This window comes from Terriglobia bacterium, assembly GCA_020073495.1.
Classification (GTDB): domain Bacteria; phylum Acidobacteriota; class Terriglobia; order Terriglobales; family Acidobacteriaceae; genus JAIQFD01.
The window spans coordinates 114972-165665 of the sequence record JAIQFD010000007.1 but is presented as its reverse complement, the minus strand read 5'-3'; the positions used below and the strand labels follow the sequence as shown (position 1 = coordinate 165665).

Here is a 50694-nt window from a genome sequence, read left to right as displayed (position 1 = left end):
TTCGTTCCGCGGGAACAGGCCCGAGCCTCAGGCTCGGGCCTAGTTTTTTCCCCCAGAGCGTTTGCTAGCGGGCCTTACGGCCTTTTTCAACCATCGCCTCGGCTGCTTCACGCCACTGCGCCGAAAACGTACTGTCGATTTCCGGACCACGCCCGAATCTGTCTCCCCGGCGACGGCCAGACTCTTCTGCGCGAGGCCCTGCTGGGGATGGATCACAGCGACGACCAACTCGGCCAGCTCCTGGTCTTGAGGAAATTGCTCGGCGCTTGGAGCCAGTGAGTTACTGGAGTCCGCTCACCAGGTAAAGCTCGGAGAAGTACGTGCAGTAGGTGTAGGCGTAGGCGTTGGCATCCCGGGTCATAACGATTTGGGCGATCCCAACCAGCCCGGCCGGGTCCACCGGCATCAATACCTTCCACTCTTTTTCCCGGCCACTCTCGATCTCCACCTGTCGGATCCGTGCGGGGATGTCGCCGGGGCGAACCACGTAGACTGAACGTTGATCCGCGCTGATTTGCACAGGAGCTTCGCCCACGGCCCGGCCGGGGATCGGACGTGGTTCGCCGCCATCCACCGGGAAGAGCACAGGCTTTCGTTCGGTACCGTTCACTGCCACCCATTTCCCATCCGGCGATATGGCCAAATAGCCGAACGAGCACACGCCTTCCGGACTGATGGCACGAGCTTTTCCGTGCTCCACGTCCTGCACGTAGAGCCGCAGCCCGTGTCCAGGCTCATTGCCGCAGAACGCGAACTGGCGTCCGTCCGGCAGATACTTGGCTGCAAGATGGCTGATCCCATCCTGCGTGACAGGCTCCGCCTCGCCCGGACCCGTGGGCAAACGGACCACCTGCGCCGGTATGCTTTGGGTGAGGGTCAAGGCCCATTTGCCGTCAGGAGACAGCGACTGCGACGATCCTTCACCGAGCCGGACTGCCGGCGACCCATCCATGCCGCGCACGTACACTCGATACGGGTCCTCGCCTTGTTCGCCGAACAGCAGCGTCTTCCCGTCAGTTGAGATGTCCCCCGGAAAGGACCAATTCAACCAGGAGAGCTCACGTTCCTTGGATTGACCGGCGCCCCGTCCCCGCACGCCGCAGCGATCGTTCTCTTGCGTGAGCAGCACTCGGCCATTGCGCCCCACGTCCTGCAGGATCAGTCCTCCCGGCGCGCGCAGCACCCCGCGCTGTTTTCCGGACACGCTCACGGCATCGAGATAACGATGAGTGCCTTGCGAAGCGGTGTACCAGATCTCATCGCCGTTCGGAGACCACGCGAGTCCCAGCTCACTGTTCCATTCCTGCGTCAGCGTCTTTTTCTCGCCCGCGAGGTTCACGACGGCCACAGAGCCGCGGTCATCTAACGCCACCGGATGGTCGAGGAATGCGATCATGTCCCCGCGAGGAGAGATTCGGGGGAACGTGATCCCTCCGGACGTCTCATACAACACTTTCCCGATCGGGTATTCCAAACGGACGCGACCGCCCACGTTGTGGACGACCGCCAATTGCAAACCGTCCGGTGACCAGTCCGCGCCCTGGACGTCCTCCAGGATTTCGTGCGGCGCTCCGCCTCCTAGTGGCACTCGCGCCAATGTCCCCACATTCATTGCCCCAAACGTCGTATGCAATAACATCGCGATCTCGCCCTTCGAGGAGACCGCGAGCAGCCATCCCTCCGGCAGCGGCAGCAATGTCGATTCCGCACCGGTTCCTAGCGAGCTAAAAAGATGTACCGGTTCACCCTCCCATCCCGCCGAATACAGCACGGTGCTGCCGTCAGGGGCGAACCGGCCGGCGGTCACTGGCCCGCGGCCAAACGTCAGTTGACGGAAACTTGGCGGCTGCGGTTTCGCTCCCTTCCACGTACCGGCCCAATATCCCAGCAGAGCCACCGCCGCCAGCACCGGCGCCGCCAGAAGTGGGGACCATCGCAAGCGCGCGCGGTACCTCGATGAGAGGGGGACGCTAGCCGTCGATGAAGTCGTCGAGAGCGCTTCAACGTCGAATGCCAGGTCACGGGTCGATTGGAAGCGGTCGTCCGGGTTCTTTTCCAGGCAATGCTCGACGATCCGCGCCAGTCCGGGAGGGATTTTCCGCTCGTCCGGGACCGGCGGAGGGTCATCCTTCAGGATCGCGCTCAGCGTTTCCGCCGATGATTCACGGTGAAAGGCGCGCTGCCCGCTCAGCATCTCGTACAGGATGCAGCCGAAGCTGAACAGATCGGAGCGATGGTCGGCGGATTTGCCCCGCACCTGCTCCGGCGACATGTACCCCACCGTCCCCAGCAGCATCCCCGGATCGGAATCGGCCGAGATCGTGGGCGCATTGGTTTGCCCCGGCGCCATCTCCGGTCGCGTCAGCTTCGCCAGACCGAAATCGAGGATCTTCACCCGTCCATCTTTGGTGATGAAGACGTTCTCCGGTTTTAAGTCGCGATGGACAATGCCTTTCTCGTGCGCCGCCGCCAGCCCCAGCGCCATCTGCCGGGCGTAGTCGATCACCTTGCGCAGCGGCGGGACGCCTGTGCGCAGCCACTGGCGCACCGTTTCGCCTTCTAACAATTCGCACACGACGTACGGCGAGCCATCCACCTGGCCGATGTCGAAGACAGTGAGAATGTTCGGATGATTCAAAGCGCCGGCGGCGCGCGCCTCCTGTTCGAATCGCTCCAGGCGGTCACGAACGTCGGCCAGGGCCGCAGGCAGGACCTTGATGGCGACTTCCCGGCCGAGGCGCGGGTCGCGCGCGCGATACACCTCTCCCATCCCGCCCGCGCCAAGCGGCCCCACGATCGTGTACGGCCCCATCCGCTTCCCCACATCCAGCGACATGGTCCGGCATCATACCCCAGTTCGAAAATACGCGGGCTCAAGCGGGTCCGGCACGGACCACAACGCGTACCGTCTTGGCAGTTTGTGCTGTTGAGAAAATTGGGCCTGGAAAGACTAGCGGGACGCGCAGATCACCACGGGGCACGGCCGTGCCGGCCCGCCTCGCCGGAGCTTGAAGCTAATCATCGCGAAGTGGTGCAAGTGGCAGCAAGATCGGGCAAGGCCCCTTCAGGGGGTTGAGAATCGGCCTCGCACCCAGTCCGGCTGAGTACTGGGTACCGAGTACTGGGTGCTTCTTTTCCTCACTATCCACAGCTTGCACCATTCTTAGGTGATTGACCCGCCTGTCACCGGCGCTTACATTCGTCGCACCGCACCACCCAGCCTGCTGTTGTTCTGCTTCGTTCAGCCGCGAAGCCATCCCAGCTAGAACCGACGCTCACCCGGAGGTGATTCTTGACGGGCGGATTTTCGAGGACGTCTCTGTGGAAATGTCCGCCGCCGGTCCGGCGGACCGTCCTCGCCGGCGCCTGCAAATGCCCGTCCAGCCTGGGAATCCAGCCGATTAAGGTGTAAGATTACAATATATTGTGGTAGGTACTTGACAGGCCCACTATATGGGCGTACTTTGCAGTCCGCAGCAGGCAGAAAGTGCCGGAGCCTACCGGGCTTTGGCGGCGTAGAGATTTTGCGGGGTCCCCACCGCGCGCTTCGCGAGGTGGGGTGCTAGTACCCCGGCGCCAGAGGTGACGCTGGGCAGTAGTAGGGCCACGCGGTGACCCTCATTTCCCCGATAGCTGTGCCTACCGGGGGCGGTTTGAAAACACAATCAAGTCTCTCGCAGCCTGTGCACACAACGTGGTGCACTCGGGCGCAGGGCTTCTGTTCCCGTGTGGACGGCTGGAGACGTCCGTTAAAACGTCTCGATAGGAGGGAGGGACCGATGGCGTTGGAACCCATGGTGTTCGGCAAGGCCGGCGACGGCCAGCTCGCCCCCGAGACGGCTCGCTTGGAGTGGTCTCGCTGGTCGCGCTGCCAGTCCAGCATCAGCCTGGCGCTCACTCCGCCGCTGCCCGGCATCTTCGCCCTCGCCGAGGAAGTGATCTCGGAGAACGCATCCGCTCTGGTCGGCAATCGCCGCATGATCGCCGTCTTCGATGTGCAGGCCACCGACGACCTCTCGCACACCCTCCACGGCCTCTTCGCGCCCGGCAGTCCGCTGCGCCCGCGCATCGAGTCCGGCCGCTGCTTCGTGCGCTTCGCCGTTGTGCCCGTGCGCACCCAGCGCGAGGCCGCCTGCATCGCCTTGCGCCAGTGGCTCGCCGCCTCCACCGAGGCCGGCTCGGCCATCGCCGAAGCTTTCGCCGCCGCGCCCCCGTCCTCCACGCACCAGGAGGACAAGGAAGACAACGGAGTAAATAGTGCGCCGTCATTACCGGAAGGTTCTTGATTTGACTGAGTACTGAGTACTGAGTACCGAGTACTTCTTTACGCACGAGAGATTCAGATCGGGAGAGAGAACATGGCTGACGTGACCAAAACCTCCACCTCGAACGTCGCGCAGACGACGGCTGCCGTCACCAGCACCACCAGCCGGAAGAAGGCCCCGGGCCTTTCCTTCCGCCGCTGTTTCAGCAAGCCGGGCGTCTCACCCTACGACGAGGTCGAGTGGGAACTTCGCACCGCGCAGATCAACGACGCTTCCGGCGGCACCATCTTCGAACAGAAGAACGTGGAGGTCCCCAAGGACTGGTCCATGACGGCGACCAACATCGTCGCCAGCAAGTATCTTCACGGCAAACTCGGCACTCCCGAGCGTGAGACCGGCGTGCGCCAGCTCGTGCAGCGCGTCGCCGAGACCATCCGCGACTGGGGCATCGCCGGCGGATACTTCCGCTCTCCCGAGGACGCCGCCACCTTCCACGACGAGCTCGCCTTCCTGCTCCTGCGCCAGTACGCCGCTTTCAATTCGCCCGTCTGGTTCAACGTCGGCTGCGACCGCCTCGAGCCCCACTCCGACGCTCAGAACTGGCACTGGAACCACCAGCTCGGACGCGTCGAGTTCTACGCCGTGGGCTACTCCAAGCCGCAGTGCTCCGCTTGCTTCATCAACTCGGTGCGCGACTCGCTCGACTCCATCCTCACCCTGGCCAAGACCGAAGGCATGCTCTTCAAGTGGGGATCCGGCACCGGCACCAACCTCTCGCCCCTGCGCAGTTCGCTCGAAGGACTTTCCGGCGGCGGCACCGCTTCCGGCCCGCTCTCTTTCATGAAGGGCTTCGACGCCTTTGCCGGCGTCATCAAGTCCGGCGGCAAGACCCGCCGCGCCGCCAAGATGGTGATCCTCAACATCGATCATCCCGACATCGTCGAGTTCATCGACTGCAAGGCCAAGGAAGAAGCCAAGGCCTGGACCCTGGTGCAGGCCGGATACGACGGCAGCTCGCCCGACTCCGAAGCCTACTCATCCATCTTCTTCCAGAACGCCAACAACTCCGTGCGTGTCACCGACGACTTCATGCACGCCGTCGAGCGCGACGCCGACTTCTCCACCCGCGCCGTCACCGGCGAACACCGCGTCGTCACCACGCACAAGGCCCGCGAGCTTCTCAAAATGATCGCCCAAGCCACCTGGCAGTGCGGCGACCCCGGCATGCAGTACGACACCACCGTCAACCGCTGGCACACCTCCAGGAACACCGCCCGCATCAACGCCAGCAATCCCTGTTCTGAGTACATGTTCTTGGACGACAGCGCGTGCAATCTGGCGAGCCTGAACCTGATGAAGTTCGCGCCCAACGGCACCTTCGATGTCGAGGCGTACAAGTACGCGGTGGACATCATCATCACGGCGCAGGAGATCCTGGTCGATAACAGCGGATATCCGACGGAAAGCATCGTCAAGAATTCGCACGACTACCGTCCGCTGGGTCTGGGATACGCGAATCTGGGCGCGCTGCTGATGGCGTCCGGACTGCCGTATGACGGCGACGCGGGCCGCGATTATGCCGCCTGCGTCACGGCGATCATGTGCGGCCAGGCGTATCTGCAAAGCTCGCGCATCGCCGAGCTGGCGCAGCCGCTCGATCCGGTCACCGAGATCACGGCGGCCAAGCACTCCGAACTGGGAGAGAACTGGGGCTCGGCCTGCCCCGGCTGGTACGCCAACCGCGAACCCTTCCTGGACGTCATCCGCATGCATCGCGCCTCGGTGAACAACATCAACCGCGCCAACGTCCCCGCCGCGCTCTACGAAGCCTCCAAGCAGTGCTGGGACGAAGCTCTGCAGCACGGCGAGAAGCACGGCTACCGCAACTCGCAAGTCACCGTCCTCGCCCCCACCGGCACCATCGGCTTCATGATGGACTGTGACACGACGGGAGTGGAGCCGGACCTGGCGCTGGTGAAGTACAAGAAGCTGGTGGGCGGCGGCATGATCAAGATCGTGAACAACACCGTGCCCGCGGCGCTGTTCAAGCTGGGATACACCACCGAGCAGGCCAACGCCATCGTCAGCTACATCGACGCCACGGGCACCATCGAGGGCGCGCCGCACGTCAAGGAAGAGCACCTGCCGGTGTTCGACTGCTCCTTCAAGCCGGCCAAGGGAACGCGCTCCATCCACTTCCTCGGTCACCTGCGCATGATGGCGGCGGTGCAGCCCTTCATCTCCGGCGCCATCTCCAAGACCATCAACATGCCGGAGGCGGCGACGGTGGAGGACATCGCCGAAGCCTACATCCAGGCGTGGAGGCTGGGACTGAAGGCGGTGGCCATCTACCGCGACGGCTGCAAGAAGGCGCAGCCGCTCTCCGCTGCGGGCACCGCCACCGCGACTTCTTCCAAAGAATCCTCCGCGATCTCCGCGTCCTCCGCGTTGAAAGAAACTGAAGATCTTGACGCGCCGCCGCGCGCCGTGCGCCACAAGCTGCACGACGAGCGCATGTCGCTGACCCACAAGTTCAACCTCGCCGGACACGACGGCTACATCACGGTGGGCCTCTATCCCAACGGACAGCCGGGCGAGATCTTCATCACCATGGCCAAGGAAGGCTCGACCGTGTCGGGGCTGATGGACAGCTTCGCCTGCGCCACCTCCATCGCCTTGCAGCACGGGGTGCCGCTGAAGCTGCTGTGCGAGAAGTTCGCGCACACCCGCTTTGAGCCTTCGGGCTGGAGCGGCAATCCCGACATCGGCTTCGCCAAGAGCATCATGGATTACATCTTCCGCTGGCTGGAGCTGCGCTTCCTGACCGGGCAGCAGCAATTCCTGTTCGAGGGCTTCCGGCCGAAGTCGGCGCTTCCGGAAGAGAACGGAACTTCGGCTCCGCCTTCTCTGACAACTGACAACCGACCACTGACAACCGGCAAAGTGCACGCCGCCGATGCCATGCGCGAGCTGGTGGATATGGGCGACGCCCCGAGCTGCCACGTCTGCGGCTCGATCATGGTCAGGAACGGGTCGTGCTATCGGTGCATGTCCTGCGGATCAACGAGCGGGTGCAGCTAGATTAGGGTGTCATCCTGAGCGAGGGCGCGCGTTGTTTGCGCGCCCGAGTCGAAGAGCCTGCCCTGAGCGAAGCCGAAGGGACCCCTACCTCTGAGAAGAATTTCCACCAGGGCTAAAGCCCGATAGATTTTGACGACGTATAAACCCACGGCTAAAGCCGTGGGCTTCCACCAAGACGAATAAACCGTAGAGAACTTTCACCGCGGAGGACGCGGAGGGAAATTCGACAAAGTAGCCCGCGCGCCCTCGCGCGGGCCAATGAGGGGCGGCCGGGCGGCCGCCCTTTGCTGCTACCATACGCGGCGCATTCACGGGGGGAAGATTGCGGGCCAAACTGTTGTGGGCTTTGGTTGTCGTTCCAGGGGTCATTCTCGCTGGGCTGGACGCGGGCGCCGGCGACGCTACTCAAAAATCTACGCTCCCGGCGACGACAATCGAGCGCACGCCGCAGCGGATGGCGCGCGGCAAGTATCTGGTGGAAGGGCTGGCGCACTGCTTCCGCTGCCACTCCAACAACGACTTCAAGCATCTGAACGGTCTAGCACCGCGGGATAAGAAAGGCGGAGGCAACGTGATCCCCGCGGACGAGAGCCCGGCGCCACCGCCGGCGCGGCTGGTCTGTCCCAACATCTCGCCCGACCGGGAGACGGGCGCGGGCACGTGGAAGGACGAGGATTTCGTGCGCGCCATCCGCCAGGGCATCGGACACGACGGCCGCACGCTGCATCCCATGATGCCCTACTGGAACCTGCGGGTGATGAGCGACGAGGACCTGGCCTCGGTGATCGTCTATGTGCGCAGCATCCCGGCGGTGCGCAACCCGCTTCCCAAACGGTGGTTGCCGCAAGAGCCGGAGCTACGGACGGTTCCCCTGTTCCCCTCGCCTCCTGCGCCCGCGGGAGCGTCCGAGCAGGTGCGCCACGGCGAGTACCTGGCGCGGGTGGGGAACTGCGCGGCGTGTCACAGCGGCCTGGATCCGGAGCGCCAGCCGGTGCCGGGGATGGCGATGGCGGGGGGCCGGGTGCTGCGCGGCCGGTGGGGCCTGGTGACCTCGCCGAACATCACCCCCGACGCCTCGGGGATCGGCTACTACGACGAGCGGAAGTTCATCGCGGTGATGCGCACGGGGCACGTGGGGGCGCGCAAGCTGAGCCCGGTGATGCCGTGGGCGGATTTCCGCAATCTGACCGACGCCGACCTGAAGGCGCTGTTCGCGTATCTGCGGACGCTGCCGCCGGTGCAGCATCGGGTGGACAATACCGAGGTGGCCACCTACTGTCCCAAGTGCCGCAACCGGCATGGGATGGGGGAGAGGAACTGATTGCAGTGCTTATCGCTTGGTGTCATCCTGAGCGAGGGCGCGCGTTGTTTGCGCGCCCGAGTCGAAGAGCCTGCCCTGAGCGAAGCCGAAGGGACCCCTACCTCCGGAAGAACATCCACCGCGTAGGCACGGACGCACGGAGGCCGGTGGAAGCCCGGGCCTCGGTAGGTCAGGGTTTTAACCCTGACTCGGGACGGAGTCCCGAAGCCGGGGTTTACACGATCGACAAATTCATGGGCTTTAGCCCCCTTCCGTATAAGATTCCCACCGGGGCTAAAGCCCGGGGAAAATTTGGGACGCATAAACCCACGGTTAAAACCGTGGGCTTCCACCGGCCGGGCCCAAGAGACGCAAGCTGTGAGCGGGGCACGGCCAACGCCGTGCCCCTTTTGTACTTGGATCCGGGCTATTGGTGCTCTGTTCTGAATTCGGAACAACAGTGAGAAAGCTGCTGTAGACGAAAACACAACGGAGTACAAGGAACCCCGGCGCAAGCCGGGCCTTAGACGTTGGAGGCGGGATGGCAACCGACCTGCGAATCTCGAATTACAGATGTTTTTCGTCTAGAAAGCCTCTGGACATTCGCCTAGATGCTGGCTTCAAAGCCTATGTAGGACTTAACAACAGCGGAAAATCTACAATTCTGAAATTCTTTCACGACTTCCGTCACATATTCTCATTGTTCGCTATTAACACTGACGAATTCCGTTCGGCTCTCGTCGGGAATGAACTCGCCTTTCCCCAGCCTGCTGCTGTTCTGGATCTGGAGGAGATTTTTTTTAATGAAAATGATGAGGACCTAAGTATCGAAGTTGCACTTTCGAATGTGGCTGATGGCGACACGGTAACAAAGGCTACGATTAACCTGTCGCGGGCGACACGACGGTACACTGTCACCTTTTCAAGATCGGGAGCCGTGATCCAAGGGCAACAAATGAAGAAGGAAAACTACGAGATACAGGGCACGAAAGTGGTGGCAGACAGGGTGTATCAGTTCAAGGATGTATTGGAGGCGTTTACAACGCTTTCTAGAGCATACTACGTGCCCGCTTTCCGTCATTTGACTGCTTACAGTCCTACGACACAAAGTGGTGGAAACCTCCTTTATTACGACATCAATGTCGGCAGGCCCTTCATCGATGTTTGGGACCAGCTCCAAAATGGGACTAGGCAAAGTGACAGAGAACGGATTTATCAGCTCGTTCGCGAGCTGAAGTCGGTCTTCGGTTTTGACGAACTGCAAATCACGGCATCACAGGGTCACCACACACTGAACGTCGCAATCGACGGCAAGTCGTACCCCTTACAAGACCTCGGCGCAGGCATCGCGCAGTTTATCGCTGTTCTCGGCAATGCTGCCTTTAAGCGACCTTCTTACATTCTTATCGATGAACCAGAACTTAATCTTCACCCAACACTGCAAGTGCAATTCTTAACTACGCTGGCAGCGTATGCATCTGATGGGGTGCTTTTCGCTACTCACAACATCGGCCTTGCACGTGAAGTCGCTGATGAGATTTACAGCGTCACGAATTCCCGCAAAGGCACAGAAGTGCTGCCTATCGGTGAGAACATCCGTCTCGGCGAACTTCTTGGGGAGCTGAATTATTCCGGTTATAGGGAGTTGGGATTTGACAAAGTTTTGCTTGTGGAGGGGAGAACGGATGTCCGCACCTATATTGAGTTTTTACGTGTTCTCGGCAAAGATCATCAGTTCCTGGTTGTCCCACTTGGAGGGGCAGGTTTCATCAACGCAGATTGTAGGGAAGAGCTCCAAGAGCTAACGAGAATCAGCCCCAACTGTTTTTGCGTTATTGACAGCGAGAAGCAAGCTGCCGCAGACGCTGTCGCTCAGCCTCGGGCCGCTTTTGCGCAAATCTGCACCGACCTGAACATTAATTGTCGCATTCTCGAAAGGCGTGCTACCGAAAACTACTTTCCTAATCGAGCTGTAAAGGCGGCATTCGGCAATGGCTTTCGTGCTTTTGGTGATTTCGAGTTACGAAATCAGATGCCCAATTGTTGGCCCAAGGCTCACAACTGGCGCGCTGCACGGCTGATTTCTAAGGACGAGTTACTTGCGACTGATTTGGGGCAGTTCTTGCAGGCCATCTAAAGTGGTGTTAGCGAAAACCACGCCAAAACGCTTCCAGTGGTGTCGGTTCGGGTGGTTGCGCTCCCGCGAGAATCTCTGGGTGCTCATCGATATAGTCTCTGATCCAAGGCTGAATATTGTAAGCAAACGTGGGCGTTCCGCGCAGCAGGTTGCCGACGTGGGAACTACGGTAAATGAGACTTTTTGCCTCAAGTCCAGACACCAACCCGTTTGCGGCGCTGAAGTACTGGGTATCAGTCCGCGGCGAGAAGTACTTTGCAAGAAGGAACTTTTCCGGCGGAGTAAGTGACCGCAAATAGTTCAGTATTTCGTTCTGGACGGCCTTTACGGCGCGGCGGTTCTTGATCCATGTAAAGATGCCCACCGTTCCCTCTGAGATTAGGACGGCCCCACAGACAAGAAAAGTGAGGCCAATCCACGGCAGGTAAGTGATCCGGAACTTCGTCAGTCCTAAGCGCTCGAGTGCAACTGGCGGTGCAGCCAGCAGCGCCCCAGCAACCAACAAGACTGCGAACCACCGCTTGGGAGATTTCAGCCAATTTAGAGCGTTCAGAACTGATCCCGCAACGTCTGCCATGGGCCCAGAATAGCGCAATTCGGGTAGGCGGGTGGCCCACCTCTGTCAATCGCCGGGATCGCCCCTTCGACTTCGCTCAGGGCTCGCTCTGGCCCGCGCGCAGACCCGCTCTTGTTCCGCTTTCGGAACAAATCTGAAGATTCCGTCCAGCCGCAGGCACCCGGCCGTACAGTCCGCCGCATAGGCCCCATCCACAACAGCGACCGGTAGATCGCTAATCGGAGGGCATATGTGTGGAGTCTGTTTTGCGGCCCCGAGCTGGATTTGGGGAACGCTCATCATGAGCGTTTTAAGGTGGGCGAAGAAGAAGTGCAAAGGTGGTTGGATCCGGAGGGCCCTCTGCAAGCTCGCGAAGTGGATCGTTTGGATCCTGGCACTCATCGCGGCAGTGATCCTTGTCATCATCTGGATCATCCTCTGCCCGTTGTGCATGACCCTGTGTCTGATCGTGTGCTTCATCGCATGCGTACTGAACAAGATCTTTGGACGCCCCGCGCCAAGCAGTTGCTTCGATTGTTGGGGCGTCTGCCGGGGTACCAAGTCGCCCGCGGATGTCACTGGCGGCGGCGGCGGAACCTCCGGCATTACTGTTACGCCGCCTTCGAGCGGAAGCACCGGGGTTTCCGGCTCCGGGCCTCTATCGGGGGCAACGAAGAGGGCCTGGTTGGGGACTGGCTTGGCCACAGAAGCTCCTCGTGCGAGAGCGTGCGGTTGCGAGGAAGGGGCGGTACTCCTTCTCCTAAGTACTTGCGCCTACGTCGGCTATCTGTTTTTTGCGAGAGCAAACGTATCTGCCCTGAGATTGCCTGACCTTGCATGGGGGGTAGGAGTAATGTTCTTCGGCGCTCTGACTGGAAAGATCGTGGGACTCCTGCGCGCTCACCTCGTACTGCGCGGACAATAGGGGAGGCTCGGGCGCCTGGCCCACCTAATGAATCGCCCCTTCGACTCCGCTCAGGGCAGGCTCTATCGCCGGGAGCGGGCAAGGCAAGAGCCCTCTGTTCGGTTTCTGGAACAAGAATCCGAATTTCTTCCCAAACCCAACATTTCCGGCAAAATGTTCCGAATCCGCGATGGGAACCGCCTGAATCGAAGGCGAGCGATTTTGGGGTGAGGTGAGAGGAGCGTCTATGACCTGGCGCCACGCCCTGACGTTGCTGTTGTTTTCTGTGTTCCTGAGCGGGTGTGCTGCACTCCGCCAACATCCCAAGCTCTTGCCTTGGAACAGCTACCGCGACCACCTGGTGCAGAAGTACTCCAAGGATACAAGCTGGTACGACGACTACACCAAGGTTGTAGGCTCCGACTCCAGCCCGGAAAAGACCGTGGCCAAGGCCGCACGGAACCAGATCCTCTACGAACTGATCTGGCTGGTGGACGACCGGTACGCAGACTTTGAGAACGCGTTCAATACCGGCACGGCGCTGTATGACACAGCCAGTGATGTGACCAACCTCGGCCTGACCTCGGCGGCTAGTGTGGTCAATCCGGCGAACACCAAATCCATCCTGGCCGCGGTGGCGACGGTGGTTTCGGGTTCGAATGGAAAGGTCAACAACAACTTCTTTCAGAACAAGACGCGCCCGGTGCTGATCGGCCAGATGCGGGCGGACCGGCAAACCGCCCTGCTGCAGCTCACCAATGGCATGGCACTGCCATTCGAGCAGTTCTCCCTGGAGCAGGGACTGGTTCAAGTCCAGGCATACTTTTATACAGGCACCATCGTTTCGGCGCTTGCCAAAATCAGCCAGGACGCAGGCAGCAAGGCCAAGGGCGCCGAGGACAAGATGCAATCGCAGCAGCAGCAGCGCGTCGACAATCTGATGCGGAAGGACAGGATCGAACTCGAAGAGCGGGAATTGCAGCTCAAGACCAAACAGCTTGAAATGCAGCGGCAGACCAATCCGCCGGCGCAACCGGTGCAGCCACAAAGTCAGCCCGCGCAGCCTGCGACTCCGTCGCCGCCGAAACCCTCGTAGCCCGGTGGGCGGGCGGGTGGCCCACCTCTCTCAATCGGGGGATCGGGGAAAGTCAGAAGGCAGAAGTCAGATTGCAGAAGTGAGTCGGGGACGGGGGAGCGCCGGGAGCGGCGAAGTAATTGGTAATTTGTAATTTGCAATCTGCGCTCGGCGGCCTCACGTGCTGGGTTTCTCGTGCTAGGCTTATGTGCGATGCCTGCGGCCGTCGATCCCGACCTCCAGCGCCTGCTGGACGACTACTGCGCCGCCTACAATGCCGGCGAGACGGACAAGGTCCTGGCGCATCTCGCCGAGGACGCGCTCACCCTCTCGCCCGACCAGGCGCCGGTGCGCGGGCGCGAGGCGCATCGCAAGTACTTCGAGGCGGGCTTCGCGCGCGAGCCCCAGCGCAAGCTGACGCTGAGCTCGATCCGCAGCCAGCGTTTCGGCGACCTGCTCTACGATGCCGGCGAGTGGGCGAATACCGTCGGGGAATCGCCGGGATCGCCGGGATCGCCGAAATCGCCGGGATCGCGTTCTTCCTCCGGCTACTACCTCACCGTCTTCCGCAGGGAGGGAGATCGGTGGAAGGTGTTAGCCACAACCTTCAACGTGAAGCAGTAGAGATCCTTCGCGCAAGGCGCTCAGGATTTCGGCTGCGGGCTGCCTTCGACTTCGCTCAGGCCAGGCTCCCGCCCGCAAAACGCCTCAACCTCACCGTCTTCCGCCGGGAGAAGAATGTCTTGAAAGTATTAGCCACAACCTTCAACGTGAAGCAGTAGGGATCCTTCGCGCAAGGCGCTCAGGATTTCGGCTGCGGGCTGCCTTCGACTTCGCTCAGGCCAGGCTCCCGCCCGCAAGACGCCTCAAGTTTCTAGAGAGCCCTGAGCCGTTAGCCATCAGGAATACGTTCGAAAGTACTGACTAGTCCTTGGTCGGCTGGGTAACGATCCGCGGAGCGGCTTGGGTGGGATCCTCGCGCTTGGCCTTTTGGGCTCGGTCTGCGGCTGATCTGGCTCGTTCGCGTTCCTGGCGGGCTCTATCCCGTGACGTTTCCTTGCTCTTTTTTGGCACGGACACATAATGACACAGAAGCAGGGTCGAACGGCACCACTAGCCGCCAGCCATCAGGGCGGGTGGCCAGCCCCATTGAATCGCCGGGATCGCTGGGAACGCAACAATCGCCGACATCGCCGGGATCGGCGAGGTAATTGGTAATTTGCAATCTGCGCTCGGTGTCTCGGTGGTGGGTGTCTTCTGTCTTCCCCGCTGCGCGGGCTGCCGAGGCTTTGGTACTCGGCCCCGGTCCTAGCCGCGAGGCCGCAGGCTGCCGGTTTTTTTCTTTTCGTCGATCGCGGCCAGCCAGGCGGTATGTTCGGCGTCGCCCCAGTGTCCGATGAAGATGACGTAACCGTCGGGGTCCTCGACCCGGACTTCTCCGCTGGTCATGTAGGGTGGGCGGTTGATACGCGACACATTCACTCCGTTGGACAGCAGGTGATCGCGCAGCGCGGCGAGATCGGGCGTGTACATGTAGGCGGGCTGGGATTGGGTGCGGGGATCGACCGGGTGTTCGTCTTCTGCGAGGAAGAGCATGATGGCGCCGCCTTCGCAGTGCAGGCGCGCCCATCCGATGCATCCGCCGTCGCCCTGGGTGTCGATGAGCTCGAATCCCAGCAACTCATAGAAATGGATGGAGCGGGCCACGTCGGCGACGTGCAGCATGGAGGTCCAGTATCCGGCTTTCGCGGGCATAGGCGGGGGATTGTACGCCAGAGAGCCGTCAGGCGGGTGAGCCAGCCCGGTTCAAGCCGGAGGATCGGCGGGCCGTTTTGACGGTTTCGGGTCCGGCTTTGGGGGCTTGTGCTCGCGCCGGGTGTGCCGGTCGAACAAGCGGAGAAGATGAAACACCGAATTCTCTTCGGAGAAGAACAGAGCGCCGCACTTGGAGCATCTCCAGCACTGCGCCGAGATGCGCACCAGGCACGGACTGGAAGTGGAAAACACGGGGGCCCCCCGCAGTCCGCTGCCCAGTGTGTGCCTGCCCCCGACCGAATATCCGTGACCGCGGTCACACGTCCATGTTCATTCCGCGCAGACGCTCCTTCCGATCTCTGGAGCCGCGGTCTGCCATGTAGAATCAGCGGGTTGGCGGGGAACTATAGCTTCCAGATATTGTCCGCCGGAAGGGTGATGCAGATCACGGAAATTGTGATTGGTGATGGGTAAACTGTGATTTGATCCACGATCCTCCGCGTCCCTCCCCGGAAGAATGTTCACCGCCGAGAACGCAGAGATCGCCGAGGGGATATCCCGGGCCCGCAGCGGAGATCCTGAGCGAGCGCAGCGAATCGAAGGATCTCTACCGGGACAATAGCGTGCTACTGATGCCATTGATATCAGGAGCTAACCCCTTTGTTTCGATTGATGACCCAGGGGGTGGGGGGTACCCCGGGCCCCCGCTCCGGATTGCGAGGCGTGTGCGTGGGAGACATCAAGGCGCAGGCGGAGGAGCTGGTAGCTAGCGGCTAGCCGGACGTGGATGCCCCATCCCTTGCGGCCCAGCCGTTTCAATCGGGCCACCGGGTCATCGGGACACTTGGGATCGGTGATCTGCGATTCCAGGCGCCTTTGGAGTGAGGTTTGCTTCATGTTCCAGATGTAGAACAGGCGGCGGTTCGCAGAGGCGCGTGCGGGGGTTGATGGCAAGATGGCCGCATCCATGCAATGGCAACACGAACGCCGCCTTGTATTCGCGATTTCCGAGCGCTGGACGGGCTGGTTCTGCGAGCGCTGCTGCTGGAGCCGTCCGCAGCCCGAGTCAGAAGTGCAGCGCACCCAGCTGGCGATGCGGGTCGAATCCGAGTTCGAAGCCCACGACTGCGAGCGATTCGCGGAGGAGCAGTGGAAAAGGTGAGCGAGGATTCGGGCCATCGCGGGAACGAGCCATCGGGCCGATCGTGATCTGCGACTCACGAATCCACAGTGCGCTCTGCGTGGTTTGCGGTGACATCCGGTCAGGGCGGGTTTCGAACGGGCCCGGGAGCCGTGTTCCGAAAGCGGAACGGAAAGCCGATTCCCTCGCCACTCGGGGCATGGTGCGGCCTATCCTGTAGCGGGTGCGCCGGGCCCGGGCTTGTACAAACAAAATACATTCGTGGCGCGTACGACCCGGTCTCGGGGCACCCGGACTCTTACTCTTCCTCTTTCTTGCGCGGCTGGACCTTGGGGAGGATCTCGCTGCGGGCGCGAATGCGATACATCACGGCATTGAGGATGAAGCCGCTGATGGTGCGGCGCTCGAGAGCAGCGGCGGTGCGGATCATCTCCGCTTCCTCCCGGGTACAGCGGAGCAGCATGGCGGTTTTCTGATGGCCGTCTGACATAGCGATAGCATTCTGTATCAATCGATAGCGGAGAGGCAACCGGGGTCGAAGACGCTGTTCCGATTCCAGAACAAACCGCAGGCGAACGAAGCTCCGGGGCCGGAGAGGGATAGGCTGGGGCAGAATGGACCCCACGCCTATCGCAACCGAGCTGCGGACTGACGACGCCCAAGAAAGAGTTTCCCGCTTCGCCGGCACACTGGGGGCGGACCTGCGGGCCATCCGGGCGCGCCGGCGCCGCACCATCATCGAACTGCTGGTGACCGTAGCCGGGGCCGTGCTCCTGGCGACGCTCTGCGTGCGCTTCCTGATGAAGTGATGGAAAGTGCGCTACCGATTTCCAGAGGGGATTGTGATGAGGTCTGACGGCATGGGGGAGGAGCCGGGAAAGCAGCCGCCGAAACCGGAGCTGACCATGCAGACGTGCCCGACATGCGGTTCACGGCTGCGGGAGCACAAGTGCAAGCTGGTGTGCGAGAAGTGGGGGTTCTTCCTGAGCTGCTCGGATTTCTACTAGCAGCTCCGGGCTAGTAGGAGGATGGGTATCGCCCCACTGTCGTGGGACTCTCATCACGCTGCAGGCCAGAGATCCTTCCAGGCTCGTCCCGACCTACATCGTTCCGGATGACAGGCGACCCTGGGGAAGGTGTACCCTTGGAGGGTTTCATTGCGGTCTCATAACCGATCAGGAGGTTGATATGCAACGGAAAGGCAGTGCGGTGTGGAAGGGCGGTTTGAAGGACGGTAAGGGCACCGTGTCGACCGCCAGCGGAGTACTGAAAGACACACAGTATTCCTTCGCGACGCGCTTCGAGAACGGCGCCGGGACGAACCCCGAGGAACTGATCGCGGCGGCGCACGCGGGCTGCTTCTCGATGGCGCTTTCGGCGCAGCTCGGCAACATGGGCATCACGCCGGAGGCGATCGAGACCACCGCGACGGTGACCATGGAGAAGCTGGAGCCGGGATTCACCATCACCGCCGTGCACTTGGATGTGACGGCGCGCATCCCCGGAGCCGATCGAGCAAAATTCGACCAGGCGGCCCAAAACGCCAAGGAAGGCTGCCCGGTGTCGCGCGTGTTGCATGCGAGGATCACCATGGACGCGAAACTGGCGGGAGAAAAAGCGGCATAAAAGAAGTACTCAGTACCCGGTACTCGGTACGCAGCGGGCTCCGAAAGGGGTCCGCTTCTTGTTTTGCCGGGACCCTATTCGGATTGGCTACGGAGGATCTCGCGGATCTCGCGGTTGATGCGGGCGGCATCGCGGACGGCGGTGTCGATCAGGCCTGCCCATTTCTTGCCGGCCTCGTCGAGGCTGCTCTGGGAGAGCAAGTAAGAGGCCTGCATGACGGTCTCGATGGAGTTGCTGAGATCGTGCGCCAGGGCGCGCAGGTGCTGGTTGATCTCCGGGGGAATCTTGGCCGCGGGTTCCGCTTTGGGTTGGAGCGACATCGGGTTCTCCTGCCGGGGCAGTTTACCTCTTTCGACACCTTCGCGGGGAAGGGCCGGGCAGCCGCAATCGCTAAACGGTGGGAATGTCATGCGCGGAGACAGGTTTCACGCGGGGCCCGCTGGTTTGACACTGCCGCCGACGGCCTGTAAGAATAATGAGGTCAAACTGCTCTCCTCTTCCCGTGCCGAAGTGGCGGAATTGGCAGACGCGCATGGTTCAGGTCCATGTGCCCGCAAGGGCGTGGGGGTTCGAGTCCCTTCTTCGGCACCAATCGCTTGAAAGAGCTTCGTAAACTGAGGTCCTTCGCCGCCGGGCGGCTCAGGATTTCGCCAGCGGGCTCCCGCTTCGCTCACGCCCGCAAAACGGCTCAAGTTCGAGTCCCTTCTTCGGCACCAAAGTCAGCTGCTAGCTACTAGCTTCTCGCCGCAAATCCCTGCTGATGCGATTCTTCGGGCGCTCGTCTGTCTCAAGCCTTTATACTTCTGGAGTCGCCATGCCTGTGACGCTGGAACAAATCGTTGCCGTGACGCGGAAGAAGATCATCGGCTGGAAGCGCACGGTGGACGAGCGCGAGCTGGAGCGGCTGGCGGAGACGCGCACGCCGCGGAGGTTTCAGGAGGCACTGTTGCGGGCCGGAGCCCGCGGGCCAGCGATCATCGCGGAGCTGAAGAAGGCCTCGCCGTCGAAGGGCGTGATCCGCGGGACGCTGCACGTGGCACCGCTGGCGCTGGGCTTCCGGGAGGCCGGGGCGGCGGCTCTGTCGGTACTGACCGAAGAGGAATTTTTCCAGGGATCGATCGCGAACCTGACCGAGGCGGCGGCAGCGACGGACCTGCCCGTCCTGCGTAAAGACTTCATCGTGGACCGGCTGCAGATCCTGGAGACGCGCGCGGCAGGCGGAGATGCGGTGCTGCTGATCATCGGGGCGCTGGCGCCGGCGGAGTTCACCCACCTGTACGGACAAGCGGTGGACATCGGGCTCGACGTGCTGTGCGAAGTGCATGACGAGAAGGAACTGGAGCTGGCGAAAACCGTAGGCGCCAACCTGATCGGAGTGAACAATCGCGACCTGCACACCTTCGAGGTGGACTTGAATACCGCGCTGCGCCTGGCGCCCATGCTGCCCAAGGGCGCGGTACGCGTCGCGGAGAGCGGGATCCGCAGCGGCGCCGACATCCGGGCGCTGCGCGAGGCGGGATACCACGCGTTCCTGATCGGCGAGTCGCTGATGAGGGCGGAATCGCCGGAGGAAGCGCTGCGGCGATTGATCGCGGAGGCCAAGGCGCCGCCGCTGGGCGCGGCGGGCGTGGCGAACTGGGGAGCGGGAACGAAGGACTAATCGCCGAGATCGCCGGTATCGCCGACATCGCCGAGATCGGTGGAGGTACGGAACATGAGCCTTGAACAGCACGACGAACTAAGGAGACGAACGAAGCAATTCGCACTCCGTATCATCAGGCTTAGTCGATCTCTACCGGAGAATCGAGAGGGCGATGTGTTCGGAAGGCAGCTACTGCGCGCCGGTACCAGCGTTGCAGCAAATTACCGGGCTGCCGGGCGATCGCGCTCCAAGGCAGACTTCGTTTCCAAGATCAGTGTTGTGGTGGAAGAAACGGACGAAACGGTCTTCTGGCTGGAGTTGCTGCAGGAATCCGGATTCGTTTCTGGTGAACGGCTTGAGCCGCTCTTGGACGAAGCAAATCAGCTGGTCGCAATCTTTTCTGCATCGCGGCGTACGGCAAAGGCCTAGTCCGATCACGGCGATTCTAATCATGTGGGTGAAGATCTGCGGGACGACGAACCTGGAGGATGCGCGCGTGGCGGTGGAGGCCGGGGCCGACGCGCTGGGCTTCATCTTCGCTCCCAGCCCGCGCAGGATCAGCCCGAAGGATGCGAAGAAGATCATCGCGGAGCTGCCGAAGGAAGTCGAAAAGGTTGGAGTGTTCGTGAACCAAAAGCTGGAAATCGTTCGCGACACAATCGAAGTTGCGGGACTCACGGCGATCCAGTTCCACGGCGAGGAAGAACCCGAGTTCGCCAGCTTGTTCAAGAAATATAAGGTCCGTGTCTACAAGGCATTGCGGGCCGAAACGGTGCGGCACGAGGCAGATCGGTTCGATGGCATCGCGGACGCACTGTTCGTGGATGCTGGAACCCCCAAGAAGCGAGGCGGCACAGGAAGGACGTTCGACTGGGATGAGGCCGCTCCCTTCGTTCGTCTGCTGCGGCGGCGAGCGAAGGTCGTCATCGCGGGCGGGCTGGAGCCAGGTAACGTTTCCCGCGCGATCGAACTCTTTCAACCATGGGGCGTCGACGTGGTGAGCGGAGTGGAGAAAGAGCCGGGGAAGAAAGATCACGAGAAGGTCAGGGCGTTTGTGAAGGCGGCGAAGGAAGCTGCGGATCGGGTCATCGGGTGATCGGGTCATCGGGTCAAGTGAGAACGATCAAGGCAAAATCGAAGACGTTTCGGACGAAGGCTGCTGGCGGGGACGCCCGCAGGAGAGCCGGCGGGACGCCAGCGCTACATGTCCCGGGGCGGTTTGGCGCGTATGGCGGAAGGTACGTCCCGGAAACGTTGATGGCGGCGCTGGAGCAACTAGAGCGCGCCTACGAATCCGCCAAGAAGGACAAGAAATTCCAGGGCGAACTCCGACGGCTACTCGAAGATTACGCGGGACGTCCGACGCCGCTGACTTACGCGCGGCGGCTGACGAAGAAGCTGGGCGGAGCCAAGATCTACCTGAAACGCGAGGACCTGCTGCACACGGGCGCGCACAAGATCAACAACTGCCTGGGGCAGGCGCTGCTGGCCGAACGCATGGGCAAGCGGCGGATCATCGCCGAGACCGGCGCGGGGCAGCACGGCGTGGCCACGGCCACGGTCTGCGCGCTGTTCGGATTCGAGTGCGTGGTGTATATGGGCACCGAAGACATGCGACGGCAGGAGCTGAACGTCTTCCGCATGCGGCTTCTGGGGGCCGAGGTGCGCGGCGTGGACGCGGGCTCACGCACTCTGAAAGACGCCATCAACGAGGCCATGCGCGACTGGGTGACGAACGTGCGCACGACGCACTACCTGCTGGGCAGCGTGCTGGGGGCGCATCCGTATCCGACCATGGTGCGTGACTTCCACAAGGTGATCGGCAAAGAGGCGCGGGCGCAAATCCTGAAGGCGGAGAAACGGCTGCCCAGCGCGGTGATCGCGTGTGTGGGCGGCGGATCGAACGCGATAGGGATCTTCTACGAGTTTCTGGCGGACAAGAACGTACGGCTGATCGGGGTTGAGGCGGGCGGGCGCGGAGGACGATTAGGCGATCACGCGGCGCGGGTCGCAGCGGGAATCGAGGGCGGCGTGCCGGGCGTGCTGCAAGGGACATACACCTACGTTCTCCAGGACGAGGCGGGGCAGATCGCGCCGACGCACTCGGTGTCGGCGGGGCTGGATTATCCGGCGCTGGGCCCGGAGCACGCAGCCCTGGCGGACGCGGGCCGGGCAGAGTACGTCGCGGCGAGCGACGAGGAAGCGCTGGAGGCTTGCGTGACGCTGGCGCAGACCGAGGGCATCATCCCGGCGCTGGAGTCGGCGCATGCGGTCGCGGAGGTCATCAAGCGCGCGCCGAAGATGAGGAAGACAGACATCGTGGTGGTCAATATCTCCGGGCGCGGCGACAAGGACGTGGGCATCCTGATCGAGCAGCTCAAGCTCTGATCGCCGGGAACGCCGGGAACGCCGGGACCGCCGTCATCGCCGTCATCGCCGTGATTGCCGGATCACTCGCTAATCTGCTTTTGCCGTGCGCCTCGAGGCGGAAAATATCGCCAGCAACTCCTTAGCTTCCAAGATAAGGGGTTCGAGGCGGTTCGAGTTCACCAGCCCGGATTCGTGAAGGAGTTCGAGCCAGAAGACGGTTTCGTCGGCTTCTTCCACAGCGATCGAGATCTTGGAAATGAAATCGGCGCGAGATCTGGATCGACCTGCGGCTCGGTAATTCGCCGCGACCGACGTACCTGAACGCAACAATTGCCTCGCAAGCACGTCCCCTTCCCGAGTCTTGGGCAGATGGTTTGACAGTCGCACGATCCGAACAGCGAACTGCTTGCTTCGTTCTCGGAGCTGCTGATGAAGATCAACCATGGCCTGACCTCGCCAGCCCTAATACACAACAACGGTACCCGTTGTCAGTGACCAAATCCACAGAAGTGTCGATGACGGCGGTCCCGGCGGTTGCGGCGATCCCGGCGATCTGGCGACGGGGTACAATCGTCGAAGCCTTTTACTGTGACTTGGGCAGTCAGATGGCACTCATTTTTCACAAGCGGCCAGCACTCATAGCGTATCTCACGTGCGGCGATCCGGACCTGGCGACCACGCGGGAGGTGGCGCTGGCGGCGATCGACGCGGGCGCGCAGGTGATCGAACTGGGCGTGCCCTTCAGCGATCCGGTGGCCGACGGGCCGGTGATCCAGCGGGCCAGCGAGCGGGCTTTGGCGAATGGCGTGACGCTGGCGCAGGTGATCGGGCTGGGCCGCGAAGTGCGCCAGGCTCGTCCCCAAGCCGGGCTGATCGTGTTCTCGTACCTGAACCCCATCCTGCGCTTCGGGGTGGAGCGCTTCTGCGCAGCGGCGGCGGACGCCGGGCTGGACGGCGCGCTAGTCACCGATTTGACCGTCGAAGAGGCCAACGAGTACCTGGCGTGCATGCGGTCGCGCAAGCTGGCGACGGTGTTCCTGGCGGCGCCCACTTCGACCGACCAGCGGCTGCGGCGGATCACAGCGGCCTGTAGCGGTTTCGTGTACGCTGTGTCGCGCACGGGCGTGACTGGAACGCGGCAGGAGCTGGCGGCCGATGCGCGGGAACTGGTGGGCCGGCTGCGCCGGTACACCAAGCTGCCCGTCGCAGTCGGATTCGGGATCTCCACGGCAGAGCAGTTTGCGGCGGTGGGACAGTTCGCCGACGCAGGAGTGGTCGGCAGCGCCATCGTGCAGACGATCGAGAAGGCTGGACGAGGGAAGGCGGCGGAGGCGGTAGGAGCATTGGTGCAAGGAATGATCGGAGCCGTCAGCCGTCAGGCAGAAGGGATAGAGTAGGGGTCCTTCGACTCGGCGCGGCGGCCGCGCCTCGCTCAGGATGACACCTTCGATTTCTCGGGTTGGACGAAATGGACATCGCAGGTTGGCGGAAGAAGATCGATGAGCTCGACCGCAGGCTGGTCGAACTCCTGAACGCGCGCGCGCTGGCGGCCAAGGAGATCGGAAAGCTGAAGCGCGACACACAGATGCCGATCTACGAGCCGGAGCGGGAGAAGGTCATCCATGAGAACGTGTGCAAGCACAACAAGGGGCCGCTGCCGGACGGCGACTTGAAACAGATTTACGAGCGGATCATCGATGTCATGAGGAAGCTCCAGAAGGAAGAGATCGGCGGGCGAGGGCGGGCGGCGGGTAACTCGGAGCTGGAGCCCAAAGACTGACCGGGTCATCGGATGATGTGGGACCTGCGAGTTGAGATAGGAGAAAGAAGTGGCGGCGTACGTGGTGGTCGAGATCGAGGTGAAAGAGGCGCAGAGGTACGAGCGCTACAAGCAGCTGGCGCCGCCGTCGATCACGAAGTTCGGCGGCAAGTACCTGGCGCGCGGCGGGGAAACAGAGACGCTGGAGGGATCGTGGTCGCCGAAGCGGCTGGTGATCCTGGAGTTCCCCACGATGGAGCGGGCGAAGGAGTGGTGGGCGTCGAAGGAGTACGCCGAGGCGAAGGGGCTGCGGCAAGCGTGCGCGGCAACCAAGATGGTGCTGCTGGAAGGGCTGCCGCGGCCTAAGGCAGAGTCGAAGCAGCCATGATCGTAGCGATGTCGGAGAGCGCGACCGAGGAACAGATCCAGCAAGTGCTGGAGCGGCTGGTCAACCTCGGGTACGAAGTGCACCGCAGCACGGGGGCGCAGCAGACCGTGCTGGGCGTGGTAGGGAAGACCATCGATTTCGACATCCGCGACATCGAGGTGATGGAGGGAGTGCGGGAGGTCCACCGCGTCAGCTCGCCCTACAAGCTGGTGGCGCGGAGCTTCCGGCCCGAGGGAACGGTGGTGCGGTTCGAGAACGGGCTGGCGATCGGCGGCCCGGATGTGGTGGTGATGGCGGGTCCGTGCTCGGTGGAGTCGCGGGAACAACTGTTCACCATCGCCGAGCAGGTGTCGAAGGCGGGCGCGCGGGTGCTGCGCGGCGGCGCGTTCAAGCCGCGGTCGTCGCCCTACTCATTTCAGGGACTGGGCGAAGAGGGGCTAAAGCTGCTGCGCGAGGCCGGCGACAAGTTCGGGATGCTGGTGATCAGCGAGGTGATGGAGATCGCGCAGATCCCGCTGATGATCCCGTACGTGGACATTTTCCAGGTGGGCGCGCGCAACATGCAGAACTTCAACCTGCTGCGTGAGCTGGGCAAGGTGCGCAAGCCGGTGATGCTGAAGCGCGGCATCGCGGCGACGCTGGAGGAGATGCTGCTGTCGGCCGAATACATCATGAGCGGCGGGAACTACGACCTGATCTTGTGCGAGCGCGGGATCCGCACTTTCGAGACTTACACGCGGAACACGATGGACATCTCGGCCATCCCGATCGTGCACAAGCTGTCGCACCTGCCCATGACGGCGGACCCGTCGCACGGGACGGGGCGTCGGGACAAGGTGTCGCCGATGGCGCGCGCGTCGGTGGCGGCGGGCGCGGACGCCATCATCGTCGAGGTGCATCACCAGCCGGAGAAGGCGCTGAGTGACGGCGCGCAGTCGCTGTATCCGGAGCAGTTCGCGGAACTGATGGGCGAGCTGCGGATGATTGCGCCGGCGGTGGGACGTAAGATCGCGTAGGGACGCGTTTAACCGCAGAGTACGCAGAGAACGCAGAGAACGCAGAGATTCTGGTGTCTGTTGCGATGTGGGCGGCAGGAAAACTGAATTACCATCCTCTGCGATCTCTGTGGTCTCTGCGGTTTAGTCATCTATGGCCTTTGGGCAAATCACTATCATCGGAACCGGCCTGATCGGCGGGTCGGTGGCGCTGGCGGCGAAGAAGCGCGGACTTGCAGCCAAGGTCGTGGGCTGCGACCGCTCGGAGGTGTTGGAGCGGGCGCGGCGTGTGGGCGCCATCGATGACGGCTCGAGCGATCCTGTGCACGCAGTGGCGGGCAGCGACGTGGTGGTGCTGGCCACGCCGGTGGGGGCGATCCTCGATCTCATCGATCGCATCGCGCCAAAGTTGCCGCCGGAGGCGCTGATCACCGATGTAGGCAGCACGAAGAAGGAGATCGTGGAGCGCGCGCGGGCGGTCCTGGGAAGGGAGGCCGGGAAGCGCTTCCTGCCCGGGCATCCGATGGCGGGGAAAGAAAGAAGCGGGATCGAGCAGGCGGATGCGGAGCTGTTCGAGGGGGCAGTCTGGTTATTCACTCCTCTCGCAGCCGGGGGCGGCCGCGCCCCGCAAGATTTCGAAGGACGCGGGAACGAGTGGGTCGGGCTGGTGGAGAAGATCGGGGCGAAGCCAAGCATCATGGACGCCGACCGGCACGACCGCTTGTGCGCGTGGATCAGCCACCTGCCGCAGATGATCTCGACCGCGCTGGCCAGCACGCTGGTGGAGGAAGTGGGGGGCGATCCGGACGTCCAGGCGATCGGCGGGCGGGCGCTCCGGGAGATGACGCGCATCGCGGCCAGCCCCTACTCCATGTGGCGCGATGTCGCCATGACCAACACGCAGAACATCGAAGAGGCGCTGCTGCGGCTGGAGCAGAAGCTGGCCTACATCCGCGAGAACCTGAAAACCGCGGGCCTGCGCGAAGAATTCGAGCGCGGCAACAAGTTCAAATGAAGAGCAAGCGCAACCGGCTGAAATGGATCAACCTTTGGCCTCCACTGCTGGGCGCCGGCATTCGCGTCCAACGGATCGATCCGGACATGAGGGCCATCGACGTCGAGATGAAGATGAAACGCTGGAACAAGAATTACGTCGGGACCCATTACGGCGGGTCGCTCTACTCGATGACCGACCCTTTTTACATGTTGATGCTGCTCGCGAACCTGGGGCGGGATTACATCGTCTGGGACAAGGCGGCGACGATCCGCTTCCGGAAGCCAGGCAAGGGGAGAGTGAAAGCAGAGTTCCGCTTGTCTGAGGCGCAGATCGAGGAGATCCGGGAGAAACTCAAGACCCAGGAGAAAGTCGAACCGACATTCCTGGTCGAGGTCAAAGACGAGGCCGGTGATGTGGTCGCCGAAGTACAGAAGGTTCTGCACGTACGAAAGAAGTGAGCCGCAGCATCTCCCCGCCCCGGCATTTGCGCCGCCGCACCACAGATAAGTAGAATCGCGGGTTCGCTGAGTGTGGAGTGTCATCATGAACAAAGTCGTAGCCAATGCAGATGAAGCGGTGAAGGACATCCAGGACGGGGCCAGCATCATGGTGGGCGGGTTCGGGTTGTGCGGAATCCCCGAGAACCTGATCGATGCGCTGATCCGCAAGGGCGTCAAGAATCTGACCACCATGAGCAACAACGCCGGGGTGGACGAGTTCGGCCTGGGCAAGCTGCTCTTCGCCGGCGCGATCAAGAAACACATCGGCACCTACGTCGGTGAGAACAAGAAGCTGGAACAGATGGTGCTGAGCGGGGAGCTGGAGCTGGAGCTGAACCCGCAGGGCACGTTCGCGGAGCGGATGCGGGCGGGTGGCGCGGGCATCCCAGCGTTTTTCACCCCGACCGGCTACGGCACGGTGATCGCCGACGGTAAGGAAGTGCGCGAGTTCGAGGGGCGGAAATACATCATGGAGCGGGCGCTGCGCGCCGATTTTGCGCTCATCAAGGCGTGGAAGGGCGACAAGTGGGGCAACCTCGTGTATCGCAAAACGGCGCGGAACTTCAACCCCATGATGGCGACGGCGGCGAAGGTCACGATCGCAGAGGTCGAAGAGCTGGTCGACGTGGGGCAGCTCGACCCGGACCTGGTGCACACGCCGAGCGTGTACGTGAAGCGGATCTTCCAGGGCGTGAATTACGAAAAGCGCATCGAGAAGAGGACGGTGCGGAAAGCAACGGCATAATCGCCGGGATTGCCAACATCGCCGTGATCGCCGGGATCGGAATGCCAGCTCCAGACAGTACCATCGAGGAAGTAAGGGCGAGCGTACTGCGGTATCTCCGCATGTACGAAGAGGGGCAGTTCACGCTGGGCGACTTGGCGGCGGAGATCGCGGTGATGGCACCGGCGTACGATTACGCCATGGGCGGGATCGAGGACCCTTACGGCGAGCTGCTCGCGGTTGCGTACAAGTACAAGAAGCAATCGGACGCCGACGCGAGCACCTCGTACGAAGAGTTGGAGAGAGCGCTGACCGAGTTTCGGCGGACGGAAGCGGCGTGGTGAGCAATCGCCGGGATCGCCGGGATTGCCATGATCGCCGTGATCGATAAGGAATCCTATATGGCAACGACACCAACGACACCGAGTAAGGTCGACAAGCAGAAGGACACGATCAAGCGGGACCGGATCGTGAAGCGCGTGGCGCAGGAGCTGCGCGACGGGTTCTACGTCAACCTGGGCATCGGCATGCCGACGCTGGTGGCCAACTTCGTGCCCAAGGGCATGGACGTGGTGCTACAGAGCGAGAACGGCATGCTGGGCATCGGGCCGTTCCCCATCGAAGGGCAGGAGGATGCCGACCTGATCAACGCCGGGAAGGAGACGGTGACCGAGATTCCCGGGACGTCCTATTTTTCCAGCGCCGACTCGTTCGCCATGATCCGCGGCGGGCACGTGGACCTGAGCGTGCTCGGCGCGATGGAAGTGGACGAGGAAGGGAACCTGGCGAACTGGATGATCCCCGGCAAGATGGTCAAAGGCATGGGCGGCGCCATGGACCTGGTGGCGGGAGCGCGGCGGGTGATCATCGCCATGGAGCACACCACGCGCGAGGGCGCGCCGAAGATCCTGAAGAAGTGCACCCTGCCGTTGACTGGCGTGAAGGTCGTGGACACCATCGTGACCGAGATGGCCTACATGCGGGTGACGCCCACCGGCCTGGTGCTGGAGGAGATCGCGCCCGGGCTGACCGCGGACGACGTGCAGAAGGCGACGGAGGCGACGCTGATCATCAGTCCGAAGCTGAAGGTGATGAGCGAATAGGAGTACTCAGTACTCGGTACTCAGTACCCAGAAAGGCGCGGGCAGCTCCGCGCCTATTTCTCTGCTCAAAAGGCGTGCCGTAGGACACGGAAGGGGAGAACCACAATCGACCAGACCAACAGCAATGCGCCTTCGACAGCGATGCCGAGCAAGCGGAACGGCAGGAGCAGAAGCCAGACGAAGGGGTAGAGCACAAGAGCCAGCAGGGCGCATGGCCAGCAGAGCACGAACAGGATGCACCAGAGAATGAACGTCAGCATGGCGGACTCCCGAGGCGCACACGCCTTGCGCCTCCTGATCAAAGATACGACGGACGGGCCGCAAAGGTTCCCGGCATCACCCGGTCACTGGCGCTGATCCGGCGAGGCGCTGCAGGGATTCCTCATAGGGCGCCTTGGCGATGCCGCGCTCGGTGATGAGGGCAGTGACGTAGCGCGCCGGGGTCACATCGAAGGCGGGATTCTCGACGCGCACACCGTCGGGGGCGATCTGCGTGCCGCCGACGTGGGTGACCTCGCGCGCGGAACGCTGCTCAATGGGGATCTTGTCGCCCGAAGGTGTTTCCAGGTCGATAGTGGACCAGGGCGCGGCGACGTAGAAGGGGATGTTGTTCTCCCTGGCGAGCACCGCGACAGAGTAGGTGCCGATCTTGTTGGCGACATCACCGTTGGCGGCGACGCGGTCGGCGCCGACCACCACGGCCTGGATCTTTCCCAGGCGCATCATGGAGCCGGCCATGTTGTCGGAGATGACGGTGGTCGGGATGCCATCCTTCATCAATTCCCACGCGGTAAGCCGCGAGCCTTGCAGGAAGGGCCGGGTCTCGTCGGCATACACCGAGATCTTCTTGCCCGCTTCGACAGCGGCGCGTATGACGCCGAGCGCGGTGCCGTAGCCGCCGGCGGTGGCCAGCGCGCCCGCATTGCAGTGCGTCAAAACGTTACCGGTGGAAGGCATGAGCGCGGCGCCGTGCCTGCCCATGGCTTCGTTGACGGCGAGGTCCTCGAGGTAGATGCGCTGGGCCTCGGCGATGAGTTCCTGCTTGATGCGCGCGACCGGCTGCTCGCTGAGGCTCTCGAACTTGTCCTTCATGCGGCGGATGGCCCAGAAGAGATTGACGGCGGTGGGGCGGGTCTCGGCGAGAGTGTCGCAGATCTCTGCGAAGCCGCGGCGGAACTCGGCGACGTGGCCGCCTTCGGCGTCACGCGCGCCGAGGGCGATGCCCATGGCGGCGGCCACGCCGATTGCGGGCGCTCCGCGCACGACCATTTTCTTGATGGCGTCGGCGACCTCTTCGTAGGTGGTGCAGGTGACGTAGCGCTCTTCGGTCGGCAGCTTGGTCTGATCAATGAGGCGGATGCCGGAATCAGTCCATTCGACGGTCTTGATCATCGGCTATCCGGCCCGGTGGACTTCGCACGCATTGCGAGGCGAATTGGTGACCGCGGGACGGTCGCAGAGATCGCACTTGGCGCTGGGGGCGAAAGCCGTCGGGTCGGCCTTGCGTTTCAAGTGCTCGGCGCGGACCTCGGACGCCTTGAAGATGGAGATGAACTCGGCATCACCGGCGGCTTTCTCGATGTTGGCGCGGCCTCCGGCCTCTTCGCGCTCCACCAGGCAGATGATGCCAATCACTTTCATGCCGGCCTGGCGGGCGGCCTCGATGGCCGCGATGGTGGAGGCGCCGGTGGTGCATACGTCCTCCACGATGACGACCTTGGCGCCCTGTTCCTGGAAGCCCTCGATGCGCTGAGCGGTGCCGTGAGCCTTCTCGGCCTTGCGGACGAGGAACCCGTGGATGAAGAAGGGCTCGCGATCGAAGTCCTTGCTGCGGGCCGGGAATCGGGTCTGGACGGCTTGCGCGCTCAGGACGCTGACCGCGGTGACGATGGGATCGGCGCCCAGGGTCATGCCGCCGATGCCCTGGGGCTGCCAGCCACGGTGCTTGATCTTGTCCAGAACGACGCGGCCGCTGAGGCGAGCTCCTTCGGCGTGCAGCGTCGTGGTGCGGCAGTCGATGTAGTAATCGCTGGTGGCGCCGGAAGAAAGCTTGAACTCACCAAGCTTGAAGGAACGATCGGACAGGAGTTCGAGCAACTGCTGACGGGGTTCGGTCATGGGAATACTCGATAAGAACAAACGATAACACGAGCGGTCACCCTTCAGCCATGCGGGAAGAACGATCCACAGGTTACGTAAGGGCAGGCGGCAGCTATTGCTGAAGGACCTTTTCCAGATGGCGGAAGCCGTCGCTGGCGATGTAGAGCATGGTGAAGAGGGTGGCATTGTAGGCGATGTGCATCAGGAACCCGGGCACGACCGACCGGGTGACGATGCGGACGATGGTGAGCGCCAGGCCGACGAGGAAGAGAACGAACAGCGGTCCCCAGGCGTTCGCCAGTTGCGCGCTGTGCATCAGAGCGAAGGCGGCGGCAGTGATCACCGTTCCCGCAGTCACGCCTACGCGCCGCGCCAGCACGGGATAGAGAAATCCGCGGTAAAAGAGTTCTTCGACCAGCGGCGCCAGGGTGATGCCGAAGATGGTTATGAGCCAGGCCGAGGCGCGGTCCTGGAAATACTTGTCGATGGGCAGATGAGGCGGGAAAGGCAGAAGGTGTCCGAGCAGGCCAACGCCAAAGGAAAGAGCCACGCCGCCGGCGAAATAGTAGGGCCAGACGCCGGCAGGCGGAGCGGCCCAGTGCACAGCTTCGGCGAAGCGGCGGCCGTACTCTCCCGTGACCAGGTAATACATGAAGATCAGCACCACGATGTAGGCAAGACACTGGGCGCCCAGGATCACCCGGAGCATCAGCGGCGACATCTCTGCCGGCAGGGGGATGCCGGCCACTCTCAGGCCAAGGCCGATCACAGTGCCGAACAGCACCATGCCACCCAGAGCCACGACCACTATCATCAGCACATCCAAGAGATTCCAGACGGGGTCGCGCAGGGGGGGCGGAACCACAGCCTCGGTCGAGTCCAGCGGCTGGACGGGATCGGGGAGCGCGTTGGGAGACAAAGACAAGGGTCCGATTACCGGCTATTCGATGCAGCCAAGCGGCTGCCAGCTACGATGGTAACGCGTGCGAGGGGGTGGGCGGGAGTATCTGGAGCGGCGAATCTGGAAAATTCCGCGTGCAAAAGGCGCATCCCTGTGCGCCGCGCAGCGGTACAATTCGAACAGATCCACCACAGGAGGCTCCTATGATGGCCATCCGTTTGGTGCGACTCATCGAAACCCATGCCGATCAACTGGCGCATGGACTCTTGCATAAATTCCAGCACGCTCCCCAGTGCGCAGATCTCAAGAAGGTTCCCGCGTCGGAGCTGAAAGACCGCAGCTACGAGATCTATCGCAACTTGAACGACTGGCTCACGACGAAGGCGGAGAGCGAACTCGAGCACCGTTATACGGCGCTGGGGGCGCGGCGCGCGGCACAGGGGGTGTCGTTCAGCCACCTGCTGTGGGCGATCACAGCCACCAAGGAACATCTGTGGGAGTTCCTGGAGAACGAGGGATTTGCAGAGAAGCCGGTTGAGCTGCTCGGTGAATTGGAGCTGCTGCACCGCGTCGAGCGGTTCTTTGATCGGGCGCAGTACTATGCGGCCATCGGATACGATAAGGCGGCCAAGTCAGCGGCGGCGTAACGGGAGCTGAGCCCGGCGGGCGCGGGTGAGCCACCAGGCCCTAGAGGATGACTATTTCGAGCGCACGGCGCGGAAGGTCATATCGCTGGCCTTGCTGCGGGTGCGCTTTTTCCATTTCAAGAACATCGCGGCGTAAGAATCGGTGATGTAATCGCGCGGCGAGAGGCCGAGGCGGCGGGCGGTGGCGTCGATCCAGCGAGGCGTGCCCTCGATCTCCCCGAGGTCGCCGATGGGCGTGTGGTCGAGCACCACCTCGCCCTGCCCGTCGGTCCATTCGGAACGGAACTTCTCGTAGCGAAACGCAGGCCGGAAGCCGAGGGCGTGCAAAATTCCATCGGTCTGAGTGCCGTCGGCGACAGAGGTCTCGATCTCGACGCGTGACTTGTGGCGGACAGCAGTGCCACGGGACTTGTGAGTGAGCTTCCACTTGCCTCCGTACTCGCGGAGGCGCAGGATCTCGCCGCGGCGGCGCAGCGGGGAGCCCGGGAGGTCGTAGAGAACGTTCATCTCATGCGTGCGGGGGGTGACGCGGCGGAACCCCAGGGCGCGGAGCTTGCGCTCCAGAGTGCGCAGGTCGGAGATGACAAACTTGATCTCGACTTCGTTTTTCGACACGACGAGATTCTAACCGCAGAGGACACAGAGGACGCAGAGAACAAGTACGGCAGCTGGGTTTTCTTCGCGTAGGATGTGTAGCCTCGGAGGAAGCGATGAAGAATGCAAGAGCCGGCGGCGGAGGCGTGTCGCAAGGCTGGAAGTATGTCAACCTGCCAAAGTCGAAGGAGTTCCCGTTCAGCGATGGCGTGCTGGCCGGCGAAACGATGTATCTGTCGGGGCGGATCGGGCTCGATCCAAAAACGAAGTGGGCCGCAGAGGACGTGGAACAAGAGGCCAGGTTGATGCTCGAAGGTTTCCGAAAAGTACTCGGTAAAGCGAAGATGACGATGGACGATTTGGTCTATGTCACCGTGTACTGCACGGATCTGTCGCTGTTTTCCCGGTTCAACGCAATCTATCGGACCTACTTCCGCGGGGAATTTCCGGCGCGGGCATTCTTGGGCGCAGGCTCGCTGGTGCTGGGAGCGAGATTCGAGATCCAGGGAATCGCCATAAGACGCTCCACCGCGGCTAAAGCCGCTCGCACTAAGGGAACGCGATAAACCCGCGCCTAAAGGCGTGGTCTTCCACGGTGGCATGCAACCTAAGCGCAGACGCTCACTCTTGAATAGCTATATCGGTTCGTAGAGGTTGGCTTCCACGCGCTCCCCGAGCTTGAGCAGTTCCCCGCGCGCGTACTGCTTGAAGTGCACGGTGGCGCGGTGGGCCTCCAGGGCCGCTTCGTCCTTGTACTGCTCGTAGACTAAGAACAGGGAACGGTCCTCGTGTCCGCGGTGGACGATGTACAGGACGCAGCCCGGTTCCTTGCGCGATTCGGTTTGCAAGTTGGAGAACGCGCGCACGACTTCGTCTTCTTTGCCGGGGTGGGCCTTCCAGGTGACAGCAAGCACGATCATAAGCAGCTCCGAAGAGGGTAGGAGTCCTTCGACTCGGCACGCCGAACAGGGCGTGCCTCGATCAGGATGACAGCGTCACAGATCATCGCGCCTGTACCTTCTGCGGCTCCAGGGCGGGCAGTGAAGCCAGGAACTCGTCGGCGAACATGGTCTGGTCTCGGTCGGGGCCGGTCGAAACCATGCCGATCTTCACCCCGACCTCCTTCTCGATGAAGGCCAGGTACTCGCGCGCCTTGCCGGGCAGCTTGTCGATGCTGGCGACGCCGGAGGTGGGCTTCTGCCAGCCGGGGAGCTTCTCGTAGACGGGCTCGAGCTTTTGGTATCCGCTGATCTGCGCGGGAACCTCGGTGACCTTTTTGCCCCCGATCCTGTAGCCGACGCAGATGGGGATCTCGGCGAGGTCGTCCAGCACGTCCATCTTGGTGACCACCAGCCAGGAGATGCCGTTGATGATGCGGGAGTAGCGCAGCAGCGGCAGGTCGAGCCAGCCGGTGCGTCGGGGGCGCCCGGTGACGGCGCCGAATTCGTTGCCCTTCTTGCGCAGCGTGTCGCCCATGGGATCGTGCAGTTCGGTGGGGAAGGGGCCCTCGCCGACGCGCGTGCAATACGCCTTGCTGACCGCGATCACGCTGTCGATGGCGTTGGGTGCGATGCCGGTGCCGATGACGGCGCCGCCCGAAGTCGCGCTCGACGAGGTGACGAACGGGTAGGTGCCGTGGTCGATGTCCAGCATGGTGCCCTGCGCGCCCTCGAACATGATGGATTCGCCGGCGGCGAGAGCCTTGTTCAGCAGAACGGCGGTGTCCACGACGAAGGGGCGGACCTGCTCGGCGACGGCGGCGTAGTCGTCGTACATGGCGTCGGGGTCGAGCGGCTCGGAGTTGAAGAGCGCGTGCGCGATCATGTTCTTCTCGTGGCACGCGTTGGCGATATGCGTCTTGAGCAGCGTGGCATCGAGCAGATCGGCGACGCGCAGGCCGCGGCGGCCCATCTTGTCTTCGTAGGCCGGGCCGATGCCGCGCGAGGTGGTTCCGATCTTTACCCGGCCGGGGGCGTTCTCGCTGGCCAGCTCGATCATGCGATGGTAGGGCAGGATGACGTGGGCGCGGTTGCTGACGAACAGGTTGCCGTCCACGTGGACGCCGGCGCCGCGCAGGGCGGCGACCTCTTTGAGCAGCGCCATGGGGTCGAGCACGACCCCATTGCCGATCACTGCGCGGCAGCCGGAACGCAGGATGCCGCAGGGAATCAACTGGAGGATGAATTTCTTTCCGTTGATGATGACGGTGTGCCCGGCATTGTGCCCGCCGGAATAGCGCGCTACCACGTTGAAGTGGTCGGAGAGCACGTCAACGATTTTCCCTTTGCCCTCGTCGCCCCACTGGGCGCCGACGATGACCGCGGTTTTGCCTCGCTTCAAAGCGTCTCCAAAGAGTCTGAAGTGCGCACTCCTTGCCCGCCAATCGGCCTGGTCCAGGGATCTAGGGGAAAACGCGCGGGAAAGGATTATAAGAAATGATAACAGAAGTACTCAGTACCTACGTACTCAGTTCAAATCAGGCACGTGGAACTGGCGCAATGCTGGCTCATCCCCGAATGCCCTAGCTGCGCAGCAACTGAGTACCGAGTACTGAGTACTCTGATACAAATAAGCAGGCATTCTAGACACTATGGAAGAACGCTTACAGAAAATCATTGCGGCGGCGGGGATCGCTTCACGGCGCAAGGCCGAGGAACTGATCACGGCAGGGATGGTCAGCGTGAACGGGCAGGTGGTGACCCAGCTCGGGGCCAAGGCCGACCCGGAGCGCGATCACATCAAGGTCGGCAACAAGCCGCTGCGCGGGCCGGAGCGGCACGTATACATCCTGCTGAACAAGCCCAAGGGATTCGTGTCCACGGTCTCGGATCCCGAACGCAGGCCGACGGTGATGGACCTGGTGCGAGGCGTCCGGGCGCGCGTGTACCCGGTGGGACGGCTGGACTACGGCAGCGAGGGGCTGCTGCTGCTGACCAACGATGGCGCGCTGTCGGCCAAGCTGATGCATGCGTCGTCACACGTGCCCAAGACTTACCTGGTGAAAGTGAGCGGGCGGCCGGACGAGGCCGACATCGAGAAACTGCGCCGAGGGGTGCGCATCGGAGGCAAGAATGACCCGCGCGGCGGCAAGCCGGTGATGACGGCGCCGGCGAAGATCCGCATCGTCCGCGAAGCGGAGAACCCCTGGTACGAGGTCACGCTCATCGAGGGACGCAACCGGCAGCTCCGGCGCATGTTCGAGGCTGTGGGACATCACGTGGAAAAGATCAAGCGCGTCCGCTACGGGCCGCTGGAACTGGACGTGGAGCCGGGAACCTACCGCCAGCTCACGCCCCCCGAGGTCCAGAAGCTAAAGAACGCGGCCCAAGGTAACCGGGGCACACATCGCGGAAAAACGCTTCGGCGTGATACAAAGTAATGTGACGATGAGCAAATTCGAAGACTTGGTGCCGGACTACATCCGCAAGCTTCCAGGATACGTTCCTGGCAAGCCCATCAAGCAGGCGGAACTGGAATCCGGCACCGAATGCATCAAGATGGCGTCGAACGAGAACCCGTTCGGCCCATCCCCCAAGGCCCTGCAAGCGATGCACGAGGCCGCCGGCGAAGCCAATTTCTATCCCGACAACGAGATCACGGAACTCCGGCTGCGACTGGCGGAGCTCAACCAGGTCGACATCAACCAGGTGATGGTGTCGAACGGCTCGACCGCATTCCTGAACATCATCGCGCGGGCGCTGCTGCGGCCGGGGCTGAACGCGGTGACCAGCGAGCGGTCGTTCATCGTCTATCCGATCGCGACAGGAGCCACGGGCGCCGACTTCATCACGGTGCCGATGAAGGACCACACTTTCGACCTGGAGGCGATCGCCGCCCGGGTGAACGCCGACACGCGGATCGTTTTTATCGCCAACCCCAATAATCCGACAGGCACGATGGTGGACGCCAAGGCCATCGACCGCTTCCTTGACCGCCTGCCAGACCACGTGGTCACCGTGCTGGACGAGGCGTATTGCGATTTCGCAACGGACTTTGCGCGGGAGCGCGGCATCGAGTACTCCCATTCGCTCGACTACGTGCGCGAGGGAAGAAGTGTGGTCGTGCTGCGCACGTTTTCCAAGGCGCACGGACTCGCTGGAGCACGCGTCGGGTACGGCTTCGCCAGCGAGAGGATGATCACGTATTTCGTGCGGCTGCAGATGGCATTCGCGGTGTCGGGGATGGCCGAGGCGGCCGCCCTGGCGGCGCTGGAAGACGAAGCCCACATCCGGCGCACGGTGGAGAACAACCGCGCCGGGGCGAAGTGGCTGCTGGAGAAATTCCGCGACCTGGGGATCCTGGCCGTGCCTACATCCGCGAACTTCATTTACTTCGAGGTCGATGATGCGGCCAGTGTCGCCAAGAAAGTGCAGGCCGGCGGCGTGATCATTCGCCCGCTGACCGGTGGGTGGGGCTGCCCCAATGCCCTGCGCGTGACCATCGGCACGCCGGAGCAGAACGAGCGCTTCATTCTGGCGCTAGCCAAGGCGACAGAACGAGCGTCGGTGGGACGGTAATTCCTTGTCCGCGGTTCAACGCGGATCCCAATCCTTACTGGACTAGGGGAACATGGACAGGCGCGCGGCGCCATAGAGGCCGGCATCTCCGCCGAGCAAGGCGCGGGTAATGATAGTTTTCTTGCGGTCCAGAGGCGCATCCGCATCCGTGTTCGTCGCGCGGTAGACGAACGACCTGGCAGCGACTTCCTTGAGCATCGCAGGGGCGAAGGCTTCCCAGGCGCTGGAGACGCCACCTCCGATCACGTACATCGGGAGATTGAAAACGTTGACCAAGTCGGCGAGAACGATGCCCAGCGCCCAACCGGCCTTCTGGTAGATTTCTTGCGCCGGGCGGTCCCCCTGCACCGCCATCCGGTAGACGACCTTGGAGCCGAACTCGGGGTCCTGGTCGGCGGCGCGGGCAAGCTCGAGCGCGCGTCCGCTGGCGATCGCTTCCTTCGCCATGCGGACGATGGCGCTGGCGGAAGCAAACTGCTCCACACAACCGCGGCTGCCGCAACCGCAGGCCGGGCCGTCGGGGTCGATCGTGATGTGGCCGAGTTCCCCCGCCATGCCCCTGAAACCGTGCCAGACCCGCCCGCCGAGGACGATTCCCCCACCGATGCCCGTTCCCAAGGTGAGCATGCACATGTCGTCGTAGTCGCGGGCGGCGCCCAGCCACTTTTCGCCGAACGCGGCCGCGTTGGCGTCGTTCTCCAGGATGACGCGTGTGCCGAGGCGTTTCTCGATCTCGTCGCGCACCGGGTAGTCCTCCCAGCCGGGGAGGTTGGGTGCCTCGCGGAGAATGCCGGTTTCCATGTCGATGATCCCGGCCACTCCGATGCCGATGCCCAGGAGCGTATCCTTTTTGAACTTGTCGGAGATCGCGCGGATGGCTGCGGTCATTTCGTCGATGACGTGGCCGCGGCCCTTCGAGATCTGCGTGCCAATCGTCAGCTTTTCCATCAGGCGGCCGGTTTCGTCCACGGCGGCGATGCGCAGGTTCGTGCCCCCGAGGTCCACTCCGATGGCGAAGGCTGTCATGGCGTGCAAGTGTAGATTATGCCGGGGAATTTGTGGTGGCCCGGCGAGCGATTAGCTATTAGCCATTAGCGTTTAGCCAGGCAGGCGGATCGTAGTTGGCTAAACGCTAATCGCAAATTGCTAACCGCTATCTCTGACACTTCGGGCAGTAATGCGTGCTGCGCCCCGCGACCACCACGCGCTTGATCGGCGTACGGCAGACCAGGCAGGGCTCCCCTTCGCGGCCGTAGACACGATGCTGGAGCTGAAAGAAGCCTTCATCCCCCTCGGCGTCCACGTAGTCGGAGACCGAGGAGCCGCCGGCGGCAATGGCCTCATTCAGCACTTGCTGGATGGATCCGTACAGGCGGTGAAGCTGGTCGCGTGTGAGCGAGCCGGCGCGCCGGCGAGGGCGGATGCCGGCGCGGGCCAGCGACTCGTCGGCGTAGATGTTGCCGATGCCGCGCAGCAGCTTCTGGTTGAGCAGCGCGCTCTTGATGGGCGTTTTGCGCTTGCGGAAGAGGCCGCGGAACAGCTCAAAGCCGAGGTCAAGCGGCTCCATGCCTTCGAATCGTTTTTCCTTGTGCACGGAAAGCCGGCCGAAGCGACGGGGATCCACAAAGCGCAACTCGCGGCCGGAGCGCAGGCGCAGGATGGCGTGAGTGTGCTTCTCGACAGGAAGATCGGGGCTGGCGATCAGCAGGCGTCCCGTCATGCCCAGGTGAACGATGAACTGCGCGCGATCAGATTTGTGACGAAGTTCGAAGACGATGTGCTTCCCCTGGCGGTGGATGCGCGCGATGCTTGCACCCTCGAGGGTGCGGACGATCTCGTCGGCGGGCGATTTCAGGGGCTCGGGCTTTTCGCCGATCCAGGCAGACTCGACCGTATCACCGGTGACGCGCTTGGCCAGACCGCGCGCGATGGTTTCGACTTCGGGGAGTTCGGGCATCGGTGAAGCCCGCCCGTCTAAGAGCTTCCGTCGTCGTTGGACGCGGCGGCTGCGGGCTCCGGAGCCTCGGAGACTCCGGTGGCGTCTGCGACCGGCTCCGGCGTTGGGAAGAGGTCAGCCTGGATGGTTTCCGCGGCCAGCTTCTCGAACTCCTCCACGCTGGGCAGCTCCCCGATGTCCTTGAGACCGAAGCGGAGGAGGAAGTCCTTGGTCGTCTTGTAGAGGATGGGGCGGCCGATCACGGCCTTGCGCCCGGCGGTGGTGATGAGCTTGCGGTCGAGCAAGGTGCCAATGACGCCGCTGGCGTCCACGCCGCGGATCTCGCTGATCTCGGGCACCGTCACCGGCTGCTTGTAGGCGATGACAGCCAGCGTCTCCAGCGCCTGGAGCGACAGGCGCACCGGCGACTTCAGCGACTTGGCGAAGGAGCGCACCACGTCGTGGTACTCGGGCTTGGTGGAGACGCGGTAGCCGCCGGCGACCTGGCGGATCTCCATGCCGCGGTCGGAGGCGGCGTATTCCTGGGCCAGTTCGTCGATCAGGTTGCGGACCTGCGCCCTCAGGCCGGCGAGCGGATCTTTCTTCTCTTCGCCGGCAGCGGGCGGCTCGGAGGCGACGTGCTCCTTGAGAGCGGTAGCGATCTGGTCCACAGTGACAGGTTCTTCCGCGGCGTAAATGATGGCTTCGATTTGGCCCTTCAAGCTCATGTCCTAGTTTCTGGTTTCTCGTTTCTAGTTTCTCGTTAACGCCAATCGTCCCGTACGGCCGACTCATCGCTCATGATAGCGTCGAACATCGTGTGTTTCTTCACCAGAATGTCGCCGAAGACGCGGTTCTGGCGGAGCAAGATTGCCTGCAAGCGCACCATCTCGAGCAGGGCTAGGAAGGCGCACACCAGGGCGTTGCGCGATCGCGTGTACTGCAGCAGCGACTTCAGGCGCACAGGGCGGTCTTCCATCAGCAGCCGGCGACGGATGTAATCCATCATCTGGCCGACGGTGATGGCCTCCTCGTCCAGCTGGAGGATGGGGCGCTCCTTGGCGCGCTCCAGGATGTCCTGGAAGGTGCGTACCAGGTCCACAACGTCGGCGGCGAGTTCGGCTTCGGCGCCCTCGGCGTCCTTGAACTCCTTCAACGCGGGGTTCGACCACACGGCTTCCTCGAGCTGCTGCTTCTGCATCAACATCTGGGCCGCGTTCTTGAATTTCTCGTGCTCGAGCAAGCGGCTGACCAGGTCCATGCGCGGGTCGTCCTGCTGGTCGGCGGGCGCGTCGGGGTCGCGCGGCAGGAGCATCCGCGACTTGATCTGGATGAGCACCGAGGCCATGAAAATGAACTCGGCGGCGACGTTGACGTCGAGCTCTTTGAGTTTCTCCACGTAGCCCAGGTACTGCGCCGTGATGCGTGCGATGGGGATGTCGTAGATGTCGATGTCCTGCTTGCGGATGAGGTCGAGCAGGAGGTCGAGAGGCCCGTCGTAGACCTCGCCCACGGTAACGGAGAAGGGGAAGTCGGTTCCATCCTTCTTCCCGGCCGGTGTCGCCGACGGCGCGGGATTCGGATTGGGCGTGGCTTCGGGCATTATTCGCCGTTCTCCTCGCCGGAAGCCGCCTTGGTGGGCGCTTCGTACTCCCTCGACATATTCATGGCGGCGCGCACCTGCTGCATGGTGTTCTCGGCGTGCTGCCCGGCCTTTCGCGAGCCCGCCTCGAGCACGTCCCAGGCCAGCCTGGGGTTGTTCTCGTACTTGCGGCGGCGTTCCTGGATGGGCTCCAGGTGCTGGACGATGGCGTCTGCGGCCCAGCCCTTGCACTCGATGCAGCCGATGCCCGCGCTGCGGCATCCGGCGTTCACCTTGGCCATCGTCTCTTTGGAGCTGAAGATCTTGTGCAGGTCGCCGACCGGGCAAAGGTCGGGATTGCCGGGGTCGGTGCGGCGCACGCGCGCCGGGTCGGTCACCATGGTCTTGAGCTTCGCCCGGATCGATTTTTCCGGCTCGCTCATCAGGATGGTGTTGCCGTAGGACTTCGACATCTTGCGGCCATCGGTGCCCGGAACTTTGGCGGCGGGCGTCAGCAGCGGCTGCGGTTCGGGAAAGACGTCGTGTCCCTTCCATTGGTAGAAGCCGTTGAAGCGGCGTGCGATCTCGCGGGTGATCTCGACGTGTGCCACCTGGTCTTCGCCCACGGGGACGAAATCCGCCCGGTAGATCAGGATGTCGGCGGATTGGAGCACCGGATATCCAAGGAAGCCGTAGGTCCCCAGGTCCTTGCCCTTGATGTTCTCCTTCTGCTCTTTATAGGTCGGCACGCGCTCCAGCCAGCCCAGCGGCGTGATGAGCGAGAAGAGCAGATGCAGTTCGGCGTGCTGCGGCACGTGGGACTGGATGAAGAGTGTCGAGCGCTCCGGGTCAAGGCCTGCGGCCAGATAGTCGAGCACGACTTCGATAGAGCTGGCCTTCACGCGCGAGGGGTCGGCGTAATCGGTGGTGAGCGCGTGCCAATCCGCGATAAAGAAGAAGCACTCGTACTGGTCCTGGAGCTTGACCCAGTTGGCGAGCGCCCCGAGGTAGTTGCCCAGGTGCAGCTTGCCTGTCGGACGCATGCCGCTGAGCACGCGTTTCTTGGTCGTGGCTGTCATGAGATCGCGTAAAGCAGCCTGGCAAAGAACACCAGGAACGGATGCACCAGCGTTCCGATGATATTGCCGCCCGCGACAAACAAAATCAACAAACCAAACATCCCAATGCGGTCATACAGGGCCAGCGCCGATCCGGACAGGAAATGGCGGATGACGTGGCTGCCGTCCAGCGGCGGCACGGGAATCATGTTGAAAACAGCCAACAGCACATTGATGAACAAGGCCTCGGTGAAAAGGTGCTCGAGGGGCTCCGAGGCGGCGCCGAGCACAAACCGCAGACGGAAAAGGACGGCCAGCACGGCGACCGCCCCCGTGGCCACGATGAGATTGCTGACCGGGCCCGCGACCGAGGTCATGATGTCGGCCTTCACATGGTTCTTGCCGAAATTCAGCGGGTTCACCGGGGTGGGCTTGGCCCAACCGATCATCGGGATGTTGTACATAAGAGCGATCAGCGGCAATAGCACCGTGCCGATCGGGTCGATGTGATAGATGGGGTTGAGGGTGATCCGTCCCAGCATCCGGGCCGTGGGATCGCCGTAATGATTGGCCGTCCATGCGTGCGCAGACTCGTGCACGCTGATGGCGAACAGAAAGACCACCACCTGGAAAACGATTGCGACGGGGTCAAGGCTCATCCGGACGTGGCTCGATGGTAACACGGCCTCCCCCGGGGAGATGGGCGCGCCGGGCTTGAAATCTGGCGGCTGGGAGCGGAAAATGTCACCTCCCTTCCGCGGTTGCTTTCCGGAAGTGTTCTCCATGTGGGGGAGAGCGATGGCACAGAATTACTTCCCCGGGGATTGTGTTCTTGCCCTGACCGACCAGCCCAGCCTGGCCCTGTCGCTGACCTTCCATGAGTCCACAAAATGGCGGATCACCGTCTTCGACCTGCGGGAGAAGAGGGCGGAACTGACCGATCGATTCGAGAAGTCGCTGGACGCGGCGAAGCGCTTCGTCGCGGAGTACGTGAAGGCCAAGTACGGGATCGACGTCAGCGGGCTGAAGTGGCGGGAGGTGCGGATCATACGCGGCGAAGGCGCCGCGGGCTGAGCCCGCGACTACCGGCGCTTTTTCGCGGATCGCTTCGTCTTTTTCGCCCCCGCCCGCCGCGGTGTCTCTGCCGCCTCTTCCTTGCCGAAGACCCGCTCAAAGATCTTGTCCACGTTGCGCAACTGGCGCTTGAGGTCAAAGGCGCGGTCGAGCGTGTCGCGCGAGATGCGGCCCCGGATCTCAGGCTCTTTCATCACCAGATCGCGGAAGTTCAGGCCCTCGTTCCAGGCGCGCATCGCGTTCTTCTGCACCAGGTGGTAGGCATCCTCGCGCAGCATGCCGGCTTCGGCCAAGTCGAGCAGCAACTGGCCGCTGAAGACCAGCCCGCCCGTCCTCTCCAGGTTCTTGAGCATGCGTTCCGGATAGACGAGCAGGCGTTCCATCAGGTCGGTGGTCTTCGCCAGCATGTAATCCACGAGGATGGTGGAATCGGGCAGGATGATGCGCTCGACCGAGGAGTGAGAGATGTCGCGCTCGTGCCACAGGGCCACGTTCTCCAAGGCCGCCTGGGCATTGGCGCGGACCACGCGCGCCAGCCCGCAGATCTGCTCGCAGGTCACCGGGTTCCGCTTGTGGGGCATGGCGGAAGAGCCCTTCTGTTTTTCGCTGAAATACTCCTCGGCCTCGCGCACTTCGGTCCGTTGCAGGTGGCGGATCTCGATGGCGATCTTCTCCAAGGTGGCGGCGATGACCGCCAGCGTGGCGACGTAGTAGGCGTGGCGGTCCCGCTGAATGACCTGGGACGACACCAGCGCCGGGCGAAGCCGCAGCCGGACCAGGATCAGGGCCTCCATTTCCGGGTCGAGGTGGGAGAAGTTCCCGACCGCGCCCGAGAGCTTGCCCACGCGCATCTCCTCGGCGGCGCGGTCGAAGCGGGCGAGGTTGCGCTCGATCTCCGCGTACCAGTTGGCCAGCTTGAGCCCGAACGTGATGGGCTCAGCGTGGATGCCGTGCGTGCGGCCGATCTGTGGGGTGTGCTTGAACTCGAAAGCTCTGCGCTTGAGCACCTCGGCCAGGCGGAGCAGTTCCTCGAAAATGATCTTCGAAGCTTCCCGGAGCTGGAGAGCCTGGGCGGTATCCACGACGTCGTTGGAGGTCAGGCCGTAGTGCAGCCAACGGGAGTGGGGCGAACCGACCTTCTCGGCTACGGCCTGGGTGAAGGCGATGACGTCGTGCTTCACCTCGGCCTCGATCTCGTGGATGCGTTGGACGCTGAAGGCGGCGCCCTTCTGGCGGATGGCGCGGGCAGCGGCCTGGGGGATCAGGCCGGCCTCGGCAAAGGCGTCGCTGGCCGCAGCCTCGACCTCCAGCCACATGCCGAACTTGTTCTCATCACTCCAGATGCGGCCCATCTCGGGCCGCGTATATCGCGCGATCAATGCCGGCTCCTGGGCGGGCACACCCGCCGGAGAGTTGCCTGGGAAAGGTGCGATTGTAGCAGGGAGCGGGCCGGGGCCAGTGGTCGGACCACTGACCATCTTTCTGGAGCGAGAAATCCCGATAAGTCGTGACCCGACTATGTACTTTGAAGCCGCGATTCGTTTATATTCCGGCTGAGTGACAACCCAAGCGAAGACCATCGACTACACCGCGCTGGCGGAGCTGCGCTACCAGATCCGCCGCTTCCTGCGGTACAGCGAAGAAGCCGCACGCTCGACCGGCATCGAGCCGCAGCAACACCAGCTCCTGCTGGCGCTCAAGGGCCTGCCCAGCGAGCGGCATCCGAGCATCGGAGCGCTTGCCGAGCGGCTCCAGCTTCAGCACCACAGCGCGGTGGAACTGGTGGACCGCTCGGTGCAGCGCAACCTGGTGCGGCGCGTGCGCAGCACCTCCGACCAGCGCCAGGTGTTCATCCGCCTGACCGCCAAGGGGGAGCGCATCCTGCGCGACCTCTCGGTGCACCACCGGGACATCCTGCGAGAGGCGGGTCCCGCCCTGGTGGACGTTTTGATGACCCTCACCAGCGGCGCCCGGCGAGAATCGCGGCGGCAGGAAAAGACGCGGAAGAACGCCGCTGCCGGCTGATCAGCGCTGCTGTGCGGCGGCCTCGATCAGGGGACGCCAGGCAATCACCCAGATCCCAACCCTACTTCCTGAAAGCGCATCCCGGCAGCCGGCATTGACGCCGAGAATGCAGCCTGGGCTGCGGGGCATCAGTTTCATTTCCGGAGAGCGTCACGGCGAGTCGTGACCTACGTCCTACCGCTGGGGGGCGGCGAAGCGTACGTTGACCATGGAGCATTATGCATTGCGTGCCGTCACGCAAACCTGCGGCCCGCAAACGAAAAAGAGAGAAAGCCAAAGTAAGAGATCCGTGAGCGGGTCGCGCCTTCCAAGCAGTCACAGCAAGGAGGTGCCACATGGCAACACTCGGTGTCACAACCCGCGTTGTAATCCAGAATATCCTCCTCGCAACTGACTTTTCACCCTGTTCCGATGCCGCCCTGCCGTTCGCGGCGGGTCTGGCGCATCGTTACGGATCCACGCTGTTCACCGTTACCGTCGTTCCCTCGATTCCCTACGACCTGTTGCCGGCCGATCCCCTTCAGCCGGCGCAGGTGGCAAACGTAAAGATGCGCTCCCTGGTCGCCTCCGACGCGCTGAAAAGCGTGCCGCACAAGGAATTCATCGAGCAGGGAGACATTGCGGAGATACTGAAAGAGTTCGTGCAGCAGCACAAGATCGACCTGATCGTGCTGGGCACGCACGGCCGCAGAGGGATCGACAAACTGTTGATGGGCTCGGTCGCCGAGGACGTCTTCCGGCATGCGACCTGCCCCGTGCTGACCATCGGGCCGCACGTCACCCACAAGATCAGAGAGGGTGAATTGCGCCACATCCTGTACGCGACCGACTTTGGCGAAGAGACCAGGCACGGTCTGCCGTACGCGCTCTCCCTGGCGGAGGAGCACCACGCGAAGATGACGCTGCTCCACGTCTCGCCAGAGCCTTCGCCGGCGTTGCCGGAGCCGGAGCCAGGCGCGATGCCGACCCTCAGCCGCGCCGAGCTGCTGGCTTACAACGAGGCGGAACTGCGCAAGATGATGCCGCACGACGCCAACCTGAAGACCCACCCGGAGTTCGTGGTGGAGATTGGCGATACGGCAAACGTGATCGTGGAAACTGCGCGCAAGCTGGACGCGGACATCGTCGTCCTGGGCGTCAAGCGGCCGATGCCGCTGGCGACCCATTTGACCACGGGAATCGCGTACAAAGTGGTCTGCGAGGCGCCGTGCCCGGTGCTCACGGTCGGGCACGAATTCCACGCCTGATCACCGGCGCGCAAGAAGCAAAGGCGCGGCATGAGCCGCGCCTTTGCTGCGCCTGGAAGCTTCAGCCGGCCTTCACGCCAAGAAGTTCTCTCATCTCTTCGTACAAGAACCCCTCGCCGGGCCGGTAGGGCTGGACCCACTGCCCGTCGACGACGAACTGGGGGATGGCACGCTTGCCGGTCTGGCGGACCACCTCGTCCGCCGCACCGGGGGTGGTCCCGATGTCGATCTCTTTGTACTGGATATTGTGCTCGGCCAGGAAGGCTTTCGCTTCCCGGCAGTCGTGGCACCAGGCGGAAGAATAAACGATCAGCTCCATGGGGAGTAGATGCCGAAGAACGCCGAGAGTCGCAAAAAGGGTGCTCAGTATTCGGTACTCAGTACTCAGAATCCGATACCGAATCGCCTGTCGACTCTCCGTCCTGGCGCAAACAAATCAGCCGCCAGGTTTCCCTGACGGCTGATGGCTGAACGCTGATGGCTTAGCTGTACAGCAGCACGCCCTCGTGCTTCTCCTCGCCTTCCCCGATGGGCCGGTAGAAGAGCCGGTCGCCTTCGAGATAGACCTCGAGGAACGCCGGGCGAGTGGTGATGGTGCCCTGGATGAGCGCCTCCGACAGCGGGTCCTCGATGTACTTCTGCAGGGCCCGGCGCAGCGGGCGGGCGCCGTAGCTGCGGTCGGTGATGGTCTTGTCCAGGATCCACTTGCGCGCCTGTTCCGTCACCGTGATGGTGATGTGCTTCTGCGCCAGGTTGTTGTTCAACTGGTTGACCAGCAGCTCCACGATCTGGATCAGGTCCTGCTCGGTCAGAGCGTTGAACAGGATCACCTCGTCCAGGCGGTTGAGGAACTCGGGATTGAAGGTCCGCTTCACTTCTCCCTTGACCATCTCCTCGACCTTGTCGGAGATGACCTCTTCCTTCTCCGAGGCGAAGCCCAGGCCGGTGCGCTTGATCAGGTGCCGGGCGCCGATGTTCGAGGTCATGATGAGGATGATGTTCTTGAAGTCGACCGTATTGCCCAGGCCGTCGGTCAACTGGCCATCCTCAAAGACCTGGAGCAGGATGTTGAACACGTCGGGGTGCGCCTTCTCGATCTCGTCCAGCAGGACGACCGAGTAAGGGGCGCGCTTGACGCGCTCGGTGAGCTGTCCGCCTTCCTCGTAGCCCACGTAGCCCGGGGGCGAGCCGATCAGCTTGCTGACCGAGTGCTTCTCCATGAACTCCGACATGTCGAAGCGGATGAGCGACTTCTCGCTGCCGAAGAGGAACTCGGCGAGCGTGCGCGCCACTTCCGTCTTGCCCACGCCGGTGGGGCCGAGAAACAGGAACGAGCCCACGGGCCGGTTGGGGTTCTTCAGGCCCGCGCGCGATCGCCGGATGGCGCGCGCCAGCGCGATGATCGCCTTATCCTGCGAGATGACACGCTTGTGCAGCTCCTCCTCGATGCGGAGCAGCTTCTGCGATTCCTCTTCCTTGATAGAGGAGACAGGCACGCCGGTCCAGCGGCTGACCACGTCCTCGATGTCCTCGCGGCCGACCACCCCGGTCGCGGACTCGTCCAGGTGGTGCTTCTCGCGCAGGGCGCGCAGGTTCTCGCGCTCCTTGCGCTCCTCGTCGGAGTAGAAGCGCGCCTTCTCGAACTCGTGGTTCGCGATGGCGTTCTCCATGCGGTGGACGATGAACTTGATGCGCTTCTGCACCTCGGTGATCTCGTCGGGGAGCGAGGTCTGGCGCAGCTTGACGCGCGCGCCGGCCTCGTCGATCAGGTCGATCGCCTTGTCGGGCAGGAAGCGGTCGGGGATGTAGCGGTTCGAGTGATAGACCGCGTAGTCGATCGATTCGTCGGTGTAGGTGACCGCATGGAACTTCTCGTAGCGGTCCTTGATCCCCTTCAGGATCTTCACCGCTTCGACTTCGTTGGGCGGGCCCACCTTGACGGACTGAAAGCGGCGCTCCAGCGAGCGGTCTTTCTCGATGGACTTGCGGTACTCGCCCGGGGTGGTGGCGCCGATGCACTGGATCTCGCCGCGCGACAGCGCCGGCTTCAGGATGTTGGCGGCGTCGAGCGAGCCTTCGGCCGAACCCGCGCCCACCAGCGTGTGCAGCTCGTCGATGAAGATGATGGCGTTCTGGCTCTCCATCAGCTCCTTCATGATGGTCTTCAAACGCTCTTCGAACTGGCCGCGATACTTGGTGCCGGCCACGATCAGCGACAGGTCGAGCGCGAGGATGCGCTTGTCGGCCAGGAACGAGGGCACGTCGCTGTCGGCGATACGCTGCGCCAGTCCTTCCACGATGGCGGTCTTGCCCGTGCCCGGCTCGCCGATGAGCACCGGATTGTTCTTGGTGCGGCGGCAGAGGATCTGCACCACGCGCTCCAACTCCTGCTCGCGCCCCACCAGCGGGTCGAGCTGGTTGTCCATGGCGGCCTGGGTCAGGTCGCGGGAGAACTCGCTGAGCAGGGAAGACTCGCGGCTGCGCTGCGGCTGGGCCTTCTCCTGGGTGGTCCGCGCCAATTCCTCGCGGATGGTGGACAGGCGCAGGCCGCGCTCGTGCAGGATCTCGGCGGCGAAGCACTTCTCTTCGCGCAGCAGGCCAAGCAACAGGTGCTCGGTCCCGATATGTTTGTGGCCTAGGCGCTCCGCCTCCTCGGCGGCGTACGCCAGCACACGCTTGCACTCGTTGCTGAGAGGGAGGTCAACGGAGGTGGAGACCTTCTCGCGGATCGTGGTGTGTCCCTCGATCTGCTTGCGGATGGACTCCACGGAAGCGTGCGAACGCAGGAACCGGTTGGTCAAGGCCTTGTCTTCGCGCAGCAGCCCCAGCAGCAAGTGCTCGGTCTCGATGTAGGGCGAGCCGAACTGGCTTGCTTCATAGCGCGCGAAGAAGATCACGCGTCTGGCTTTTTCCGTGTACCGTTCGAACATATTCCCTCTCCGGGAGGAACCCTGGCGGGAGCTTCATTGCCCCTCGTCAGGCCCTCTCATTTTGTCCCTCCGGCCGAACTGCGCTGCGCCGGAAGCACTCCCTACAGTCCGAATGCCTGCTTCACGCGGGCCGTAGCTGGGGAGCAGCCCGCGGTCCGGCACCGGACAATCACTTCAGTCCACCGAAGTGGACAATCCCGTCCTTCTCGCGACCGCCGTGGCGGCCCTAAGCGGGCAACGCCTGGGGCGGGACCTCCTCGACACGTCCGCCCCCCAACCGTAACACTCGGTCACAGCGGCGGGCGAACTCAAGGTTATGGGTCACAATAAGGGAGGTCAGCTGATGATCGCGATGTAGCCGGGAAATCAGTTCAAACACCATCTCGGCCGTACGGCCATCCAGATCGCCCGTGGGCTCGTCCGCCATCAAGAGTTTCGGCCGAGTCACCAGGGCCCTGGCCAATGCGACGCGTTGTTGTTCGCCGCCGGAAAGTTCTCCGGAACGATGGTGCGCGCGATCGGACAATCCGACTTCGCGCAACCAGCGGGAAGCCTCCTCACCTGACTCCCGCTTCGCCACGCCTCGGAGCATGAGCGGCATGGCGACGTTCTCCAGAGCGGTGAACTCCGGCAACAAGTAATGAAACTGCCAGACGAACCCGATCTCGCGATTGCGAAACTCCGCCGCGTCATCGTCGGAGAGCAACCGCAGCCTCATTGGGCCGCAGTATACGTCACCTTCGGAAGCCCTATCAAGCGCTCCGAGGATGTGCAGCAAGGTGCTTTTCCCGGTACCGGACTCACCGACGATACCTAGCATCTCTCCCTTCCGCACCCGGAAGGACAAGTTGTCAAAGAGCACGAGGTCCGATCGCCCCGATCGAAAAACCTTCTTCAAACCCTCGACCCGCAGGATCTCCGTCTCTTCCATTTGATGCGGCGGCCTTCTTCAAGGTCACACTACTTCGTTCCACGGCACCTGCGGAGCCTCCGCGGCGTAAAAGTTAGACGTGCACGCAGAGTTCCACGCGTCTACACCATTGGAACACGCCTTCGACCCTGATGTTCCAGTGACTTACGAAATCCGGCGTTACCAAAGTATCCACCAGAGTGCACACAAATGTGCACAAAATTGCACTTCACGAATTCCAAATTCCGTAGGCGGGAAAATCACTCGTAGCGGAGGGCTTCGGCGGGCAGGATGCGCGCTGCCGACCAGGAGGGATAGATGGTGGCGACAAACGAGATAGCCAGCGCCACCGCGGCCACAATCACGCCGTCGAGGATGCGGGGAGAGAACGGTACGTAATCGATGGAGTACACCTCGGGAGACAACGACACCAGCCGGTAGTGTCCTCCGGCCCAGGAGAGGACGTAGCCGAGCACCAGCCCCAGAGCGGTACCGATCACGCCGATGAGCACGCCCTGGGCGACGAAGATGCGGCGCACCTGGCGGTGTTTGGCGCCCATGGACATGAGCACGGCGATGTCGCGCGTCTTCTCCATCACCATCATGATCAGAGAGATGAGGATGTTGAGCGCCGCCACCAGAACGATCAGGCCGATGGTGATGAAGGTCACGATGCGCTCCAGCTTCAGCGCGCGGAACAAAGCGCGGTTCTGCTCCATCCAGTTCGAGGTCATGAAACCCTTGCCGGCGGCCTGCTCGATCTCGTGGCCGATGTCGCCGGCCCGGTAGATGTCGTCCACCTTGAACTCGACCACCGAAATGACGTCGCCCAGGCCGAAGAGCTTCTGCGAATCG

Annotated in this window: 54 protein-coding genes and 1 tRNA gene (1 of these 55 cut by a window edge); 31 read left to right on the top strand and 24 right to left on the bottom strand. The window is 62.8% G+C overall.

Translation table 11 applies throughout. The features are described 5' to 3' along the window. Window positions 1-280 precede the first annotated feature (280 nt). Window positions 281-2836 (bottom strand): serine/threonine-protein kinase, encoded by a 2556-nt coding sequence (locus LAN37_16240; GenBank protein ID MBZ5648760.1) that lies wholly within the window; start codon window positions 2834-2836, stop codon window positions 281-283. Between the two features lie 943 nt (window positions 2837-3779). Here LAN37_16240 and LAN37_16235 point away from each other — a divergent pair. The 4 genes from LAN37_16235 to LAN37_16220 all read left to right on the top strand — a co-directional run bounded on the left by LAN37_16235 (window position 3780) and on the right by LAN37_16220 (window position 10783). Next, on the top strand, window positions 3780-4286 hold the full coding sequence (locus LAN37_16235; protein ID MBZ5648759.1) for a hypothetical protein: 507 nt from the start codon (window positions 3780-3782) through the stop codon (window positions 4284-4286). A 72-nt stretch (window positions 4287-4358) separates the two neighbouring features. Continuing rightward, window positions 4359-7346: a vitamin B12-dependent ribonucleotide reductase gene (locus tag LAN37_16230; GenBank protein MBZ5648758.1), complete on the top strand. Its 2988-nt coding sequence runs from the start codon at window positions 4359-4361 to the stop codon at window positions 7344-7346. A gap of 346 nt (window positions 7347-7692) precedes the next feature. Further along, entirely contained in the window at window positions 7693-8667 is a 975-nt protein-coding gene (locus tag LAN37_16225; GenBank protein MBZ5648757.1) for a cytochrome c, read from the top strand. Window positions 8668-9187: 520 nt separating this feature from the next. Then, window positions 9188-10783, top strand: coding sequence for an AAA family ATPase (locus LAN37_16220; GenBank protein MBZ5648756.1), 1596 nt, complete (start codon window positions 9188-9190; stop codon window positions 10781-10783). A gap of 7 nt (window positions 10784-10790) precedes the next feature. Here LAN37_16220 and LAN37_16215 read toward each other — a convergent pair whose 3' ends face one another. Then, window positions 10791-11360 carry a superinfection exclusion B family protein gene (locus LAN37_16215; GenBank protein ID MBZ5648755.1) on the bottom strand — a complete coding sequence of 190 codons (570 nt, stop codon included), beginning with the start codon at window positions 11358-11360 and terminating at the stop codon, window positions 10791-10793. 1130 nt (window positions 11361-12490) lie between these two features. On the opposite strand from LAN37_16215, the gene LAN37_16210 reads away from it, so the two are divergent. Together LAN37_16210 and LAN37_16205 are read left to right on the top strand one after the other, a co-directional pair. Further along, on the top strand, window positions 12491-13339 hold the full coding sequence (locus tag LAN37_16210; protein ID MBZ5648754.1) for a hypothetical protein: 849 nt from the start codon (window positions 12491-12493) through the stop codon (window positions 13337-13339). A gap of 192 nt (window positions 13340-13531) precedes the next feature. Beyond that, entirely contained in the window at window positions 13532-13942 is a 411-nt protein-coding gene (locus LAN37_16205; GenBank protein MBZ5648753.1) for a DUF4440 domain-containing protein, read from the top strand. A gap of 684 nt (window positions 13943-14626) precedes the next feature. Here LAN37_16205 and LAN37_16200 read toward each other — a convergent pair. Then, window positions 14627-15073: a VOC family protein gene (locus LAN37_16200; GenBank protein ID MBZ5648752.1), complete on the bottom strand. Its 447-nt coding sequence runs from the start codon at window positions 15071-15073 to the stop codon at window positions 14627-14629. Window positions 15074-16028: 955 nt separating this feature from the next. Here LAN37_16200 and LAN37_16195 point away from each other — a divergent pair. Then, window positions 16029-16235 carry a hypothetical protein gene (locus LAN37_16195; GenBank protein MBZ5648751.1) on the top strand — a complete coding sequence of 69 codons (207 nt, stop codon included), beginning with the start codon at window positions 16029-16031 and terminating at the stop codon, window positions 16233-16235. A 277-nt stretch (window positions 16236-16512) separates the two neighbouring features. Here the strand turns inward: LAN37_16195 and LAN37_16190 are convergent, their stop codons facing one another. Further along, window positions 16513-16677, bottom strand: a complete 165-nt coding sequence (locus LAN37_16190) for a DUF1778 domain-containing protein (protein ID MBZ5648750.1) — start codon at window positions 16675-16677, stop codon at window positions 16513-16515. Between the two features lie 151 nt (window positions 16678-16828). Between LAN37_16190 and LAN37_16185 the strand changes: the two genes are divergently transcribed. The 3 genes from LAN37_16185 to LAN37_16175 all read left to right on the top strand — a co-directional run bounded on the left by LAN37_16185 (window position 16829) and on the right by LAN37_16175 (window position 17840). Beyond that, window positions 16829-17023: a hypothetical protein gene (locus LAN37_16185; protein MBZ5648749.1), complete on the top strand. Its 195-nt coding sequence runs from the start codon at window positions 16829-16831 to the stop codon at window positions 17021-17023. A 36-nt stretch (window positions 17024-17059) separates the two neighbouring features. Then, window positions 17060-17221: a hypothetical protein gene (locus tag LAN37_16180; protein MBZ5648748.1), complete on the top strand. Its 162-nt coding sequence runs from the start codon at window positions 17060-17062 to the stop codon at window positions 17219-17221. Window positions 17222-17402: 181 nt separating this feature from the next. Then, window positions 17403-17840, top strand: coding sequence for an OsmC family protein (locus tag LAN37_16175; protein MBZ5648747.1), 438 nt, complete (start codon window positions 17403-17405; stop codon window positions 17838-17840). 74 nt (window positions 17841-17914) lie between these two features. On the opposite strand, the gene LAN37_16170 is transcribed toward LAN37_16175, so the two are convergent. Continuing rightward, on the bottom strand, window positions 17915-18160 hold the full coding sequence (locus tag LAN37_16170) for a hypothetical protein (protein MBZ5648746.1): 246 nt from the start codon (window positions 18158-18160) through the stop codon (window positions 17915-17917). A gap of 184 nt (window positions 18161-18344) precedes the next feature. Between LAN37_16170 and LAN37_16165 the strand changes: the two genes are divergently transcribed. The 5 genes from LAN37_16165 (at window position 18345) to trpB (ending at window position 21870) form a co-directional block, all read left to right on the top strand. Further along, window positions 18345-18431, top strand: a tRNA-Leu gene (locus tag LAN37_16165). A gap of 223 nt (window positions 18432-18654) precedes the next feature. Then, window positions 18655-19500: an indole-3-glycerol phosphate synthase TrpC gene (gene trpC, locus LAN37_16160; GenBank protein MBZ5648745.1), complete on the top strand. Its 846-nt coding sequence runs from the start codon at window positions 18655-18657 to the stop codon at window positions 19498-19500. Window positions 19501-19554: 54 nt separating this feature from the next. Next, window positions 19555-19911 (top strand): four helix bundle protein, encoded by a 357-nt coding sequence (locus tag LAN37_16155; protein ID MBZ5648744.1) that lies wholly within the window; start codon window positions 19555-19557, stop codon window positions 19909-19911. A gap of 19 nt (window positions 19912-19930) precedes the next feature. Then, window positions 19931-20578 carry a phosphoribosylanthranilate isomerase gene (locus LAN37_16150; protein ID MBZ5648743.1) on the top strand — a complete coding sequence of 216 codons (648 nt, stop codon included), beginning with the start codon at window positions 19931-19933 and terminating at the stop codon, window positions 20576-20578. A 26-nt stretch (window positions 20579-20604) separates the two neighbouring features. Beyond that, window positions 20605-21870, top strand: a complete 1266-nt coding sequence (trpB, locus tag LAN37_16145; GenBank protein MBZ5648742.1) for a tryptophan synthase subunit beta — start codon at window positions 20605-20607, stop codon at window positions 21868-21870. Window positions 21871-21939: 69 nt separating this feature from the next. Here trpB and LAN37_16140 read toward each other — a convergent pair whose 3' ends face one another. Then, complete coding sequence (locus tag LAN37_16140) at window positions 21940-22296, bottom strand: four helix bundle protein (protein MBZ5648741.1); 357 nt, start codon at window positions 22294-22296, stop codon at window positions 21940-21942. A 161-nt stretch (window positions 22297-22457) separates the two neighbouring features. Between LAN37_16140 and trpA the strand changes: the two genes are divergently transcribed. The 9 genes from trpA (at window position 22458) to LAN37_16095 (ending at window position 28318) form a co-directional block, all read left to right on the top strand. Continuing rightward, window positions 22458-23249 carry a tryptophan synthase subunit alpha gene (gene trpA / locus LAN37_16135; GenBank protein ID MBZ5648740.1) on the top strand — a complete coding sequence of 264 codons (792 nt, stop codon included), beginning with the start codon at window positions 22458-22460 and terminating at the stop codon, window positions 23247-23249. Between the two features lie 71 nt (window positions 23250-23320). Then, window positions 23321-23632, top strand: coding sequence for a chorismate mutase (locus LAN37_16130; protein ID MBZ5648739.1), 312 nt, complete (start codon window positions 23321-23323; stop codon window positions 23630-23632). A 49-nt stretch (window positions 23633-23681) separates the two neighbouring features. After that, entirely contained in the window at window positions 23682-23999 is a 318-nt protein-coding gene (locus tag LAN37_16125; protein ID MBZ5648738.1) for a DUF1330 domain-containing protein, read from the top strand. After that, on the top strand, window positions 23996-25015 hold the full coding sequence (gene aroF / locus LAN37_16120) for a 3-deoxy-7-phosphoheptulonate synthase (GenBank protein ID MBZ5648737.1): 1020 nt from the start codon (window positions 23996-23998) through the stop codon (window positions 25013-25015). Before LAN37_16125 ends, aroF begins: the two co-directional genes overlap by 4 nt. Before the next feature lie 133 nt (window positions 25016-25148). Beyond that, window positions 25149-26009, top strand: coding sequence for a prephenate dehydrogenase/arogenate dehydrogenase family protein (locus tag LAN37_16115; protein MBZ5648736.1), 861 nt, complete (start codon window positions 25149-25151; stop codon window positions 26007-26009). After that, a complete protein-coding gene (locus tag LAN37_16110; GenBank protein MBZ5648735.1) occupies window positions 26006-26449 on the top strand; it encodes a DUF4442 domain-containing protein in 444 nt (147 codons plus the stop codon). Before LAN37_16115 ends, LAN37_16110 begins: the two co-directional genes overlap by 4 nt. An 85-nt stretch (window positions 26450-26534) precedes the next feature. After that, window positions 26535-27236, top strand: a complete 702-nt coding sequence (locus LAN37_16105) for a CoA transferase subunit A (GenBank protein ID MBZ5648734.1) — start codon at window positions 26535-26537, stop codon at window positions 27234-27236. Between the two features lie 41 nt (window positions 27237-27277). Then, window positions 27278-27559 (top strand): hypothetical protein, encoded by a 282-nt coding sequence (locus LAN37_16100; protein ID MBZ5648733.1) that lies wholly within the window; start codon window positions 27278-27280, stop codon window positions 27557-27559. Between the two features lie 57 nt (window positions 27560-27616). After that, on the top strand, window positions 27617-28318 hold the full coding sequence (locus tag LAN37_16095; GenBank protein ID MBZ5648732.1) for a CoA transferase subunit B: 702 nt from the start codon (window positions 27617-27619) through the stop codon (window positions 28316-28318). A 65-nt stretch (window positions 28319-28383) separates the two neighbouring features. On the opposite strand, the gene LAN37_16090 is transcribed toward LAN37_16095, so the two are convergent. The 4 genes from LAN37_16090 to LAN37_16075 form a co-directional block, all read right to left on the bottom strand. Beyond that, the gene (locus LAN37_16090) at window positions 28384-28578 is read right to left on the bottom strand and encodes a hypothetical protein (GenBank protein MBZ5648731.1); all 195 of its coding nucleotides are present in this window, start codon (window positions 28576-28578) and stop codon (window positions 28384-28386) included. A 76-nt stretch (window positions 28579-28654) separates the two neighbouring features. Next, a complete protein-coding gene (gene mtnA / locus LAN37_16085; GenBank protein ID MBZ5648730.1) occupies window positions 28655-29710 on the bottom strand; it encodes an S-methyl-5-thioribose-1-phosphate isomerase in 1056 nt (351 codons plus the stop codon). A 3-nt stretch (window positions 29711-29713) separates the two neighbouring features. Beyond that, entirely contained in the window at window positions 29714-30436 is a 723-nt protein-coding gene (gene pyrE / locus LAN37_16080) for an orotate phosphoribosyltransferase (GenBank protein MBZ5648729.1), read from the bottom strand. Between the two features lie 94 nt (window positions 30437-30530). After that, the gene (locus LAN37_16075; protein ID MBZ5648728.1) at window positions 30531-31232 is read right to left on the bottom strand and encodes a CPBP family intramembrane metalloprotease; all 702 of its coding nucleotides are present in this window, start codon (window positions 31230-31232) and stop codon (window positions 30531-30533) included. Window positions 31233-31522: 290 nt separating this feature from the next. Here LAN37_16075 and LAN37_16070 point away from each other — a divergent pair, with 290 nt between their 5' ends. Beyond that, window positions 31523-31966: a hypothetical protein gene (locus LAN37_16070; protein ID MBZ5648727.1), complete on the top strand. Its 444-nt coding sequence runs from the start codon at window positions 31523-31525 to the stop codon at window positions 31964-31966. A 51-nt stretch (window positions 31967-32017) separates the two neighbouring features. On the opposite strand, the gene LAN37_16065 is transcribed toward LAN37_16070, so the two are convergent. After that, the gene (locus LAN37_16065) at window positions 32018-32581 is read right to left on the bottom strand and encodes a class IV adenylate cyclase (GenBank protein MBZ5648726.1); all 564 of its coding nucleotides are present in this window, start codon (window positions 32579-32581) and stop codon (window positions 32018-32020) included. A gap of 95 nt (window positions 32582-32676) precedes the next feature. Between LAN37_16065 and LAN37_16060 the strand changes: the two genes are divergently transcribed. Next, entirely contained in the window at window positions 32677-33126 is a 450-nt protein-coding gene (locus tag LAN37_16060; GenBank protein ID MBZ5648725.1) for a RidA family protein, read from the top strand. A 69-nt stretch (window positions 33127-33195) separates the two neighbouring features. Here LAN37_16060 and LAN37_16055 read toward each other — a convergent pair whose 3' ends face one another. Beyond that, on the bottom strand, window positions 33196-33480 hold the full coding sequence (locus LAN37_16055; protein MBZ5648724.1) for an antibiotic biosynthesis monooxygenase: 285 nt from the start codon (window positions 33478-33480) through the stop codon (window positions 33196-33198). Window positions 33481-33562: 82 nt separating this feature from the next. After that, window positions 33563-34900, bottom strand: a complete 1338-nt coding sequence (locus LAN37_16050) for an adenylosuccinate synthase (GenBank protein ID MBZ5648723.1) — start codon at window positions 34898-34900, stop codon at window positions 33563-33565. A 250-nt stretch (window positions 34901-35150) separates the two neighbouring features. Here LAN37_16050 and LAN37_16045 point away from each other — a divergent pair, with 250 nt between their 5' ends. Both LAN37_16045 and hisC read left to right on the top strand, forming a co-directional pair. Further along, window positions 35151-35939: an rRNA pseudouridine synthase gene (locus tag LAN37_16045; GenBank protein ID MBZ5648722.1), complete on the top strand. Its 789-nt coding sequence runs from the start codon at window positions 35151-35153 to the stop codon at window positions 35937-35939. A gap of 7 nt (window positions 35940-35946) precedes the next feature. After that, the gene (hisC, locus tag LAN37_16040) at window positions 35947-37077 is read left to right on the top strand and encodes a histidinol-phosphate transaminase (GenBank protein MBZ5648721.1); all 1131 of its coding nucleotides are present in this window, start codon (window positions 35947-35949) and stop codon (window positions 37075-37077) included. 42 nt (window positions 37078-37119) lie between these two features. Here hisC and LAN37_16035 read toward each other — a convergent pair whose 3' ends face one another. The 6 genes from LAN37_16035 to LAN37_16010 form a co-directional block, all read right to left on the bottom strand. Next, a complete protein-coding gene (locus LAN37_16035) occupies window positions 37120-38103 on the bottom strand; it encodes an ROK family protein (protein ID MBZ5648720.1) in 984 nt (327 codons plus the stop codon). A 127-nt stretch (window positions 38104-38230) separates the two neighbouring features. Next, window positions 38231-39034 (bottom strand): bifunctional DNA-formamidopyrimidine glycosylase/DNA-(apurinic or apyrimidinic site) lyase, encoded by an 804-nt coding sequence (mutM, locus tag LAN37_16030; GenBank protein MBZ5648719.1) that lies wholly within the window; start codon window positions 39032-39034, stop codon window positions 38231-38233. 17 nt (window positions 39035-39051) lie between these two features. After that, on the bottom strand, window positions 39052-39741 hold the full coding sequence (gene scpB, locus LAN37_16025) for an SMC-Scp complex subunit ScpB (protein MBZ5648718.1): 690 nt from the start codon (window positions 39739-39741) through the stop codon (window positions 39052-39054). A gap of 35 nt (window positions 39742-39776) precedes the next feature. After that, window positions 39777-40616 carry a segregation/condensation protein A gene (locus LAN37_16020; protein ID MBZ5648717.1) on the bottom strand — a complete coding sequence of 280 codons (840 nt, stop codon included), beginning with the start codon at window positions 40614-40616 and terminating at the stop codon, window positions 39777-39779. Continuing rightward, window positions 40616-41674 carry a tryptophan--tRNA ligase gene (gene trpS / locus LAN37_16015; protein ID MBZ5648716.1) on the bottom strand — a complete coding sequence of 353 codons (1059 nt, stop codon included), beginning with the start codon at window positions 41672-41674 and terminating at the stop codon, window positions 40616-40618. Before trpS ends, LAN37_16020 begins: the two co-directional genes overlap by 1 nt. Beyond that, on the bottom strand, window positions 41671-42276 hold the full coding sequence (locus tag LAN37_16010) for a site-2 protease family protein (protein ID MBZ5648715.1): 606 nt from the start codon (window positions 42274-42276) through the stop codon (window positions 41671-41673). Before LAN37_16010 ends, trpS begins: the two co-directional genes overlap by 4 nt. Window positions 42277-42451: 175 nt before the next feature. On the opposite strand from LAN37_16010, the gene LAN37_16005 reads away from it, so the two are divergent. Then, window positions 42452-42727 (top strand): hypothetical protein, encoded by a 276-nt coding sequence (locus LAN37_16005; protein ID MBZ5648714.1) that lies wholly within the window; start codon window positions 42452-42454, stop codon window positions 42725-42727. 8 nt (window positions 42728-42735) lie between these two features. Here the strand turns inward: LAN37_16005 and purB are convergent, their stop codons facing one another. Beyond that, window positions 42736-44106, bottom strand: coding sequence for an adenylosuccinate lyase (gene purB, locus LAN37_16000; GenBank protein MBZ5648713.1), 1371 nt, complete (start codon window positions 44104-44106; stop codon window positions 42736-42738). Window positions 44107-44284: 178 nt separating this feature from the next. Here purB and LAN37_15995 point away from each other — a divergent pair, with 178 nt between their 5' ends. After that, entirely contained in the window at window positions 44285-44752 is a 468-nt protein-coding gene (locus LAN37_15995) for a MarR family transcriptional regulator (protein ID MBZ5648712.1), read from the top strand. Between the two features lie 335 nt (window positions 44753-45087). Beyond that, on the top strand, window positions 45088-45999 hold the full coding sequence (locus tag LAN37_15990) for a universal stress protein (GenBank protein ID MBZ5648711.1): 912 nt from the start codon (window positions 45088-45090) through the stop codon (window positions 45997-45999). A 61-nt stretch (window positions 46000-46060) separates the two neighbouring features. Here LAN37_15990 and LAN37_15985 read toward each other — a convergent pair whose 3' ends face one another. The 4 genes from LAN37_15985 to LAN37_15970 form a co-directional block, all read right to left on the bottom strand. Next, a complete protein-coding gene (locus LAN37_15985) occupies window positions 46061-46318 on the bottom strand; it encodes a glutaredoxin family protein (GenBank protein MBZ5648710.1) in 258 nt (85 codons plus the stop codon). A gap of 163 nt (window positions 46319-46481) precedes the next feature. After that, complete coding sequence (locus tag LAN37_15980; GenBank protein ID MBZ5648709.1) at window positions 46482-48929, bottom strand: ATP-dependent Clp protease ATP-binding subunit; 2448 nt, start codon at window positions 48927-48929, stop codon at window positions 46482-46484. Between the two features lie 226 nt (window positions 48930-49155). Next, window positions 49156-49860: an ABC transporter ATP-binding protein gene (locus LAN37_15975; GenBank protein ID MBZ5648708.1), complete on the bottom strand. Its 705-nt coding sequence runs from the start codon at window positions 49858-49860 to the stop codon at window positions 49156-49158. A gap of 239 nt (window positions 49861-50099) precedes the next feature. Continuing rightward, window positions 50100-50694 carry the 3' end of an ABC transporter permease gene (locus tag LAN37_15970; protein MBZ5648707.1) on the bottom strand. The gene runs 686 nt beyond the window's last position, so the window shows 595 of its 1281 coding nt (coding positions 687-1281); its start codon lies off the right edge, out of view; it ends in the stop codon at window positions 50100-50102.

What these genes read in the sequence shown, in the direction of transcription:
- LAN37_16240 (MBZ5648760.1), bottom strand. Translation starts at nt 2,836, where the DNA reads ATGTCGCTGGATGTGGGGAAGCGGATGGGGCCGTACACGATCGTGGGG.
- LAN37_16235 (MBZ5648759.1), top strand. Translation starts at nt 3,780, where the DNA reads ATGGCGTTGGAACCCATGGTGTTCGGCAAGGCCGGCGACGGCCAGCTC.
- LAN37_16230 (MBZ5648758.1), top strand. Translation starts at nt 4,359, where the DNA reads ATGGCTGACGTGACCAAAACCTCCACCTCGAACGTCGCGCAGACGACG.
- LAN37_16220 (MBZ5648756.1), top strand. Translation starts at nt 9,188, where the DNA reads ATGGCAACCGACCTGCGAATCTCGAATTACAGATGTTTTTCGTCTAGA.
- LAN37_16215 (MBZ5648755.1), bottom strand. Translation starts at nt 11,360, where the DNA reads ATGGCAGACGTTGCGGGATCAGTTCTGAACGCTCTAAATTGGCTGAAA.
- LAN37_16210 (MBZ5648754.1), top strand. Translation starts at nt 12,491, where the DNA reads ATGACCTGGCGCCACGCCCTGACGTTGCTGTTGTTTTCTGTGTTCCTG.
- LAN37_16205 (MBZ5648753.1), top strand. Translation starts at nt 13,532, where the DNA reads ATGCCTGCGGCCGTCGATCCCGACCTCCAGCGCCTGCTGGACGACTAC.
- LAN37_16200 (MBZ5648752.1), bottom strand. Translation starts at nt 15,073, where the DNA reads ATGCCCGCGAAAGCCGGATACTGGACCTCCATGCTGCACGTCGCCGAC.
- LAN37_16195 (MBZ5648751.1), top strand. Translation starts at nt 16,029, where the DNA reads ATGGCCGCATCCATGCAATGGCAACACGAACGCCGCCTTGTATTCGCG.
- LAN37_16190 (MBZ5648750.1), bottom strand. Translation starts at nt 16,677, where the DNA reads ATGCTGCTCCGCTGTACCCGGGAGGAAGCGGAGATGATCCGCACCGCC.
- LAN37_16185 (MBZ5648749.1), top strand. Translation starts at nt 16,829, where the DNA reads ATGGACCCCACGCCTATCGCAACCGAGCTGCGGACTGACGACGCCCAA.
- LAN37_16180 (MBZ5648748.1), top strand. Translation starts at nt 17,060, where the DNA reads ATGAGGTCTGACGGCATGGGGGAGGAGCCGGGAAAGCAGCCGCCGAAA.
- LAN37_16175 (MBZ5648747.1), top strand. Translation starts at nt 17,403, where the DNA reads ATGCAACGGAAAGGCAGTGCGGTGTGGAAGGGCGGTTTGAAGGACGGT.
- LAN37_16170 (MBZ5648746.1), bottom strand. Translation starts at nt 18,160, where the DNA reads ATGTCGCTCCAACCCAAAGCGGAACCCGCGGCCAAGATTCCCCCGGAG.
- trpC (MBZ5648745.1), top strand. Translation starts at nt 18,655, where the DNA reads ATGCCTGTGACGCTGGAACAAATCGTTGCCGTGACGCGGAAGAAGATC.
- LAN37_16155 (MBZ5648744.1), top strand. Translation starts at nt 19,555, where the DNA reads ATGAGCCTTGAACAGCACGACGAACTAAGGAGACGAACGAAGCAATTC.
- LAN37_16140 (MBZ5648741.1), bottom strand. Translation starts at nt 22,296, where the DNA reads ATGGTTGATCTTCATCAGCAGCTCCGAGAACGAAGCAAGCAGTTCGCT.
- trpA (MBZ5648740.1), top strand. Translation starts at nt 22,458, where the DNA reads ATGGCACTCATTTTTCACAAGCGGCCAGCACTCATAGCGTATCTCACG.
- LAN37_16130 (MBZ5648739.1), top strand. Translation starts at nt 23,321, where the DNA reads ATGGACATCGCAGGTTGGCGGAAGAAGATCGATGAGCTCGACCGCAGG.
- aroF (MBZ5648737.1), top strand. Translation starts at nt 23,996, where the DNA reads ATGATCGTAGCGATGTCGGAGAGCGCGACCGAGGAACAGATCCAGCAA.
- LAN37_16115 (MBZ5648736.1), top strand. Translation starts at nt 25,149, where the DNA reads ATGGCCTTTGGGCAAATCACTATCATCGGAACCGGCCTGATCGGCGGG.
- LAN37_16110 (MBZ5648735.1), top strand. Translation starts at nt 26,006, where the DNA reads ATGAAGAGCAAGCGCAACCGGCTGAAATGGATCAACCTTTGGCCTCCA.
- LAN37_16105 (MBZ5648734.1), top strand. Translation starts at nt 26,535, where the DNA reads ATGAACAAAGTCGTAGCCAATGCAGATGAAGCGGTGAAGGACATCCAG.
- LAN37_16100 (MBZ5648733.1), top strand. Translation starts at nt 27,278, where the DNA reads ATGCCAGCTCCAGACAGTACCATCGAGGAAGTAAGGGCGAGCGTACTG.
- LAN37_16095 (MBZ5648732.1), top strand. Translation starts at nt 27,617, where the DNA reads ATGGCAACGACACCAACGACACCGAGTAAGGTCGACAAGCAGAAGGAC.
- LAN37_16090 (MBZ5648731.1), bottom strand. Translation starts at nt 28,578, where the DNA reads ATGCTGACGTTCATTCTCTGGTGCATCCTGTTCGTGCTCTGCTGGCCA.
- mtnA (MBZ5648730.1), bottom strand. Translation starts at nt 29,710, where the DNA reads ATGATCAAGACCGTCGAATGGACTGATTCCGGCATCCGCCTCATTGAT.
- pyrE (MBZ5648729.1), bottom strand. Translation starts at nt 30,436, where the DNA reads ATGACCGAACCCCGTCAGCAGTTGCTCGAACTCCTGTCCGATCGTTCC.
- LAN37_16075 (MBZ5648728.1), bottom strand. Translation starts at nt 31,232, where the DNA reads ATGATAGTGGTCGTGGCTCTGGGTGGCATGGTGCTGTTCGGCACTGTG.
- LAN37_16070 (MBZ5648727.1), top strand. Translation starts at nt 31,523, where the DNA reads ATGATGGCCATCCGTTTGGTGCGACTCATCGAAACCCATGCCGATCAA.
- LAN37_16060 (MBZ5648725.1), top strand. Translation starts at nt 32,677, where the DNA reads ATGAAGAATGCAAGAGCCGGCGGCGGAGGCGTGTCGCAAGGCTGGAAG.
- LAN37_16055 (MBZ5648724.1), bottom strand. Translation starts at nt 33,480, where the DNA reads ATGATCGTGCTTGCTGTCACCTGGAAGGCCCACCCCGGCAAAGAAGAC.
- LAN37_16045 (MBZ5648722.1), top strand. Translation starts at nt 35,151, where the DNA reads ATGGAAGAACGCTTACAGAAAATCATTGCGGCGGCGGGGATCGCTTCA.
- hisC (MBZ5648721.1), top strand. Translation starts at nt 35,947, where the DNA reads ATGAGCAAATTCGAAGACTTGGTGCCGGACTACATCCGCAAGCTTCCA.
- LAN37_16035 (MBZ5648720.1), bottom strand. Translation starts at nt 38,103, where the DNA reads ATGACAGCCTTCGCCATCGGAGTGGACCTCGGGGGCACGAACCTGCGC.
- mutM (MBZ5648719.1), bottom strand. Translation starts at nt 39,034, where the DNA reads ATGCCCGAACTCCCCGAAGTCGAAACCATCGCGCGCGGTCTGGCCAAG.
- scpB (MBZ5648718.1), bottom strand. Translation starts at nt 39,741, where the DNA reads ATGAGCTTGAAGGGCCAAATCGAAGCCATCATTTACGCCGCGGAAGAA.
- LAN37_16020 (MBZ5648717.1), bottom strand. Translation starts at nt 40,616, where the DNA reads ATGCCCGAAGCCACGCCCAATCCGAATCCCGCGCCGTCGGCGACACCG.
- trpS (MBZ5648716.1), bottom strand. Translation starts at nt 41,674, where the DNA reads ATGACAGCCACGACCAAGAAACGCGTGCTCAGCGGCATGCGTCCGACA.
- LAN37_16005 (MBZ5648714.1), top strand. Translation starts at nt 42,452, where the DNA reads ATGGCACAGAATTACTTCCCCGGGGATTGTGTTCTTGCCCTGACCGAC.
- LAN37_15990 (MBZ5648711.1), top strand. Translation starts at nt 45,088, where the DNA reads ATGGCAACACTCGGTGTCACAACCCGCGTTGTAATCCAGAATATCCTC.
- LAN37_15985 (MBZ5648710.1), bottom strand. Translation starts at nt 46,318, where the DNA reads ATGGAGCTGATCGTTTATTCTTCCGCCTGGTGCCACGACTGCCGGGAA.
- LAN37_15980 (MBZ5648709.1), bottom strand. Translation starts at nt 48,929, where the DNA reads ATGTTCGAACGGTACACGGAAAAAGCCAGACGCGTGATCTTCTTCGCG.
- LAN37_15975 (MBZ5648708.1), bottom strand. Translation starts at nt 49,860, where the DNA reads ATGGAAGAGACGGAGATCCTGCGGGTCGAGGGTTTGAAGAAGGTTTTT.